This is a genomic window from Leucobacter sp. G161 (genome assembly GCF_001482305.1).
Taxonomy (GTDB): Bacteria; Actinomycetota; Actinomycetes; order Actinomycetales; family Microbacteriaceae; genus Leucobacter.
In genome coordinates this window covers 1-57460 of sequence record NZ_LOHP01000021.1, presented here as the reverse complement: position 1 = coordinate 57460, position 57460 = coordinate 1, and the positions used below count along the sequence as shown (strand labels likewise).

Here is a 57460-nt window from a genome sequence, read left to right as displayed (position 1 = left end):
AGATCTGGGATCTCCCCAAGCTATGTTCGATCCGCGAGGAAACGACATACTTGCGGGAGATCACAGATCTTCTGTCGTTGGGGGTAGGGCAGGGCTGGCTGGGTGCAGCCGCTTAGCCCGCAGCGCGGAGGTAGCTTTGCACCGTCGGTGACCCGGGAATGTGGATCTGCTTCGCGGCGACGTAGCCGATGCGCTCGTAGCGTGCATCGTTCGCGGGGTTCGATGACTCGAGGTACGTCTGCAGGCCCATCTCGTCGTAGCGCTCGAGCGCTGCCGCGACGAGGCCCATCCCGATGCCCAGCCCGCGCGCCTCGGGAGCCACCGCGAGCATGGAGAGGTAGGCGTGTGGCTCGGTTGGGCGTGCCTCAGCAAACAGGTCGCCCTCGCCGAGCAGCGCCTCAGCGGCAGCGTCACCGATGGTCGAGCGCAACAGCGCTTCGTAGGCAGGCGCGTCGTCCTCGTGCACCTCGTCTGCGCCGGGCGGGAACCACGTCGACACAGCGCCGATGCTGCCGTCGGGGCACTCAGCGAGGAGCGGTTCGCCGTGGCCGATCGCCTGGTCAACCATGAACCGCCAGTGCGCGAGCGCGTGCTCCCGCCGGTCGGGATGCTCGGGGAAGGCGGGCCCCCAGACCGGATCGTTCAGAAACCCCTCGCAGAGAATGCGTGCGGTCTCCTCGAGATCACCCGCCTCGAGCGGACGAACGGTGAACTGGGTAGCAGCGTCTTCGGTGTGAGCCATAGTGCTCCGATGTTACTGCGCGGCGCGGAATGCATCCCAAGCGCGCTTGCAGGCGCGTGCGATCATGTCGACGTGCGCCGGATCCTCTGCGACCCAGTCGGTGCCGGGCTGCTGCAGCTCGGCGGCAGCGGCATCGCCGAGCAGGAACTCGCGCAGGAACTCGGCCTGCACTGCGCCGAGGCTGAGCCCAGCGGCGTCGGCTTCCGCGCGCAGCTTCCCGAAGCGTTCGCCGGCAGCGCGGATCTCCTCGCTCCCGAGGTACGGCTGGTTGAGGAGCACCGCATCAGGATCGGACACGTTGAAGCCGGACCGGTGGGCGGCGGCGAGGGCGCGCAGCGCCGCGGGATCCATGGTGGGCCGATCCGCTGGATCGCGCTCCTCGCCGTCGTGGTCGCCGCGGTTCGAGAGCGCGACGGCGGCGGGGAGCCGGTCTGCCTCGGCGCGCTCGACGTTCACCGCGCCCTCGCGGGTGGTGGTGGTGTTCATGGTGTCGTGGAACGACAGTCGGGTGAATGATCCGCCCCGCTTGAGGCCCTGGGCGACGAAGCGGTCCGTAAGGTCCTCGCGGGTGCGCTCGTACACGCCGAGGCCCTGCTCTGCGGTGTCCGCGAATGCGTCGACGAGGCGCTGCAGCCCCTCCTCGGTGTCGGGGATCTCGAGGATCGGGAAGAACGAGAACGTCACGGGGCGGATCGCGTCGACGCCAGTGAGGTCGACCTTCTGCCATGCGCCGGCGGCACGCACCCGCTCGATCGCTGCCGCGAGGTCGGCGCGCACCTCGGCAGGCTTCTTGCGGTTCGGGTCGCGGATGAGGCGGGGGTGCGGATTGATCACTGCGACAATGCGGTGATCAATCTCTGCCCAGCGGCGCACGATTGCCGCGGTTGCGACGTCGGAGAAGTCGTACTGCAGTCGGCGGGTGAGCGCGGGGGAGAGGAACTCGGCGAGCTCCTCGGGGATCGCGGCGCCCGAGTGTGGTGTCGCGACCAGCAGGTCGGCGTCGGCGATCGCCTCGTCAAGCGTGCGTGTCTCCGGGCTTGCGTAGTGCGTGATCTGTTCGGCGGTGAAGATCGTGCCGGCCGGGATTAGGTCGAGAGAGTTCGTGCTCATGTGCTCAGACTACTCAGGAGTCACGCGGCTGACCAGGGGTTTGTGGACTGAGTTTGTGGAACCTATGCGCGTCCGCGGTTGCGTTTGCGGATCTTTGCAGGCGGCCGACCCCCGAGGTACGACGCGCCCGAGTCGACGACGTATCCCTGCTTGAGCGCCTCGCGCCCGATGAGCATGCGAAACACCATCTCTTCGCGGTCGGTGAGCGTGACCTCGACCGGTACCTCGCGGCCGCACAGGCCGAGTTCCATCACGACGACGAGCCGGTCCTGCGTGTGCCCGGACGAGCTGCGAACCGTGCGACGGTCATGGACGGGGAGCGCCACCTCGACCTCGTCGAGCGTGCCCTCCTGCCACGGCTGCACCGTGAACCGGACCCACTCGGCGTCGTCTCGTTCGAAGACGGTAATGTTGCCCGCGTGCAGGGCCGAGGTCTGCGCCCCGGTGTCGATCTTGGCTTTGATCCACGGCACCCCGATTCCGGGCAGGCTCACCCATTCACGCCAGCCCGTCAAGGTGCTTGAATAGTATTCGTCCACGACTCCTATCTTGGCAGGAAATACCCTTGAAACTGGCGATTCTTTCGCGCGCCCCGCAGGCGTACTCGACGCAGCGCCTCCGCGCGGCCGCAGAAGCACGCGGCCACACCGTGAAGGTGCTCAACACCCTTCGCTTTGCGATCGATCTCGCGACGGATGAACCCGACCTGCGCTACCGCGGGAAGCAGCTGAGCGACTACGACGCGATCCTGCCGCGCATCGGGAACTCGATTACCTATTTCGGCACTGCGGTCGTGCGCCAGTTCGAGCAGATGGATGTCTACACGCCGAACACCGCGAATGGCATCTCGAACGCGCGCGACAAGCTGCGGGCGATCCAGATTCTCTCGCGCCACTCCATCGAGATGCCGCCGACCGCGTTCGTGCGCAACCGTGCTGACGTACGCCCCGCGATCGAATCGGTCGGTGGCGCACCCGTCGTCATCAAACTGCTTGAGGGCACGCAGGGCATCGGCGTGATCCTCGCCCCGCAGGTGAAGGTCGCCGAGGCCATCATCGAGACGCTGCACTCGACGCAGCAGAACGTGCTCATCCAGAAGTTCATCGCCGAGAGCCGCGGCCGCGATATTCGCGCCCTCGTTGTCGGCGACCGGGTGGTTGCCGCGATGCGCCGCGTCGCCTCGGGTGACGAGTTCCGCTCGAACGTGCACCGCGGCGGCACCGTCGAGCCCGTGAAGCTTGACCCGGCCTACGAACAGACCGCGGTGCGCGCCGCGCAGATCATGGGCCTGCGCGTCGCCGGTGTCGACATGCTCGAGGGCGACGACGGCCCGCTGGTCATGGAGGTGAACTCATCGCCTGGCCTGCAGGGCATTGAGACCGCCACCGACCTCGACGTCGCAGGCGCGATCATCGACTACATCGCGAACCAGGTGAACTTCCCCGAGATCGACGTGCGGCAGCGCCTCTCCGTATCGACGGGGTACGGCGTCGCCGAGATCTCGATGCACGAGGGCGCAGAGCACGTCGGCAAGCAGCTCGGCGATCTCGGGCTCTGGGAGCGCGACATCACCGTGCTGACGCTGCATCGCGGCGTGCAGGTCATCCCGAACCCGCGCAAGCACGTGCTGCTCGAGGCGGAGGATCGGCTGCTGTGCTTCGGCAAGCTCGAGGAGATGCGCTCGATGATCCCGGAGCGGCCCCGCCGCCGCGCCCGCGTGCGGAAGCTCCCGCCCGAGGCGCAGGATCTCGTCGACGGGTAGCGGGGCCGGCGGTCTCACCGCACGCGAAGCTCGGCGCGTTACGCCCGCTTCGCGACGAGCTGGAACTCAACGAACCCGTCGGGCTCGACCGCGACGAAACCGAGGCTGGGCGCTGTCACGCCGTAGTCAGCGAAGGTGATGGGGATTGCGCCGGCAAGCTCGGCGGTCGTGCCGTCGCTGCGGAGCTCGACGTCGACGGTGACGGGCTGGGTGACGCCCGCGAGCGTGAGCTCACCCGTCGCCGTCGCCTGCACGGTCTCACCCGAGACCGGTGCTTCGGCGAGCGTGACTGGTTCGGTGAGGGTGAAGGTTGCATCGGGGAACTCGCTTGTGCGCAGCGCCTGATCGCGGAAGTAGGCGTCGCGGGATCCGCTATCGGTCGTGATCGATGCGACGTCGACGGCGAGCTCCGCTGCGTCGAGCGTGAGTCCGTCCTGACCGATGGTGAAGGTGCCCGTCACCTGGGGCGTGCGGCCCGTCACGGTGACGTCGGTGCCGTTGAGTACCTCATCGACGCGGTAGCCCGCCTCTGAGCCGTCGCTGATCGCCCACTCGCCGGTGAGGGCAGCTGGATCGAGCTGCCCGGCTGCCGCGGTGTCGGCGGCTGCGGCCGACTCTCCGAGCGTTGGGGCTGCCGCTGCCGGAGGGGCGATGAGGTCGCGGTAGATGGCGGGTCCGGCGAGGGCGCCCACCGTGCCGAGCACGAGGACGCCGGCGCCGACGCCGAGCAGGATCTTGTGACTCTTCTGCATAGTGGGCTCTTCCGTTGGTGCGGGCGGGTGCATTTACTGTCCCAGCCCGAGCCCCGAAAAACCTTTGAAAACAGTGGGAGAAACCTGGGCGGCTCAGCCGCGTTGCTGATCGACCGCGCTGCGCCGGTCTGGGTCGGCGCAGCCGCTGTCGCTGCCACCGCCAGACAGCGTCACCCACACGGGCCAGCCCACGAACCAGATGCCGGTGACGAGCCACACCCTCCCGATCCAGCCGATGAGCGCCTCGGTGCGGCTCGAATCGCCGACGAGCCAAACGATGAGGCCGATGACCGCCGTCGCGATCACCGCGCAGAGCAGCATTTTGCCCCACTGCTCCCATTCGTATCGCACCTGCGCAGGCCCCGATTTCGGTGCCTTGAACGGCGGCGGGCCGCCCGCGAAGCGGTGCGCGAACCAGCCGTCTGCGCGCGAAATGATCTGGTGCCCGAACGCGACGGTGAAGCCGAGATAGACGGCCCCGAGGCCGTGCGCGAAGTCCGCGGTCGCGCCGTTCACCACGAGATCCCAGGTGATGAAGGCGAGCAACAGCAGATCGAGCAGCGGCACGCACAGCAACAGCACGCTCGATAGCCGCTTGAGTCGCAGCAGGTAGCGCGCGCCCAGCCCACCCCCGAGCATCACCCAAAACCCGATCTCGCAGGCAATGATGCCGACCACAATGATGTTCATGGATCAAGCCTCGCGGCCGCGTCGCTCGCGCGGCTCCACCGAGTGGTCGGCCTGTCTCATCCGTTCGAATGAGATCCAGCCGGGCACCGGTACGGGAGGATGGAACCATGAACGCTGACTGGTGGGTGAGACTGCGGGCGCAGCCCGCCCGGCGAACCGCGCTGATCGCGCTGTTCTGGCTCGCCGTCGGCGTCGCGCTGTGGGCGTTTGGTGTCGGCGGCCTCTGGCGGCACCTCGCGCTATGGCCCGCCCCGCCGTGGGCGTTCCTCGTGACGCTCGGCGCAATCGCCCCGCTCGTGCTCCTGCGTACTCGACGGCCGTTCCTCGGCCTCGCCCTCGGAACGATCATCACGCTGGTTGACACCCTCATGGGGGCGAGCCTCGGGGTCGTGCTGGTATTCACCGATCTCGTCTACGCGGCGATCAAATACGGCGGTGATCGCGGGGTGCGGATCCTCACCCGTGTCGCCGGTGGCCTCGGCCTCGCGCTCGTGATCGCGCTGTTTGGAATTGTGCCCCGTGACCCCGGCCTAGCGGTGATGCTCGTGCAGTGGGCGCTCATCGTGCTGGTTTCGGGTCTGTGGGGCTGGAACGTGCGCGCGGAACGCGCGCGCACCCGCAGCGAGCTCGACGCGCGGCACGCCGACGAAAACCGAGAGCTGCGCAGCCGCATCGCCCACGACCTCCACGACCTCGTCGCGAACCAGATCGCAGTCGCGGGCCTCCACATCGAGGCCGCGAAGCTGCAGTCGGAGAAACTCGCGCAGGAGCATGGGCCGCTCACTCAGAGCCTCGACCGGGCCAAGCTTGGCACTGACCGCGCACACCGGGAACTGCGCGGGCTCATCTCCGTGCTCACCGCCGTCGATGCGACTGACGGGCGGGAACCGGTGCGGGTCGCCGAAGCGCTGCAGCAACTCGGACAGCTCCTCCCGGCCGGCCGGGCGATCCGCTGGGAGGACGGGGCCGCGGCCCGCATCAGCGAGGTGCTCCCGCCCGCGCAGGCCTCGCGAGCGACCATTGTGCTGCGCGTGCTCCAGGAGCTCGTTGCCAATGCCGCCCAACACGGCGTGGGGGACCTCACTGTCAGCGCGGAGAAGGTGGCCGGCCGCGACCTGTGCGTGACGCTCACGAACGCCGTGGCCACCGGCAGCGCTGCGGAGCGCCCAAGTGGCGGGCTCGGCGTCGCAGGAACGAGCGTGCTGTTGGCGAGCCTCGGCGGAGCACTCGACTCGCGCGACACGCATGCGGGCTGGCGCGCGACACTGACAATTCCACTCCAGGAAGCCACGGGCAGGGGGACCACATGACCACTCCGATCAGAGTGCTCATCGCTGACGATCACGAGGCCGTGCGCGGCGGGGTCGCGGCGATCCTGCAAGCGGGCGACGGGATCGAGGTCGTCGCCGAGGCCGAAAACGGCTTCGACGCGCTCGCCGCATGCCATCGCGAACGCCCGGACGTCGCGCTCGTCGACCTCCGCATGCCCGGCACTGACGGGGTCTGGGCGACCGAGCGGATCACCGCAGAGACCACCACCCGCGTGCTCGTCCTCACCACATTCGACTCTGGCGAGCTCATCGCGAGTGCCCTCGCCGCGGGCGCGCACGGCTACCTGCTGAAGTCCACGAGCGGCAGCGAGCTCATCGACGCGGTGCGGCACGTCGCGGCCGACAGACACGTGCTCGATCCAGCGATTGCCGGGTCAGTGATCGCGGGCTTCGCGGAGGCGCAGCGGGCAGCGCCGGGGGGAGTCGCTGCCGGCTCAGTAGGGGCGGAAGCGGGCGCGGCAGGCCTTGCCGACCTAACACCGCGCGAGCGCGAGGTACTCGCGTTGCTCGTCGACGGGCTCACGAATCAGCAGATCGCCACCACCCTGCACATTGGGCTCACCACCGCGAAGACCCACGTCGGCGCGCTCTACGCGAAGAGCGGTGCGAGCTCGCGCGTGCAGCTTGCGGCACTCGGCGCTGCGGTGCGCTGACGCCCCAAGCGTCAGGGCGAGCGGCGTGATGCCCGGCCCGCGCACGCCGCGCTAGCGCACGCGCAGGGCGCTCGGCAGGATCCGCACCTCGAATGCGGCGACGTCTTCGAAGTCGTCGCCGTCGACCTCGAAGGCGTGCGGGTGCGGGAGCTCGACGCGCACGGTGCGCGCACGCAGGTGCTCGGTGGTCTCTGAGCTTTCGGCGCGGTCTGCCCCGGTGAGGAGCCGCTTCAGGCCGTTGTCCCACACCATGTTGCGCATCGTGTCCAGCCAGTCGCTGGCGCCATCTGCGCGGAGCACGAGCAGGTCAAGTTCGCCGTCGTCGGGCTGCGCGTCTGGCACCAGCGTCATCCCGCCCTGAATCGTGCCGCAGTTCGCGATGAGGAGCGTGTGCGCCTGCTCGGGCGCTGCCTCGCCGTCGTCGAGCGTCAACGAGAACTCCACCACCTCGGTCTCGGTCGCCGCGCGGCCGAGTGACTCGACGTAGGCGAGCCAGCCGGCCTTCGCCTTGAGCTCGTCGTCGGTCTCGACGATCATGTGCGCGTCGATCCCGAAGCCAACCATGACCACGAAGCTGTGCGTCTCCTCGGAGCCGTCCGCGAACGAGAGGCGCACCGATCCGAGATCCAGTGGCCGCGCGCTGTTCGTGAGCACGCGCGAGAACGCGGCCTCGATATCGCCGAGTGGCACGTCGAGGTTGCGCGCGAGAAGGTTGCCGGTGCCGAGCGGGAGGATCCCGAGCTCTGCTGCCGGGGCGCCGGAACCGCCGAGCGCTTCAGCGACCGCGCGAACGGTGCCGTCACCGCCAGCGGCAACGATGAGCGAGCAGCCGGCAGCGATCGCGGCGGCGGTAGCGCCCTGGCCAGGGTCTTCCTTTGTGGTCTCGAACCAGCGCACCTCGGCGGTGCTCGCAGCATCGGTCACTGCGGCGTCAACCGCCTGCCGCAGCTCTTCCTCCGCAACCTTCGATGGATTCCAGACGATTCCGATGGCTTGGTTCACGGTGTTCCCCCTGCGATGACACCTCTCGCGCTGTCGCGAGGCGTTCGTGCATCTATGATTTCTGTCCTCGCTGTTGGGAAGCTGTGTGCGGGCCGAACGCGAGCCCGAGCGCGAGCCCGAATCCTGAGTTCGGACCCCGCTCCCGGATCCTGAGTTCGGATCCCGCTCGCGGATCCTGAGTTCGGATCCCGCTCCCGGATCGGACCTTACAGGGCCGCGAGCTGCGCCTTCCAGTGCGCCCGCCAGTGCTCAATCTGCTCGCCGTCGGGCAGCCCGTCTTGGCTGATCGCGAGGGTGGTCTTCCCCTCGCCCTTCGGGGTGGCTGCGACCTCGACCTTGCCCGCACCCGCGAGATTGAAGCGCCAGAACGACCGCTTCTCGGTGCGGGAACTGCGGCGATCGGTGACGGTGTGCCCTAGATGATTGGCGACCGCCCCGTACGCGGTTGCCCATGCCTCGAGTGCGGCATCACGGTCGAGGGTGAGCGTGCGGCTCGCACTCACGCGGAACGACCCGGTCGACGACTGGCCGGGCACGCGGAGGCCGACATGCTGCTCAAAGGCGATCGCGACGCCCTGCGCCCACCACTCTTCGTTCTCGACTCCGGGTGGCATTGTCGACAGCGCCAACCGCGCGATCTCGGTGTGGCTCAGCGAGCGGGCCCCGTGCACGGTAAAGACGGCAAGCCATTCATCCCAGGGGCGACCCGTCGCGCGCTCGATTGCCGGGACGCGTTCCCCGCGAGTCTGATTGCCGAAACTACCGCTGCTGCTCATGCCAACAGTGTAGGTGCGACCTCAGACATTCCGGTCGCTCGCGAGCATCCCGTACACGAGCGTGTCGCACCACTCCCCACGCATCCAGTCGTTTGCCCGCAGGTGGCCCTCAAGCTGCATCCCGAGCCGCTCGGCGACGCGCATCGACGGCTCGTTGCGTGGGTCGATTCGTGCGGCCACGCGGTGCATGCGTTCGTCGTTGAAGAGATGGTCGAGGAGCGCAGCTGCGGCTTCGGTGACGAAGCCCTGACCTGCGTGCTCGGGGTCGCCGGCCCAACCGATCTCGGCGACCCGATGCTCCCGATCGGTGAACCAGCTCACAATGTCGGCCACGGGCGTGCCGTCGTATGTTGCGACGAGCGAGACCGCTCCCTGCTCGGTATCGAAGCCCTGCCGGGAGATCCGCTTGGCGAACTCCTCCTCGGCGATGTCCTCGGTCCAGGGGCCAGCGGGAATGAATCGACCGACGTCGGCCTGCGCGTGCACGCTCACCAACCAGTCTCTGTCAGCCTCGGTGAGGAGGCGCAGTTCGAGGCGTTCGGAACGGATGGGGGCGAAAGTCATAGCTCAATGCTAATTGCCGGGTGCCTGAGTGATTGAATGAGGGGCATGACTGAGCAGGCGATCCACGTGAACCGCGCGACCAGGCGATACGCCGAACAGGAATCCTCCCAGCATGCGGCCCTCGCGGCCGAGGCGCCCGAGGTTCCGGGCGCGGCGAGCGGGGTCGACGAGCGAGCCGCCCTCGAAGAGTTCCGCATCGACCTCGAGCGGATCCGCTTCTCTTCGTACTTCGCCCGCCTCTCTGACGTCACACAGGTTGTGCCGCAATCGGGTGTCGGCCCGGTGATGCACAACCGGCTCACCCACTCGCTCAAGGTCAGCGCGGTCGCGCGCGTCGTTGCGGCGAACCTCGCGGGCGCTGCCGCCCAACACGAGGCTTTTGCCCGCGGCGAGGCGGTGAGCGATGACGAGACGGGCGCCACCATTGCCGCACTCGGCGGCTGCGACACGATCGTCGCGCAGGCCGCGGCACACGCACACGATCTCGGACACCCGCCGTTCGGGCACCTTGGGGAGCGCGTCCTCGACCGGGTGGCCCGCGAACGGCTCGGCCTCGCTGAGGGTTTCGAGGGCAACGCGCAGACGTTCCGCATCCTCACGTCGCTCGATACCCTCGGCCGCGACTTCCCCGGTCTGAACCTCACGGCCGCCGTGCGCGCGTCGGTGCTGAAATATCCGTGGACTCGCGGGCGGTGGATCGGCGTGACCGAAGACGAGCTTCCCGTCACCGAGCGGCCGCGCGGTGTCGGCAACGATCCCGTCAAGGGCGCCGAGAAGTTCTCGGCGTACGTGCTTGAGGCCGGCGAACTCGAATCGTCGCTCGCCGCGTTTCCCGCGATTGGCGAAGGGGTGCAGACTGTCGAGTGCGCGGTCATGGACGTCGCCGATGACATCGCGTACGCGGTGCACGACCTCGACGACTTCGCGCGGGCCGGCGTGCTGCAGCACGCCGCGGTCTCGGCCGAACTGCAAACCTGGCTCACCGAGGATTCACTGCTGGCCAGCGAGCCGCTCGAGGCCATCGGCGCTGAGTGGCGCAGGCCGGGCCGGTCCCTCGAACTGCGGTGGCGCAGCATGAATAGCAAGGACGGTTGGATTGCAGACCGCGGCGCCTTCCGCGCGGCCGTGCAGCGTGTGAGTGACGAACTCGCGGACGGACTACTCTCGACACCCTACGATGGCGGGATCGCGAGCGAGCGGGCCGTATCCGGGTTCACCAGGCGCTGGATCGAGCGTCTCCGCTCAGCGATTGTCGTCGAAGCGAATCCGCACATGCGCGGCGGTCACGTGCGCCTAAATCAGCGTGCCTGGCACGAGGTTGCGGTGCTGAAGTTTGTGCACTCGAGCTTTGTGCTTGAGACGCCCGATCTCGCGCACTCGCAGCGCGGACAGGCGCGGGTCGTCGAGGAGCTCGTACTCGGCTTCGACGCGTGGCTGTCGGATCCCTCCGATGCGGGGCGGGCACCTCGGCGGCTGCTCGAATGGGTCGATGAGTCGACCGAGCGGCTGTTTGAGCTGTCGCAGGAACGCCCGGAGTTGCTGCAGGGCGACATCACGGGAACTGGGATCCACCGCAGGGGTCGCGCCCGGGCGATCCTCGACTATGTCTCCTCGTTCACCGACCAGCAGGCGGTAGCGGCCTTCGACCTGCTCACCCGGGCGTAGCGCCTGGCGGGCTGCAGACTGCCTGCAGCCTGCTTCCTCCGCTCAGTTGCCATTACCTCAGCGAGGTCATGGCTGTTTTGCGGTCTATCACTCCTGACTTCGCTGAGGTAATGGCTAGTCAGCGGTGTGCGGTGGGGGCAAGGAGTGAGACTGGGAGTGTGGGCCTGGAGTGAGGCTGGGAGTGGGAGTGGGCGGGGCCGCGCGAGCGCCGGGGAGAAGGGTTAGCCTGCGACCTCGTAGTCGGTGCCCGGCTGCCACGGCACCGACCAGCCGACGCCGTCATAGATGCTCGACAGCAGCATGCCGGTGAACCCCCAGACGACGTGACCGCCGAACCGCTCCTGCAGCTGGAATGCCGCACCGCGGTGCGTGAAGCCCTCGCGTCGCAGCACTGAGTGGCCGCGTGCTGCAGGATCCAGCATCTCGGCGACCGGCACCCGGAACACCTCGACGGATTCCGTGTGATCCGCGGCAACCTCGCTCGGGCGCTGCCACCAGCCGATCACGGGGGTCACGAGGTTTCGGCTCACGGGGACATGGATCTCGGGCAGTGTGCCGAGCACCTCTACGCCTGACGCGTCGAGCCCGGTCTCTTCCTCAGCCTCGCGCAGCGCCGTGACGGTGATGTCGGCGTCTTCCTCTTCGACGCCGCCGCCGGGGAACGCGATCTGTCCGGCATGGTGCCGCATCCGGTTCGCGCGACGGGTGAGCAGAATGTCGAGGTCGGCTGGTACGGGCTGCCCGGCCGAAGAGTCTGCCGGCACCTGATCGAGCGCGCCGAAGAGGATCAGCACGGCTGAGCGCCGCAGCTCCCCGTCAGTCGCTGGGAAGGGCGGGGTGAATTCGATCTCGAATCCGCGATCCACCGCGTCTTTGAGTTGCTGTCGGGCTTCCGCTGCAGTACGTGCCATTCCCCCAGCTTAGGCGCTTAGCCGTCGATGAGGAGGTCGGCGAAGCCATCGGGGACGCGCTGCGACCGTGCCCAGGGCTCGCGGTCGCGCCTGGCGACCCGCTTCACCTGACGTGATTCCTCGGCGCGAGCTTCGGTGAGCACCGCGATGACGGCGGCACGCTCTTCGTCGCTCACCCCGCGGGTGACGAACGTGATGTCGTCGCCGCGGATCGCATCGTCAACGTCGCCTGCGTCCTCGCGCTTGGCGGCATCGCGGGCTGCCGCGTCGGGCGGAAGATCGCCCGTGGTGGCATCGAACTCATCGGCGAGCGCCGCGGCGGAAGTCGCCACGGGTGCCGCGGATTCGGAGAGAGCGGTATCTGGACTCATAGCGGGATGTTGCCGTGCTTCTTCGCGGGCAGCTCGTCGCGCTTGCCGCGGAGGCCGCGGAGCGCCTTGATGACCGCGAGGCGGGTGCCTGCTGGCTCGAGGACATTGTCGATTTCGCCGCGCTCGGCTGCGAGGAACGGGCTGGTGACGTCTGCCGTGTACTTCGCGGTGAGCTTCGCGCGCAGTGCTTCGACGTCCTCGCCGGCTGCCTCAGCGGCAGCGAGCTCCTTGCGGTACAGGATGTTCACGGCGCCGGCGCCGCCCATAACGGCGATCTCGGCGGTGGGCCACGCGATGTTGAAGTCGGCGCCCATCTCCTTCGAACCCATCACGATGTACGCGCCGCCGTAGGCCTTGCGGGTAATGATGGTGACGAGCGGCACGGTGGCTTCGGCGTACGCGAAGAGGAGCTTCGCACCGCGGCGGATCACGCCCTGGTACTCCTGCTCGGTGCCGGGGAGGTAGCCTGGCACGTCGACGAGGGTGAGGATCGGGATCGAGAACGCATCGCAGAAGCGCACGAAGCGTGCGGCCTTTTCGCTCGCGTCAATGTTCAGGGTGCCTGCCATCTGGTTCGGCTGGTTCGCGACGATGCCGACGGTGCGGCCCTCGACGCGGCCGAAACCGATGAGGATGTTCGGGGCGAACAGCGGCTGCACTTCGAGGAAGTCGCCGCCGTCGAGGATCGCCTCGATGACGACCTTCATGTCGTACGGCTGGTTCTGGCTGTCGGGGATGATCGTGTTCAGGCGACGATCGGCCTCGGTGATCTCGTAGGCGGTGTCGCTGTCGTAGATCGGTGCCTCAGCGAGGTTGTTGTCGGGGAGGAAGCTGATGAGCGTGCGCGCGTAGTCGAGCGCATCGAGCTCGTCGCTTGCGAGGTAGTGGGAGACGCCGCTCGTCTTGTTGTGGGTGAGCGCGCCGCCGAGCTCCTCGAAGCCGACCTCTTCGCCGGTGACCGTCTTGATGACGTCGGGGCCGGTGACGAACATGTTGCTCGTCTTGTCGACCATGATGACGAAGTCGGTGAGCGCTGGCGAGTAGACCGCGCCGCCCGCCGACGGGCCCATGACGATCGAGATCTGCGGGATGACGCCCGAGGACATCGTGTTGCGCTTGAAGATCTTCGCGTACTGCGAGAGCGAGAAGACGCCCTCCTGGATGCGCGCGCCGCCCGAGTCGAGCATGCCGATGATGGGCGCGCCGGTCTTCATTGCGAAGTCCATCGCCTTGACGATCTTGTCGCCGGCTGCCTCGCCGAGCGAGCCACCGAAGGTCGTGAAGTCCTGCGAGTAGACGACGACCTGGCGGCCGTGGATCGTGCCAGCGCCGGTGACGACTGCGTCGCCGAAGGGCTTGTTCGCGTCCATGCCGAAGGCGGTGGCGCGGTGCTTCACGTACTTGTCGAACTCGACGAAGGAACCGGGGTCGAGCAGCGAGGCGATGCGCTCGCGTGCGGTCATTTTGCCGCGCGGGTGCTGCTTGGCTGCTGCTGCTGCGTCGCGATCGCCGACTGCCTCTTGGTACTTCAGGCGATGGTCCGCGATGCGGCCTGCCGTCGTTGCGAGGTACTCGGGAGCGGTGTCGTTCTCTGAGGTCACGAGATTAGCCTAGCGCGCGTACCCCCGCCTTCCTTAAAGAACTCCTCCAACTGAATTGCGGATCCTTGGCCGAAACCCACAAGGCGGGGTTGCGGGCATAAGCTCGAGAGCATGGATTTCAGGCTTACCCGCGCCCAGCAGCCCCGCGTCGAGTGGCGCGCCGAGTCGCCATCGACGAATGCCGAGCTGCGCGAGCTCGCGGCTGCCGCGGATCGCGCGGGCGAACCACTCCCGCACGGTACCGTGCTGCTCACCGACAATCAGACCGCGGGCCGCGGCAGGCTTTCGCGCGGTTGGGAGGTGCTGCCGGGCCGGGCGCTCGCGGTGTCTGTGCTCGTGCGCGGGTACGGCGCGGGTGGTGGCTCCACCCCCGAGTGGGGCGAGCTCGGGCCGGGCTGGCTGCCGTTCATTGCGGGGTCTGCCGTCAACGCGGCATTCCAGCCGCTGTTCGCCGCTGCAGCGGCACGCGACGAGGTCGAGCCGCTGCGGGTCGGAATGAAGTGGCCGAACGACGTGCACGTGCGCGACGAGGATGACTCGCTCGCGGGTCGACCGGGCAAGAAGCTCTGCGGGATCCTCTGCGAGCTGTTGCCCGACGGCAGCGCGATCGTCGGGATGGGCATGAATCTGCTGCTGCCCGAGTGGGAGCTACCGACTGACCGCGCGACCTCGCTGCTCGCGGCCGGGGCTGACGTTGGTGGCGCGGAGAGCTTCGCTGATCCGCTCGGCGCGGAGCTCGCAGATCGGGTTGTCTTAGCGGTGACGGCCGAGCTGTTGCGGCTCACGGAGCTCGCGGCGCGCGAGCCCGATGCGATCCGGATCCGCGCGGCGAGGCATTCCCTCACCCTCGGCACGGAGGTGCGCGTGCACCTCCCGGGCGACAAGATCGTCGACGGGCGTGCGCGCAAGCTCGCCGATGACGGCGCACTCGTGGTGGATCTGCCGACCGGCGGCACCCTCACAGTGAACGCCGGCGACGTGCAGCACCTGCGGTAGCTTGCACGGCGCCGGCGTTCCTGGCCCGGGTGGCAGCTAGCCGCGCTCGCCCTCGAGGGGGAATTCGTCGCCAAGGGCGTCGATCTGCTGCGTCGTCGGATCCCCCTCCGAGAAGTCCATCTTCGGGACGGGCCTGCGGAAACCGCGCGTGACGATCGCGATGACGCCCACGCCGAGCACGAGCCAGACGAGGCCCACGAGCCAGGTGACTGGCTCGAGCGATGTCCACAGCCAGATCGTCAGCCCGAAGCCGATGGCCGGCGCGACGCCGTACCGGAGGATCTCACCGAACGTCGCCGGCCGCGCGCGGCCGCCCTTCGGGAACAGGTAGGTGCGGATCACCGAGAGGTTCACCATCGCGAACGCGGCGAGCGCACCGAAGCTGATCATAAACGCGACCGTATCGAACGGGACAAACAGCGCCGAGAGCGCAAACACCGAGACGACGACCGCAGCGACGATCGGGGTGCCGAAACGGCGGTGCAGCTTCGAGAGCGGCTTCGGGAGCATCCCGTCGCGGCCCATCGCGTAGAGGATGCGCGAGACCGACACCTGGCCGGTCATGCCCGACCCGAAGGCGCCGACGACGTAGACGGCGACGAAGAGCGACGTGAACCAGCTCGCACCAAATGAGTCGAGCACGGTCGTGCCTGCGGCCTCGATCTGTGCGTCGCTCAGTGACGACCAGTCCGGGTTGAATGCGAGCGCGCCAGCCCACGCAACGAGGATGAAGAAGAACCCGCCGACGAGGGTCGACAGCATGATTGCGCGCGGGATGTCGCGGCGCGGATTCTTCGCCTCCTCGGACAACGTCGAAACCGCGTCGAAGCCGAGGAGCGAGAGGGCGAGGATCGCGGCGCCCGATGCGATCGCACCGATGCCGCCCTCACCGAAGGTGAAGGGCTCGATGATGCCGACCGACTGGTCGCCGCCCAGGTACTGCTTGAACGCGAGCGCGACGAACACGATGACGAGCACCACGGACAGCGCGATGATTGCCATGTTCAGCTTGTTCACGAGCGTGATGCCGAGCACGTTGAAGAGCAGCACGAGCAGCAGCGCGGCGAGCGTGAACACCCAGACCGGGATCGCGGGGAATTGCGTGTTCAGGTAGATGCCGATGAGCATGAAGTTGATCATCGGAATGAACAGGTAGTCGAGCAGCATCACCCAGCCGGTGAGGAAGCCAGGGCCACCGCCGAACGACTGCTGCGCGTACGTGTACGCAGAGCCGGCGACGGGGTACTTCCGCACCATCGCCGCGTAGCTCGCCGCGGTGAACAGCATCGTGACGACCGCCACGATGTATGCGGCGGGGAGCTTGCCCCCGGTGACCTGGTTCACGATGCCGTAGGTCGTGAACACCGTGATCACGGTCATGTAGGTCACGCCGAAGAACGTGAGGCCGGTGAGTCCGAGCGCTCGCCGCATGTGCGGTTGCGCCGCGCTAGTGGCAGGGGTGGGTGTGTTCGACACGATTCTCCTTTGAATCAGTAGGTCGGGTGGGGGAGTGGGACTAGTGTGTGCGCTCGCCGGCGAGCCAGGTCCCGAGGACCTCGATCTCGGGGACGGCGGTCGGGTCGACAGTGAGTGGATCGGCGGCGAGCCAGACGGCGTCGGCGATCATGCCGACGTTGAGGGCGCCGCGTTCGGGTGCCAGAGCCTGTTGGGCGGTGGCGAGCGTGTAGGCGGAGAGTGCTGCGCCTGCGCTCACGCGCTCGTCGGGGAGCCAGGACTCTGCTTCGGGCTCGAGGTGGCTGTGGCGGGTGACGGCCGTCGCGAATGCGGGCCGCCAGTCCTTGGTCGTGACGGGCCAGTCGCTGCCGAACGACACGGTTGCGCCGGAGCGGAGCACCGAGCCGATGAGGTATTGCCAGCCCTCGCGGTCGTGGCCGATGTGCGGGATCGTGAGGTCGCGCATGACCGCGTCGCACTGCGCCCAGTACGGCTCGAAGTTTGCGATGACGCCGAGCTCCGCGAACCGCGCGATGTCAGCGGGCGCGAGCATCGCGACGTGCGCGATGACGTGCGCGCGCTCGCGTGGTGGGTTCTCCGCGTGCACCGCCTGGATCGTGTCGAGGGCGATGCGGTTCGCGTCGTCGCCGATCGCGTGGATGTGGAGCTGGAATCCGGCCGCGTCGAATGCCTTCGCGGCCTCGGCGATCTCCTGCTCCGCCCAGTTGGGGAGCCCGCGCTCGTCGGGGCGATCCGCATACGGGGCGCCGAGGGCGGCCGTGCGGCTCTCGATCACGCCGTCAACGAAGAACTTCACGGTCTCGGCGCTGAGCCGGTCGTGCCCGAGCGCGCGGATCTCGTTGCGGAGCTCGACGAAGCTGCCCGCCTGGTCGCGCCAGTTCGCGGGGTCTGCCCGGAACGCGAGGTTCACTCGGGTGTGCAGTCGGTTGTCGCGCGCGGCGGCGAGGTAGGTGTCGACGTCGCTGAGCTCGACCCAGGCATCCTGCACCCAGGTGGTGCCCTGCGCGGCGTAGTCGCGCGTCGACGACTCGATCGCGGCGACCCTGTCGGCGAGCGCGAACGCCGGTACGACGTCGGCGATGAAGGTGTTTGCGGCGGCTTCCTGCAGCGTCCCGATGGGGGTGCCGTCGGCACGCCGAACGTAGCGGCCGAGCGGCGGATCGGGCGTTTCCGCAGTGATGCCGCCCGCTGCGAGCGCCGCCGAGTTCACCCAGGCGGTGTGGTAATCCCACGCACGAAGGATGGTGGGGGTGTCGCCGGTGACCGCGTCGAGCCACTCCGCGTCGAACACGCCTCCTGGCGCGAAGGTAGCGTCGTAGCTGGCGCCGACGATCCACTCGGCTTCGGGGTGCTCGCGCTTCCACTCGGCCACTGCGTCGATGATGCCCTGAAGATCCGCGGCGGCGCGGACGTTGGGGCCCGCGGCCTCGAGCCCGCCGAGCACGGGGTGTGCGTGGCCCTCGCCGATACCGGGTACGAGCGTTCCGCCAGCGAGATCGACGACGGTGGCGTCGGTCTGCTCGGTGAGCGCGATCGCCTCCGCTCCGAGGGCGGCGACGCGATCGCCACGGAACGCAATCGCGTCGCTCGTGTGCGTGCGACCCTCGCGCTCGGCCTCGAGGACGATGCTTCCTCCAGTGAACACCGTGAGTGTCATGTTCGCTCCTTCTCCGGCCTCGATGCCGGTGCAGGTCTCCCCCATAAATGAACAGTGTTCGTTATTGTAGGCCTACCCGGGCTGAGAACGCGAGTCGAACGCGCAGTATGGCGGCGCTGGCTTCCTCCGATAGCCTCGGCTGAGAGAGAAATCGATGCGATGGAAACGTCGTCGCATCGAACGCTCGGAGAGAAAGTGGCGCACCATGGCGGTGAACGAGGGATCGACGGCTCGACGATCGGGGCGGCCGACGACGGCCGTGCTCACGCGGGGGCTGATCCTCGAGACCGCGCTCCGGCTGCTCGACGAGCGAGGCGAATCGGGCGCGAGTCTGCGCGAGATTGCGCGAGAGCTCGGCGTGAGGCCGTCGGCGCTGTACAACCACATTCAGGGGCAGGACGACCTGATTTCGGGCATCCGCGAGCTCGTCAGCGACCGCATCGATGTGTCGGGGTTCGCTGAGCTCTCGTGGGACGCGGCGCTTGAACGGTGGGCGCGCTCGTACCGGAATGCGTTTGCGGCGCATCCGCCGACGATTGCGCTACTCGGGGTGTTGCCGATCGCGACGGGAACGCGCACGAGTCAGATGTACGAGGTGGTGTGCAGTGGGCTTATGGCCGCTGGCTGGCCTGAGGAGGAGGTGCTGGTTACCGTGGTTGCGGTCGAGAGCCTCATTCTCGGGGCCGCGCTGGATCACACGGCGCCCGATAACATGCTTGATCCGGGCGACGACCCCGAGGCGCCGACGTTCCGGGCGGTGTATGCGGCGGCCCGCGCGGGTGCGGGGGAGGCCCGGCCCACCGACATCGCGTTCGACATCGGCCTCAACGCGATGCTGGTGGGGCTGCGCGCCAGGCACCTGGAGTTCGTCGGGTCGGCGAGGGCCGTCGACGGTAGCTGCGGCTAGGCGGTCAACCCGTTCGGTGCAGTGTTGCGGGAGGAAGGCTCGGCGCTCTCGAGTTCTGGCGTGATGTGAGCATTGATTCGTTCTTCCATTCGAGCGCTCCTTCCGTCGGCTGCGGTTGTTGGGTGTTTTCAACGATATGTCGCAGCTGTGGGGGAGGGAAGCACCGCGGACACATCTGTGAAAAACTCGCTCATACTCGCGGAAATGCGGGCCTGTGGAGAACAGCTTGTGGTGCGGAAGTAGGCCCGAGATCGTCCCGGACTACCGGAAGATGATGGTGCGGTCGCCGTCCTGCAGCACCCGGTTTTCGGCGAACCAGCCGACGGCGTGCCGGAGCACGCGCGACTCGATGTCCTGGCCGAGTTGCACGAGTTCGCGGGGTGAATAGGAGTGATCCACCCGGGTGGTGTCCTGCTCGATGATCGGGCCCTCGTCGAGATCGGTGGTGACGAAGTGCGCGGTTGCACCGATGAGCTTCACGCCGCGCTGATGCGCCTGCTTGTAGGGGTTCGCGCCCTTGAAGCCGGGGAGGAACGAGTGGTGAATGTTGATCGCGCGGCCAGCGAGCGCCTCGCAGAGCTCGGGAGAGAGGATCTGCATGTAGCGTGCGAGCACGACGAGCTCAATGTCGTGCTCTTCGACTGCCTCGAGTACGCGTGCCTCGAACGCCGCCTTCTCGTCTGGATTCGTGACCGCACGGTGTTCGAAGGCGACCCCGTAGAACTCGGCAATGTCGCGCATCGTCTCGTGGTTCGAGAGCACAAGCGGCACCTCGATCGGAAGCTGGCCTGCGCGCTTGCGGTACAGCAGGTCGTTGACACAGTGCGTGGCGGTTGACCCGAGCAGCAGGGTGCGCACGGGGCGCCCCACCTGATCGAGTCGCCAGCTCATGTTGTAGCGCTCGGTCACCGACGTGAGTGAGCTGCGAAAGCGCTCCCCGAACGTCTCTGCCTGCGCGACCGCCTCAACCTGCAGGCGCATGAAGAACCGGCCGGTATCCGCTGATGCGAACTGCTGGCTCTCGGCAATGTTGCCGCCGGCCGCGACGATCGCGCCGCTGATTGCGTGCACAATTCCGGGTCCGTCGATGCAGGAGAGCGTGAGTACCCACTGGGAGCCGGTCGAGTCAGCAACGATCGTGTTCATCCGGCCAATTCTAGGCCACACGCGGGCCGAGGGCTGCTGGCCGAGCATTGCGGGGCGGACCGAGTGGGTAAGGTCATGACCCATGAGCGAACTTCAGGGAGTGCCCACACCGCAGCTCGCGCCGCGATGGCAACGGTGGCTGTGGCGCGCCTGGACGCCACTCGTCTGGATCATGCCGCTCCTCCTGGCACTGCGCTACGTCATGCCGGGCGCGAGCTGGGAGACGATCGTGCTCTTTATCTACTTCCCGATTTGGTACCCGGTACTGGCGGGCGCGGGCTGGACCCCGCGGATCATTTGGCGTGCCCGCGCGGGAAAAACGCGTCAGCCGCCGAGGGCGATGCTCTCGTGGATCCTGCTGCACTGGGGCGGGTTGCTGCTCGCGGTGCTGGCCGGCCGCGGCGTCGGCGATCCTGATCCCTTCGATTCGCTGCTCGGAAGGCTGCTGCCGTTCCTCGGCCCCATCGCGCAAGATGTCACGTTCTACGCTGCACTGGCGCTCGCCGCAGCCGGGCTCCTCGGGGCCCTCATCGTCGCGGTGTCCGCGCGGCTCAACCCCGCCCCGCCTGCCGCCGGGTGAGCGCACGGCGTGCCTCGCCGCGCCGTGCCGCGCGCTGATAGGATTACAGCGTCGTGACTGGCGTGCAGATGGAAACCATCGGGGAGCGACACCTATGAACGGCCGCTCGCCTGGGCCACACATCCTGGAAACATCACACAAGGGAGACTCATCGTGTCCAACCAGTCAGCATTCTTCAACGAGCCACTTGAGGTCGTCGACCCCGAGATCGCTGAGGTCCTGAAGCAGGAGCTCGGCCGCCAGCGGGCAACGCTCGAAATGATCGCGAGCGAGAACTTCGTTCCGCGCGCCGTGCTCGAGTCGCAGGGCTCCGTGCTCACGAACAAGTACGCCGAGGGCTACCCGGGCCGCCGTTACTACGGCGGCTGCGAGTACGTCGACGTCGCTGAGGATCTCGCGCGGGACCGCGCAAAGAGCCTCTTCGGTGCAGCGTACGCGAACGTGCAGCCCCACTCGGGCGCGCAGGCGAACGCTGCCGTGCTCGCGGCAATTGCTGAGCCCGGCGACAAGATCCTCGGCCTCGAGCTTGCGCACGGCGGCCACCTCACCCACGGCATGAAGCTCAACTTCTCGGGCAAGCTCTACGACATCGTCTCCTACGGCCTCGACCCCGAGACGTTCCTCATCGACATGGACGTCGTGCGCCAGAAGGCTCTCGAGCACAAGCCGAAGGTGATCATCGCCGGCTGGTCGGCCTACCCGCGCACGCTCGACTTCGCTGCGTTCCGTGCGATCGCCGACGAGGTTGGCGCGATCCTCTGGGTCGACATGGCGCACTTCGCTGGTCTTGTTGCCGCTGGCCTGCACCCGAACCCGGTGCCCCACGCGCATGTCACGTCGTCGACCGTCCACAAGACCATCGGCGGCCCCCGTTCGGGCTTCATCCTCACGAACGACCTTGAGCTGCACAAGAAGATCAACTCGGCCGTGTTCCCCGGTCAGCAGGGTGGCCCGCTCATGCACGTGATTGCCGCGAAGGCGACCGCGTTCAAGCTTGCGGCCTCCGATGAGTTCAAGGAGCGCCAGCTGCGCACCCTCTCGGGCGCGAAGCTTGTTGCTGAAGCGCTCACGAGTGATACCGCGAGGGCAGCCGGCGTTGACGTGCTCACGGGCGGCACCGACGTGCACCTCGTGCTCGCCGACCTCCGCAACTCGAAGCTCGACGGCAAGCAGGCTGAAGACGCACTGCACGCGGTCGACATCACTGTGAACCGGAACGCTGTGCCGTGGGACCCGCGCCCGCCGATGGTCACCAGCGGCCTGCGTATTGGCACCCCGGCGCTCGCGACCCGCGGCTTCGGCGACACCGAGTTCGCTGAGGTCGCCGACATCATCGCGCTGACCCTCACCGAGACCGGCAACGTCGACGAGCTGCGCGCTCGTGTGGCGAAGCTCACCGAGGCCTTCCCGCTCTACCCGGGCCTGGAGAACTGGTAACCAGTAGGTACTGAGTCTGTCCGGGGCGCGTGAGGAAGTCTCCTCCGCGCCCCGGCTGACTTTGTGGTCCCCAAAGAATTTCAAGGAGTACACATGACCGCACAGAAACTTGACGGAACCGCCGCGGCGGCCGCCATCAAACAGGAACTCACGGCGCGCGTCGCCGAGCTGGCCGCACGCGGTGTCGTGCCGGGACTCGCTACCGTGCTCGTCGGGGCGGATCCCGGTTCGCAGTGGTACGTCGCCGGCAAACACCGCGACTGCGCCGAGGTTGGCATCGCGTCGATCAAGCGCGAGCTGCCCGAGACTGTCACCCAGGAGGAGCTCGAGGCGGTGCTCGACGAGCTCAATGCCGATGACAGCTGCACCGGGTACATCGTGCAGCTGCCGCTGCCGAAGCACATCGACACCGACCGCATCCTCGAGCGCATCGATCCGAACAAGGACGCTGACGGGCTGCACCCGACGAACCTCGGCCGGCTCGTGCTGAACGCGAACACCGAGATCACGTCGCCGCTGCCCTGCACGCCGCGTGGTGTCATCGAGCTCGTTGAGCGCAACGGCCTCTCGTGGGCCGGTAAGCGGGTCGTCGTGATCGGCCGCGGGGTGACCGTCGGCCGCCCGATCGGGCCGCTGCTCACGCGCCGCGAATACAACGCGACCGTCGTGCTCACGCACACGGGCACGGTGGATCTCGGAGCGGAGCTGCGCCAGGCCGACGTGATCGTCGCCGCCGCTGGCGTCGAGGGCATCGTGCGCGCAGAAGACGTGAAGCCGGGCGCGATCGTGCTCGATGTCGGTGTCTCACGCAAGGTCGATCCCGAGACCGGCAAGAGCCGTGTCGTCGGCGACGTCGACCCTGCCGTCGCGGAGGTCGCCGGCTGGATCTCGCCGAACCCCGGCGGTGTCGGCCCGATGACCCGCGCGCTCCTGCTCAAGAACGTTGTCGAGATGGCGGAGCGGCAGCAGGGATAGGACAGCTCGCATGAGGTGAGGGGCGCCGGCGTTGCTGGCGCCCCTCACCTCTTTCCAGGATCCGGCTGTTCGAGGAGCCCCATACGGCTTGCTTTGAGGATCGCGGCGTCGCGGTCGCTCACTGCGAGCGCCTGGTTCTCCATCGCAGCGAGCGGCTCGTAGCGCACTGTGCGCGCGGACGCCGCGATCGCGGGCGAAGCGCGTGCAGCCCTAGCGGGCCGGTGCGCGGATCAGTCGAGCAGCCCCATGCGTCCGGCGCGCAAGATGGCCGCATCGCGGTCGCGCACTCCGAGTTTGCGGTAGACGGCGGCGAGGTGCTTCTTCACCGTCCCCGCAGTGATGAACAGGCTCGCCGCAGCCTGGTTCGCGTTGCGGTGCTCAGTGATCGCGAGGAGGGTGCGCAGTTCCATCTCGGTGAGCTGCTCGAAGCGGGAGGCGCGTGCGTGCTGAGGGATCGCGTCGAGTGCATCAACGATGTCGCAGACGCCCGCGGCACGGGCAGCGACGGCGACCTCGCGGAGCTGCTCAAAAGGGACGCTCACGAGCATTGCCGGGAGGAAATATTTGTCGACGAGGGAGGCGGCTGCTCCGAGGCAGGCGACGGCGTCCGACTTGCGGTCGCAGCCCCACTCGGCGACCGCCGTGATGAGCCGACGATCCACGCGCTGGCGCTTCGTCGCCCCGGGATCCCCGACGGATTGTGCGAGAAGCAGCGCTTCGACATCGTTGCCTGAGAACAGTGCGAGTCGCGCCTGTTCGAGCCGAAACGCCGGCTCATCCGGGTCGTTGCCTGCGAGCAGGCTCTCAGCCCTGGCAAGGTTGCCGATGGAGCTGTTGAGCATCGCTTCGAACGTGACAACGTACTTATTCCAGGCCAGGGGGATGGGGGTGTTTCGTTGCCCGTCCTCAAGGCCCGAGACGAAGTGCGCGAGCGCGAGCGCGGTTCCTCGTGACTCTCGCATCATCGCCGCTTCGGCGATGAGCAGCATCGGCCACGGTTCAAGCCGATCGCTGATGGGGGAGAGCCTGTCGACTGCCTGCTGCAGCAGCACTCCGTCACGATTCTCCTGTGCGATGTGGGCTCGGGCGACCTCGGCCCCCACCCACGAAATGCCCGGGGCCGCTGCTCCGGACGACCGCGTGAGCTCATCGTATTCATGAATGAGTTCGCCGGCCCGCCGTACATGCCCGTCGATGATGTCGGTGAAAGCCAACTCTGACAGGGCTGCGAGCAGCCAGTTGCGCCCGGAATCGGGGTCGGTGACCGTGCGGGTTGAGGCGTGCGGGAAGCCGTGCCAGGGCGTCGAGATTTTCAGCTCGGAGAGCCGCCGCAACCGTTTCAGGCTTCGGCGCGCCCGCCCAAAGTCACCGACGGCGATGGCAGTGCCGGCGATTTCACGGTAGAACACCGAGAGGGAACCGTTGCCGGGAAGCACCGCTGGCGCTTCCGCTACTGGTTCCGCGGAGAGCGGCAACTGGGGGCCCCGGTCGGGGGCGAGACGGCTCTCGATGTGGAGCATGAGCGACTTGGCAGTATCGAGATCGCCGAGGACCCGGTTGAATACCATCGATTCGCACAGCAACTGGAGGTGGGTAGGCCCTGCAGGGCTCGCGATGCCGGCGGGCAAGTGAAAATCGATGCCACGCTGCCAGATGCGTAGGAGGTACCTGAGGCGGGCCGGCGCGCTACCCACGAGCGGGAACTCAAAGAATAGGAGCGCAGCGGTGAACGTCGGGTGCTTGAGCAACACCGCTTCGGGGAGCGCGCGCAACGTCTGCAGGCAGGGCTCGCCCTCATCAGTAATGAGCGTGAAGTTCTGGGCGAAGGTAATCGCCGCTGCATCGTATTCTTCTGCCGCGCAGAAGAGACGGAAGGCTGTGTAGGGCGCGGTGTCTGCGATTTCACGAGCACGGCCGTCGTAGAGCCGTCGACGCTGCGCGAAGTCGATGGTGTGTACCGCGTACTCGGAGAACGCTGAGCGAACTGAGCTGTGGCAGCGGTACTCCTGGGGGCCAGGGCTGGGAGAGGACACGAGGAAACCAAGTTCGGTGAGGTACCGGGTCGCCGCAAGCGCGGCGGACTCGTCGCCACCCAAAATGTCACGAATCTGATTCACGCTGATCGCATGGATCTGGGACGCCGCGAGGATGACGTGACGGGCATGAGCGTCCATGATTTCCAAGGAAGCCATGGCGAAGGCGTTGAGGTTGGAGAGCGGGTCAAACTGCTGAGCTGCCGATCCATCCGCCCAGATCCGCCCCTCCGCGGTCTCAATATAGAGGCCATCGGCGCCGAGGTTGAGCGCTGCGCGGATCGCGAGCGGCCATCCCTCAGAGCGGGCCATGGCCGCGGTGAGACTCGGGCTGGCGGGCACCTGCAGATTCTCCACCAGCTCCGAAGTCTCTTCCGGGGTGAGGCTGAGGTCTGCTGCTCCGATGAGCCGAACGCGCGTCGTCGCGCTCACGAGCGGGCCGTCGAGCAGGGTGACGCTGCGGCCGATCACGATGAGCGTGAGCTTTGGCGACTCTGCCGACAGTTCAGCGAGCGCCATGTCCGTTGCGGCGTCGGTCGCGAAATGGAAGTCGTCAATCACGAGTGTGAGGGCGGTGTGTAGCTCGCGCGCGATCTCCACGACTGCCGCAGCGGATTCGGATCCGGCCTCCACGACACTGCTGGAGTACGGGGCGAGCGTCTTCGTGAGGGCAGCCCACAGCTTGTGCGGACCCGCAGTTGAGCAGCGCACCCAGCGCACGGGAAACAGCCCGTCTTCGTCGCCGCCAAGCCAGTCGGTAATGGTGGCCGTCTTGCCGTAGCCGGTCGGGGCGAGCACGAGAGTCAATCGCTGCATACCGGCGGATCTTGCGGTTTCTTCCGCGAGCCGCTCGAGCAGCCTGCATCGGCTTGGCAGGGCGACTCGTCCGCCGTCGGCGACTGCGCGTTGAGCATGCTCTGGTTGGCCAGAGAAGCTGTTCACACGCAGCATGAGCGCCTTTCTTGTCGCGAGGGGGGCAGTGCGGGGGTATGACGGGCGAACGATACCGCTATCAGGGGGAAGATCAGGGGGAAGGTCGCCTACTTTTCAACATACACACCTCAACCCCAGCCTATGCTGAACGTCGGCGACACGGAACTGTTTGTTTTCTATGAATTCAGTTGTCCGGTGTGTGCCGAACAGAGCAATACCGCTGAGAAACACTTCTCGCAGTATGTATCTCGCACCAACGACGGTCTTGGGGAAGACCGGTTGGTCGCGTCGCACACGCGTGCGCGCAAAGTAATTTGGGGGACAGGTTGGGGAAGCCTAGAAATAGGGGGATTGTGACGAGCGCGCTCGTGCTGAGCGCGCTCGTCGGAATCGTCATGCCATTGGCAGATACGGCAGTCGCTTCGGCGCAGGCCGCGACGCTGGATCAGGCGCTGTCCAACGACGGCGCTGTACAGCAACCGATCGACTCTCAGGAGGAGACCTCCGCTGGTGCTCCGGGGGAGACCTCCGTGCAGCCCGAGGGCGAGGCAACGACGCCCGCACCCGAAACCGAAGTGATTGCGCCCGAAGCTGAGGAACCAGCGGAGCCCGCAACTCCTGCGAAGCCTAAGCCAGCCCGCGCGGCTGTCGCCGCCTCAGCTTTGAGCTGCGTGCCTGGGGATGTCTACTCAATTTCGAGCGCTGGGCAGCTACAAAAGGTCGCCGTCAATGGAACGAATGGTGCCGTTGAATACGTGGGTCAGACTGCTGGCGCAGGTGAATTCAACGGTCTCGGAATCGGGGACCGCGGCGCAGCTGTGTATGCGTACAATCGGACGAATACTGCGGGTCGATGGCAGCCAAACAACGCCAACACGGTCTACAAATATGACGTTGATCGCGCACGGTGGAGTTCGACCCAAGCTCAGGTCTCCCTCACTTCATCAGACGTCTCCAGCCTCGTCGGCGGAGCTGTTGGTCCCGACGGAACATACTGGGTGGGCGGCTTCAACGCTGCTCCAAATAGTTGGACTCCCTCCGGCGGCCAGTACTTCCAGCTCTGGAAGATGAAGCCTGGGTCGAACTCGATTGAGCCTGCTGGCAAGATCGAATTGCGGGGTTTGGTGAACGGCCAGACCAACCAGGTCGGTGTCAATGGCGACTTTGCGTTCGATACCGTCGGCAACGTGTATCTCGTGCGTGGCGTAGGAACGCAGCTACAGGTGTTCCGCCTCGACAAGGCCAAACTCGATAATGGCAAGGGATTCCAGGCGATTGGAGGTGCGGAGCTTGTTGCTAGCGGCACAGCCCCGTTCAGCAACACCAACGGGATTGCATACGACTCCAGCGGCAAGCTCTTTATCGGAGCGGGCACACAGCTCGCCTACTTGCAGCAAGAAGCCTCTGGCAACTGGGCGTCCAAGAGTGTCTCTTTGCCGTCGAACTCAGGGTTCTCAACAACGGACCTCGCGACTTGCAGCTTCCCACCGACTGTAAAGATTCAGAAGGACCTACCCGACGGCCGCGCGTTCGCAAACGACCAGTTCAAGCTCCAACTGAGGTCTGGCACCGCCTTGCTCGGAGAAGCCACCACGACGGGCAATGATCCGGGCCTCCAGAAGGAGAAGGTCGGTCCAGTGCCCGTCGCTATCGGCGCATCGATGTCGTTCACCGAAGTTGCCGGAAACTCGTCCACCGATCTCAAGAACTACGTCTCAAGTTGGGAGTGTCTGCTCGACGGCAAGGTGCTCTGGAGCGACAAGAGCCTAGGGACGAGCTTCACCATGCCAGCCGAAGCTGCAGGCAAGGAGATTGTCTGCACGATCAAGAACTCCCTCATGGACGTGTCGAAGACTGCAATCGGTGCAGACGGGAAGGAGCTATCCTCGGGGACCCCCGTTGATGAGAACGGTGTCGTCGGATACAAGCTCACCTTTGATAACCGCTCCGGAGCGAATCCTGCTGCAGTGAACTACCGCGATTACCTCGCTGACGTGCTCGATGACGCGACGTTCTACAACCCCTCGACGGGGCAGCGAACGACGAGCCCCGTGATTGCAGTCAGCGGCCCCGGCCTGACACACGCGTGGTCTCCCGCCGACAAATGGCTCACGATAGGCGGCACGGTGCCGGCGAAGCAGATGCTCACCCTGACCGTGCATGTCAAGGTCAAAGAGAATGGTGATGCAACAGACGAGCGGCAGGGCGCGACCACGCAGCAGGGTTTCTTCCTGCGTAACAAGCTTGCTCGCGGGACTGACCCCAAGCCACCCACTGACTGTGTGCCAGGTCTGTGCGTTGAGAATCCGATCAACGCCTGGACAGTCACCAAGAGCTCGTTGCCCGCCAGCGGCGCGCGCCTCCACAAGGGGGGGCAATGCGCACTACAAGGTTATGGCGACGAAGCTCACTGGCACGACGGCGCTGACCGACCTCGTGCTCACCGACGACGTGACGCATGTTTTCAAGACGGCTGGCTGGGCTCCTGAAGCCGCGGTTCCGAGCGGTGCCAAGCAGCACGGTGTCTATCTCTTCAATGCGGAGGGTCGCACCGTGGGTCTCAACGGCCAGCCAAACACCTCAAGCGCAGAGACCTACGCTCCCGTCCAAGACGTCGCAGCACCCACACAGGTCAACGGCCGGTGGATCGTTACCTCCGGCCCTGCGCTGAAGGTGCCGGCACAGGCCGTGAGCGCCGAGATGTGGTTCGCTGTGCAGGCCGCTGAGAGCCCTGCCGGTATTCCTGACCCCTCGATTTGGCAGGGCGCCGGCAAAGCGCCGACAACGGGTTGGAGTTTCGTGAACTACGCGACGGGAATGGCGAAGGGCACACAGGGCAGAGATTTTGCGCCGAACGCCTGCGTTACGGGCAAAAATGTGCCGAACACGGCGCTTGACCCGAAGTCGTCGACGCCAGCAGACGTGCAGTTCCCCGCACAGTGCCAGGTCCGCCACGAGCTCAGCCAGAACTACTTCACGATCCGCAAGGACGCAGCTGGTGCAGGCCTTGATCGCTACGCAGACGATCTGATCCCAGGAACCACAGAGAAATGGGATCCTGACTCGACTGGGCTGTGGAACATGGTCGGCCACAAGTTTGAGGTTCGGAACAACGTTGCTGGGGAACCGAGCACCTACCCTGCGGTTGAGCTTTGCCGGACTGACTACGCGGCCGACGATTGGAACGGAACATGGGTGTCGAGCACCCGTGCCGCGGATACGGGCGCTTGGGACTTTGGTCAGAACTCGAAGACGCTCCAGAAACTCATCGACTGGAACGCGATGCACCCTGACAACCAGAAGCCGCTCTGCGGCACGATCTACCCGATCGCCGAAGGCGGTCAGGCGGGCCGTTGGCGGTCGGAGAACCTCAGCGCAGGCGATTTCTGGCTGGTAGAGACACAGGCCCCGAACCAGCAGCGCAGCACAGACGGCAAGTACGTACGTGACATCGCTGGAGTGCAGCGCCTGTCTCAGCCGATGCAGTTCACGATCTGGCCTGAAGCCGACGGGCCTGCGAACGGCCAAGCGATGCAGGGCCGAGGTCAGCTCGACGTCTCGAATGGCAGGGGAGGCCTACTTGACCGGTGCAACCCCGGCGAGACGAATCCGGAGACCGGTGAGATCACAAAGGGCGGAACTGTCGCCGAGCGGCCGACCGCCTGCGTGAACCCGACTGGCTACCTCATGCTCGTGAAGGATCCGGCGCCCACGCCGCTTCCGCTCACGGGCGGCATCGGGCCCTGGCTGCTCTGGGGCGGCGGCGCCGCTGCGCTGATCATCGCTTCAGCGGGAATCATCTGGTGGCGCGTACGCCGCCCAGTCACTCCCCGCCACGGCGCCTAAATCCTTATTCCGGGGCATCGCGCCCCACCAAGCTTCACATCATCAGAAGAACTTCACATCATCGTTTTCAAGAAGGGGAAACCATGTTGAACAACAAGAAGCGAGGCCTCCTCGCGAGCGCCGGTGCGCTCGTGACGGCTGTCGCGCTCGCATTCGGTGGCGCCGCAGCCGCTCAGGCTGCACCCGTCGACGCGATGCCCGAGAGCTCAGCACTCGTCATCACAAAGCTCGAGCAGCCGAAAGACAACGGCGCTGTAGCGTCGGGCCTGAAGCAGGACGTCACCGGCAAAGCCATTGAAGGCGTCACCTTCGAGGCGTTCCGTGTACCGCTCGTTAACGACGCCATGACCAACAAGGGCCAGCAGGAGATCGCTGCCTTCACGCTCGCAGAAGCCAAGACAAAGGTCGGTGCCAAGGGCGCTGACCGTGTCGGTGTCACCGATGTCGATGGCGAAATTCGCTGGGACGACTCGTCTGACCAGGGGAAGCTTCCCGCTGGGCTGTGGCTCATCCGCGAGACCAACACCCCTGCCGGTGTTGTCGCAGCAGGTGACTTTCTCGTAGCGCTGCCGCTCACCAACCCGAGCAACCACAGCGCATGGCTCGACGCGGTCTACGTCTACCCGAAAAACCACACGGTTACGGGTGAGAAGACTGTCGAGAACGCGAAAGACCTCAAGGTTGGCGACACCGTCACGTGGACGATCGACGTTGATAACCCGAGCCCCCGCGACCACGCCACGGGTCAGTACGTCTCAGCCGACAAGCTCCAGATCATCGACGTGCTCGATGACGCATTCCTGAAGACTGCTGCCGATGGTTCGGGCGTCACGGTGACTACTCCTGCTGGCCTCGTTCTTGGTGAGGACTACACCGTGGCTGTCACCCCAGCCGGTGGCAAGAACACTGTCACGATTGACTTCACTGCTCCCGGTCTCGACAAGCTTGCGGTGGACGCGACGAGCAACGTCATCTTGAAGCTCGACACCGTTGTACAGCAGCCCGGTGAGATTGAGAACATCGCGCACTTCTACTCCTCGAAGACGCAGACCACGCCGAAGGAGATCCCCGGCACCGAGGTCAAGTACGGCAACTACGCGCTCATCAAGAAGAGCGAGGGCGCGCCGAAGAACGAGACCGCAGTGCTCGCTGGCGCCGAGTTCATGGTGTTCCCAGATGCTGATTCCGCACGCGCTGCGGTTGAGGGCGACAAGAGCGCGCTTGATAAGGCGATCAGGCCGGCAACCGCTGGGCACACCGATGGCGTATGGACCACCGACGACAACGGTCGCGTCGACATCACTGGCCTTCGCTACAGCGACTTCGCGAACGGGAAGACCGTTGCCAAGGGTGACGCCGACTACCAGAGCTACTGGCTCGTCGAGACCAAGGCACTGAAGGATCACCAGCTGCTCGCTGAGCCGATCGAGTTCGTCGTGAACAAGGAATCTGCAACGCAGACCACGCAGACGATCGTCAACCAGTACGACCGCGGTGGCTTCAAGCTCCCGCTCACCGGTGGCACTGGCACGATCATGCTCACCGTCGCTGGTATCGCGCTGCTCGCCGTCGTGCTCATCGTTGCACGCCGTCGTCAGCACGCCGCGGAGTAACCCCTTCCCGCTCCGGTAGGAAAACGATAGGTAGATGGGAAAGGAGGTGTCCGATGGCTCACGCAGTCATGCATGAAGCGTCGGGCACCTCCCGACCACCCGAGAAGCGCGAGCGACCGAGGCGCCGCAAGCTCGGAGTGCCTGTCGTGCTGCAGCTCGTCGCCATGGTGGGTATTGGCGCGCTGGTGTACCCGGCCGCTGCCGACTGGTTCGCGACGCTGACACACAACGCCGAGCGTTCGGGCTATGTCCGTGAGGTCGATAGCCTCACTCCTGCTGAGCGCCGCGCCGGCCTCGACGCGGCGCGTGAGTACAACGAGCACCTCCCTCCGGGAGCGCTCGTGGATCCCTACTCGCAGGATGGCGATCCGGCAGCGGAAGCAGCCGACGCAGCCGCGTATGAAGCGTACGAAGAGGTGCTGCGCGTCAGCGACAGCGGCGTCATCGGGGAGGTCGTCTACCCGCGACTGAACATCGGCCTGCCGCTGTACCACGGTGCCGGCGAGGAAGCGATTACCCAGGGCGTTGGCCATCTTTACGGTTCCTCGCTTCCGGTTGGCGGGCCGTCGACGCACTCGGTGCTCACGTCGCACTCTGGCCTGGTGCACGCATCGCTGTTCACGAAGCTTCCGCAGGCGCAGGTCGGCGATGTCTTCGAGGTGCGCGTGCTCGGAGAAACGCACTACTACGAGGTTGACGGGCTCGAAACCGTTGAACCATTCGTGACCGATTCCCTCGACGTCGTCGAGGGTCAAGATCGGGTCACGCTCTTTACTTGCACCCCGATCGGGGTGAACAGCCACCGGTACCTCGTACACGGTGTTCGGGTGCCGGGAGCCGCTGAGGCAGGCGACCTGGCGATTGCCGGTGACGGCCTGACCGCTGGGTTCCCCTGGTGGACGCTCATCTTCGTTGGCGGGTCGGGCATCGTTGCCTACCTGCTCTTTGCTCCCCGCCGCCCGGCGGCCGGGAAACAGGCACCCCAACCGAACGATCCAGACGAGAAGAGGAAGCCATGACGATGACGCGTGCAGATGGTGGCCAGCACGGCGCCAAGATGGGCGTCAGCGTCGCCCTCCTCACCATCGTTGCCTTCGTATTCGGAGTCATCGGTGCAGCACCGGCGCAGGCCGCCGACATCGGGTTCCCGGAGGGGCCGAAGACGCTCGTTATCCACCCCGGTATCGAGCCGGAACCGAGCGACGAGCCCGGAACCGGGCTTCCCCCTACCGCGGGTGCGCCGACCGGAATCGCCGGCCACACTTTCGAGGTGCAGCGCGTACCCGGGCTGAAACTGGAGACCACTGTCGACTGGAACCGTGCGGTCGGCATGACCCCTGGCGAGGCGAAAAAGCTCGTCGCGAAGCAGCCGGCCATTGAAGGCGGGGCCGTCGCAGCAGACAACACCGTGGCGTTCAGCGGGCTCGAAACCGGGCTCTACCTTGTCACTGAGACGGCGGCGCCGGCAGGCTCGCTGCGCGCCGTGCCGTTTCTGGTCGCGCTCCCGCTGCCGCATCCGACGAAGAGCGGCGAATGGCTGACGACGGTCCACGTCTACCCGAAGACTGCCGCGGTCGACGTGAAGCTCGGCGTGCGCGACGCTGCCGCAGTGACCTGTGGCGATCCGGTGATCTGGTCCGCCATGAACGCGATCCCTGACGTGACGAAGCTGTCGAGCTATCGCGTGCAGCACATTCTTGCCCCGGGCGTGAAGCTGCTTGGCTCCGCGGCAGACACCGTCGTCGAGATCACCGGTCAGCCGGCGCTACGCGCCGGGGTCGATTACACGGTCGAGGCGATCACGGTCGACGGCCGCGATGCGCTCGAGACGGTGTTCACCGCTGCCGGCATCGAGAAGCTGCTCGTCGACACGAACGCCGAGGTCAAGATTTCCTACGACAGCTTCGTGAGCGCCGCGGGCGAGTACACGAACGAGGTACGGCTCTTCGCGGGCGACGCTGGCGTCGTCACGGATACGGCCACCACGAAGTTCGGCCCGCTGCGCATCCTCGTCCACGAGAAGGGGAATCCGAAGAATCTCATCGCGGGAGCGGACTTCCGGCTGTACACGAGCGAGGCCGACGCTCGCGCCGGCAAGAACCCCATCACCTTCGAGGACGGCGCAGAGCTGCGCACGAACGCGGACGGGCTGATCACGATCCCGTGTCTGCGTTTCTCGAACTTCGCCGACGGCCTCGACCGCAAGCCGGACGACGACCTGTACCGCAACTACTTCGCGAAGCCCATCTCGTACCCGGCAGGCTGGACCGGTGAGGACGTCATTCTCAAGGGCAGCGTGAGCTCAGCGACGGACCCGGAGACACTGCTCGCGGTGGTCTGGAAGGCAACCGGCCCGATCCCCGATCTCAGCGAGACGGGCGGCAAGATTGCCGCGTTCGCCCTGCTGGGAGGTGTGCTGCTCTCCGTCGGCGTCGTGGTGCTCCTGCGCAAGCGCCGCGAGCAGCAGGAGGCGTAATGGCTGCGAGGCACGCTGACGCGCCGGTGGCGACTCAGGCCGACCCCGCGGCGAAGACGTCGCGCCCGCGACGCACCCGTGGCCAAATCGTCCTCAACATCGTGTTGCAGGTCGTGGCTATGGCTGCGATCGGCATGCTCGTCTACCCGGAGGCCGCGACGTGGGTCGCCAGGGTCGGCCACAACGCCGAGATTTCCGGCTACGTGAAGCAGGTGGACGGCACGGAACCCGAAGAACGCACCCGGATCCTTGACGCGGCATACGCCTACAACGACCAGCTCGAACCGGGTCCACTCACCGACCCGTACATTGGAGTGAACGAGGACGAGGCGCAACGCAGCGACCTGTACCTTGCCTACGAGGAAATGCTGCGAGTGAGCGGCACCGACGCGATCGGCACGATCAACTACCCCCGGCTCGACATCAGCCTGCCCGCCTACCACGGCACCTCCGACGAGGTCATTTCGAAGGGCGCGGGCCACATGTACGGCACATCGCTGCCAATCGGCGGGCCCTCGACGCGCTCGGTGCTCACCGCGCACTCGGGGCTGCCCCACTCCAAGCTGTTCACCGCGCTGCCCAAGGCGAAGGTGGGGGACACGTTCTGGATCAGTGTGCTCGGCGAGGACCACCATTACCGCGTCGAAAAGACTGAGACGGTGCTGCCGAACGAGACCGAGTCGCTTGAGATTCGGGAGGGGGAGGACTGGGTGACGCTGTTCACCTGCACCCCGATCGGAGTGAATAGCCATCGCTTCATGGTGCACGCGGTGCGGCTGCCCGACTCCGAGGCGCCACAGAACGAGACGCTGGGTGGCGACGGCGCCAGCCTCGGCTTCCCGTGGTGGGCCGTCTGGTTCGTCGGCGGATCGGGTGCGGTCGCCTGGCTGTTGTTCGCGCCGCCGAAGAAGAAGAAGTCGAAGCCGGCCATTCCAGAGCCCGCCGAGTGATGAGTCGCGCACCCGAAGGGGCTTCCGAGCTTATGCCAGCCTGCGGCTGGTAGCTTAAAGACGTGAATTCGCTTCTCGCTCTGACCCCCGCGCTCCTCGGCATCGATTGGCTCGACCCCGAGACCCTGCTCAAGGCCGGTGGGTGGGCCGCGCTCGTGCTCGCTTGCGCGTTCGTGTTCCTCGAGACGGGCGTCCTCGTGCTCGCCTTCCTCCCGGGTGACTCGCTGCTCTTCACCGTGGGGCTCTTCAGCGCCACGGGCATCATCGACGTGCCGATCTGGATCACCTGTGTGCTGCTGTTCATCTTCGCCTTTGCAGGCGACCAGCTTGGCTTCTATCTCGGGCGCAAGCTCGGGCCGTCGATCTTCAACCGCCCGAAGAGCAGGCTCTTCAACCCCGAGAACATTGCACGCACGCACGAGTTCTTCGAGAAGCACGGCCCGAAGGCAATCATTATCGCCCGCTTCCTTCCGATCTTCCGCGCATTCGTGCCAGCGGCCGCCGGCGTCGGCAACATGACGTACCGCCGCTTCGTCGCCTACAACGCGGTCGGCGCGCTCCTCTGGGGCGTTGGTGTCACCCTCATCGGCTACTTCCTCGGCCAGATTCCCTTCGTGCAGCAGTACAGCGAAGTGTTCATCATCGTGCTCGTGCTCATCCCTGGCATCCCGATCCTGTTCGAGATTTTCCGCGCGTTTAAGCACTCACGGGCGAAGAAGAAGGCTGCCGAGACCGAGACCCTGTAACCCGGGTGCGCGGCTGCCCTGGGTGGCAGCCTGAGCCTGTTGCGACTCTCAGCGAGTAGCCCGCTACAGGAGGTAGTCTGAGGAACTGTGCTGACCGAGCTTGAAACTTACTCAACGATCGCCCTGTACTCGGGCATGATCGTGTACGCGATCGCGTTTGTCTTCTATGTCGTCGATCTGGCGAACCGCAGTGGTGACGCCCACCTCGCGGCTCCGGCTGGCGCGAAGGCGCAGACCGTCGGGCAGGGCGGCACTGCGACGCTCGTGAAGCCGCCGCGCGCCGGTGCTCCGGCGAAGCTACCGCGCTCGCGTTGGCTGCGCGCAGGCTTCGCGCTGACGGTGCTCGGCTTCCTGCTGCACCTCACGGCGACCGTGCTGCGCGGTATCGCGGCAGAGCGTGTCCCGTGGGCGAACATGTACGAGTTCGCCCTCACGGCAACCGTCTCGGTTGTGGGAATCTTCCTCATTGTGCAGTTCTTCATCGATCTGCGCTTCCTCGGCACCCTCGTTACGGGCATGACGATCATGTTCCTGGGCATCGCGAAGATCAACTACTACGTTCCGATCGTGCCCCTCGTGCCGGCGCTCGACTCGTACTGGCTCGTGATCCACATCATCGTCGCGGTGCTCGCGGTCGGCTTCTTCACGCTCTCCTTCGGGCTGTCGATTCTGCAGCTGCTGCAGGCGCGACGCGTCACGAAGGTGAAGGCCGGCGACACGCAGTCGATGGCATTCATGACGAGCTTCCCGAACCAGGTGCGTCTCGAAGACCTCGCCTACCGGCTCGCGATCATCGGCTTCGCGTTCTGGACGTTCACCCTCATTGCCGGCTCGATCTGGGCCGAGGCCGCCTGGAGCCGCTACTGGGGCTGGGATGTGAAGGAAGTCTGGACCTTCATCATCTGGGTGCTCTACGCGGGCTTCATCCACGCGCGCGCGACCCGTGGCTGGCGTGGCACCCGCTCGGCATGGCTGAACATCGTGTCGTACGCGGCCGTGATCTTCAACTTCTCGATCGTGAACGTGTTCTTCAAGGGACTCCACGCGTACTCGGGGCTGTAGGCCGCGATACGCGTCTGTGTCAGGAGCCGGTGCCCGCGTGGGCGCCGGCTCCTTGCGTTTTGCGGCTCGGGGCGCCTCCCGGCGTGACGGAACCGGACATCGCGGTGGCGAGGGTGTGCGATACGCCTCTTGGCTCTGCACGGGGCCTGGGGCGTAATGGACTGAGTGAGCCAATGCTCACCGAGTAGTGCATTTTCCCAACGAGCTCACGGAGGTTCGGGCGGTCTCGTACGGCGACCAATGGACGAACATGCTGCAGCCCTTCTGGGCGCTGCCGGTACTCGCGATCGCCGGGCTGAAGATGCGCGACATCCTCGCCTACACGTCGGTGACGTTCCTCGGTTCCGGGCTGGTGATGGTGGTCGCGATGCTGCTCATCTCGCTGTAGCGAGGCGATGCGACGTGTGCGCGGCTAGTTGACGACCGGGAATGTGCCGGTCGGAGTCTCACCGTCGTCGTACACGTCGCTCGGCGATCCGATGATCTTCGTGTCCGGGGTGCCAACGAGGTCGTAATCCTTGTTGGGGTAGTCGAACTTAGCGAGCACCCAGCGCATCGCCTCGAGCCGGGCGCGCTTCTTGTCGTTCGACTTCACGACCGTCCAGGGCGCGTAGCTCGTGTCGGTGTAGAAGAACATGGCCTCTTTGGCGCGCGTGTAGTCGTCCCACTTGTCGAGGCTCGCGAGGTCGGTCGGCGACAGCTTCCACTGCTTCACGCGATCCTGCGAGCGTGAGGCGAAGCGTGCGCGCTGTTCGGCCTTCCCGACGGAGAACCAGAACTTGATGAGGTGGATACCCGAGTTCACGAGCAGCTCTTCGAAGTCGGGGGCGGAGCGCGTGAACTCGAGGTACTGCTGCGGGGTGCAGTAGTCCATGACGCGTTCGACGCCCGCGCGGTTGTACCAGGAGCGGTCGAACATGACGATCTCGCCGCCGGCAGGCAGGTGCGCGACGTACCGCTGGAAGTACCACTGGGTCTGTTCGCGCTCGGTCGGGATCTCGAGCGCGACGACCCGCGCGCCACGCGGGTTCATATGCTCGGTGAAGCGCTTAATCGCGCCACCCTTGCCGGCCGCATCACGGCCCTCGAAGATGATGACGATCTTCTGCCCGGACTCTTTCACCCAGGCCTGGAGCTTGAGGAGTTCGATCTGCAGCTTGCGCTTCGTCTTCTCGTACTCTTTGCGTCCGAGCTTCATGTCGTACGGGTAGCCCTGCCGCCAGGGGGCGTCGGGTGAGCCGTCGTCGACATCGTCGGTGCCGAGGAGCTCACCGATCTCGTCGATCTCGGGGGTGATGTCGACCTGGCCGGGCTCGGCCAGCTCAAACTGTGGTGTTGCGGGGGTGGGTTCCTGAGTCATCGCGCTCCTTGCCTAACGGACCTGGCGCGTTCATCATCCCACGAAGCGGGAAATTGCCTGCGTGGCTTCGCGGAGTTTTTCCTGCGCGACTGCGCCGCCCTCTTCGGCGGCTGCTGCGACGCAGTGCCGGAGGTGGTCGTCGAGGAGCGAGAGCGCGACCCGCTCGAGCGCCTTGGTGGCCGCGGACACCTGGGTGAGGATATCGATGCAGTAGGTGTCGTCCTCGACCATGCGCTGCACGCCGCGCACCTGGCCCTCGGCACGCCGGAGCCGCTTGAGGAGGTCTTCCTTGTGCCCGATGTACCCGTGGTCGTGTCCCTGCGAACCATGTTCCTGCTGCTCACCCATAGTGAGCACTTTACCCTGTGGGCAGCGGCGGCGGGTCGGGGTCGTCGCCGCGCCGACGCCGCGCTCTCGTCGAGCGCGCGAGTTGCACGGTCCCGCCGATCACCAGGATGCCAACGGCGCCCCACACTGCGATGTACATCGGCCATTCGCCGCTCGTGATGCGTTCGCCGATGAGGATCGACGCGACGACGAGCAGCGCGGGTTCGAGGTAGCTCATGAGCCCGAAGATGCTGATGCTCAGGTAGCGCGACGCGAGGAGGTAGCAGATGAGCGCGATGCCGCTCCACACGCCGAACAGTGGTGCGAACCACACGAGGCTGGGGTTTGCCTGGAGCACGTCGCCGTTTGCGAACTCGCGTACCGCCAGCACGACAGCGAGCGGGGAGAGGAGCAGAAACTCCCAAAGCATGCCCCCGAGGTGGTTCGTGCCCATCGCGCGCCTGAGCACGAAGTAGACGGGGTAGCCGAACGCGACGAGCATCGTTTCCCATGAGATCGAGCCAACCCGCACGAATTCGAAGGCGACGCCGACGGCTGCGACGCCCGCGGCAAGCCAGTGCCACCACAGCAGCCGGTCTTTGTAGAGGAAACGGCCGACGACGACGAGCACGAGGGGGAGGAGGAAATAGCCGAGCGCGACCTGCAGGCCGCGCCCATTCAAGGGGGCCCAGCTGAACACCCAGAGCTGTGCTGCGACGAGAAACCCGGAGAAGATGAGGGGCAGCACGAGCAGCGGACGGGCGCGAATGCGGGCGCCGATGTCGGTGAAGAGCCGCAACTGTTTCAGCGTGGCAAGGGTCGCCAAAATCAGCGGGATCGTCACCAGGTTTCGCACGCCCCACAGCGACTCCGCTGAGGCGGGCGCGAGCAGTGGGGTGACGAAATAGACGCCGGCGAAGAGAAGGGAAGAAACTACCGAGACAACGAGGCCGCGCTCGGTGAACGACTTAGAGGTCGATTGCTCCAATGACCTCTCCGTAAGGGGTCTCGCCTACCGGCTTGAAGCCAATGTGCAAGAAGAACTCTTCCGGCCCCTCTGCGCCGCGCTCCCAGAGCACGGTCAGGCGATCTACCTCACGGCGGCGTGCCTCTCCGATCAGTGCTTCGACGGCAAACGTGCCGACACCGCTGCCCTGCACGTCGGCGTCCACGTTGATGCGCCACAGCGCAGCACGGAACTCCTCCTGCGTCGCATCGGGATCGAAGTTGCCGTGAATGAAGCCGACAACCTTGTCATCGAGGAGGACAACTCGCTGCCACGCGCTGTCTGCCGGGGTCACCGCGGCGGCTGCAGCGTAGGAGACAGGCGTGATGAACTGTTCCTGGCCGGGCTTCAGGCCGAGGGTGTTCACCGCAACGATCGTCGCCGCAGAGAGTTCTTCAAGTCGCAGTTCACTCATGACAACAGGCTACCTTGCGAAACGGTCTCCGCAACTGTGACTAGTCATTTACTGCAATAGCTGCGCCTATTGCGGCGGCCGGGGAACCCTCAGGTAAGACCCGGACTCGCTCGCTGAGCCGTAGCGCCGCAATAAATTCGGAGGCTTCCTCCTGATCCGCGAGCGTTTTTCTGATTCCCTCATACAGGGGGGAGCCGAGCAGCCGCAGCCCGCCACCAATGACGACTGCGCCCGGGTTCACGGTGAAGCCGAGCACCCGCACCGCGCTCGCCGCCCCGTCGATGAGTGAGTCGAGTGCGAGCCGCGCATCGGGGTCACCGGCGGCGACGGCGGCACCGAGGGCGCGGCCGGGGTGGTCGCCACCGGCGGGCCAGTAGGCCCGCAGCGCGGATCCGCTCGCCACGGTCTCGAGGCAGCCACACTGCCCGCACGGACAGGCCCGTCGTCGCGGGTCGATCGGGAGGTGTCCGATTTCGCCGGCGAAGCCGTCAGCGCCGCGCACGGGCGCCCCGTCGACGATGATGCCAGCAGCGAGGCCCGTACCGAGGTTCAGGTAGGCGACGGTGCCGTCGAGCCCCATGGTGAAGGCCGCACCGATCGCCGCTGCGGTGACGTCGTTGTCGAGGGATACGGGGATGCCGACCCTGCCGGCAAGAGCAGGGCCGAGCGCAAGCGAGGAGACGCCAAGGTTGTACGCGTTGCGGACGATGCCGTTCGCGCGGTCAACCTGGCCTGGGATCCCGATCCCGACGCCAGCGAACTCGGCGACGCCGCGCCCAGCGCCCGTGGCAAGCTCAGCGACGATCGCAGCGGTGGACGTGAGGACGCCCTCCTCGCCCGGTACGGAAGGGATCACGCGCCGCGCGACGATCTCGCCGCTCTCGTCGAGCGCGACGCCCTCGATCTTCGTGCCGCCAACGTCGAGGCCAATGCGAGGTGTCGTGATCATGATGCAGCACTTTCATGGACGGGGGAGCGCACGCACCCGGTGGGCGCGCACGGACCACAAACGGACTGGCACCAGGGTAACCCGTCGCCGCGACACTGCCAGGTGACGTCGAGGTGGCGGTTCGGTGACATCCCTAGCGCGCCTCGCGAACGCTCCATAGTCTGATTGCGGGGCCAGACGCCCCGCGACAACTTCACATGCCACATGGCCGATACGCTAACCGACACCGAGGAGCGCAGCATTCATGAAGTCTGATTCTGGCAGCCGAAGGGGTGACTCGTTCTTCCGAAGAAGCGAGCGCATTCCGGCAATCGCCGTCACCGCCGTCATGGCACTGGGCATGGGAGTTGCGGGCGCTGCCCCGGCCCTCGCCGCACCGGACAACACCGGGGTGGTGATCAGCGAGGCCTACCTCTCCGGGGGGAGCGCGAACGCCGCCTTCCAGCAGAAGTTCGTTGAGCTGTTCAACCCGACGGGAGAGCCGATTACCCTCGACGGCACCTCGCTGCAGTACCGTTCCTCGGGGAGCGACGGGCCCTCGAATGGCATCGCATCGCTCACCGGCACGATCCCGGCAGGCGGGCACTTCCTCGTCTCGGCCCCCGGCAACAACGGCGGCGCAGTGGGCGCGGCGCTTCCCGCGCCCGACATCGAGTCAGGATTGAACCCGAGCGGCACGAAGGGCACGATCGCACTCGTCGAGGGCACCGCGGCCGTCACGCTCCCCGTGGGGGATGTCGCGGGCGCCCCGGGCGTGATCGACGCGCTCGGCTACGGCACATCGAACACCTTCGAGGCCGCAGCGGCCCCGGCGCCGGCCGGCAACACCGACGTGAGGTCGCTGAACCGCGCCGACGCAGCCGACAGCGACAACAACGCCGCTGACTTCGTGCTCTCCGCAACGATCACACCGACGAACGCGGCCGGCGCGACGGCGCCCGATACGGGCACGGAACCGGATCCCGATCCAGACCCGGATCCGGGCACCGACCCCGGCGAGACCACGAAGCGCAGCATCGCCGAGGTACAGGGCACGAGCGATGTCTCGCCGCTGGTCGGGCAGACCGTGCAAGTCGAGGGCGTCATCACCGCCGACTACCGCACGGGCGGCTACGCCGGCGTCGCGATCCAGACCGCGGGCTCAGGCGGCGACGCCGCACCGCGCGAGGCATCCGACGGCATCTTCGTGTACCTCGACGGGAAGGATGTCGCGGGCGAGATCGGCGACCTCATCTCCGTGACCGGCGCGGTCAGCGAATACTTCGGACAGACCCAGATCACCCCGGCGGCAGTCGGCGACGTCGCACTCGTGCAGCAGGAGGCCGGCGTTCCCGCTGCGACCCCGCTGCCCGACTCGGTCGTCGGTGACGCTCGCGAGGCCTACGAGAACATGCTCGTCGCGCCGACCGGCGACTACTTCGTCGCCTCCAACCACCAGCTCTTCAACTACGGCGCGCTCTGGCTCAACCCCGGTGAACTGCAGGTGAAGAGCACCGAAACGACGCGCCCAGGCCCGGACGCCAACGCGATCGCGCAGGCGAACGCCGACGCCCGCATTCTGCTCGATGACGGCTACTCGATCCAGACGACGAACAACGCCCACCCCGGCGAGCAGCCCTACTTCACGAAGGACACGGTCGTGCGCAACGGCGACACCGTGAACTTCGCCGAGCAGGCGTTCGTGCTGCAGTACGGCTTCGACGAGTGGCGGCTGCAGCCCCAGGCCCCACTCGACAGCACCTCGCCCGAATCGCAGCGCGTAAGCTTCACCGCGAAGAACGCACGACCCGAGGCGCCGAAGGTCGGCGGCGACGCGAAGGTCGCCGCGTTCAACGTGTACAACTACTTCACGACGCTGCAGAGCGACAACAAGAACGCACGCGGCGCGAAGACCGCCGCGCAGTTCACGACGCAGAAGTCGAAGATCGTCACCGCGATCAACGAGCTCGACGCCGACATCGTCGGCCTTATGGAGATCGAGAACTCGGTGAAGTTCGGCAAGCCCGCAGACACGGCGCTCGCCGATCTCGTCGACGGCCTAAACGAGGCGGCCGGCAGCAAGGTGTGGGGCTACGTTCCGACACCGAAGGCGCTGCAGAACCCCGCAACGACCGACTACATCACGAACGCGATCATCTTCAAGAACGACGCTGTGAAGCTCAAGGGCGACAGCCAGACGATCACCGATGAGAGCGTGTGGAACAACGCACGCGAGCCCATCGCGCAGGCCTTCGACATCGACGGTCGCACCGTCACCGTCGTCTCCAACCACTTCAAGTCGAAGTCGGGCAAGGGCGACGAGCCCGCAGACGGCCAGGGCCACTTCAATGACGACCGCGTCGCGCAGGCGAAGTCGCTGCTCAGCTTCACCGAGGAGCTCGAGGCAAGCACGGGCAGCCCCGACATGCTGCTCGTCGGCGACTTCAACGCCTACGGGCAGGAGGACCCGGTCTTCGAGTTCACCTCGCAGGGCTGGATCGACACGGCGCCCGCGCTCGCCGCAGGGCAGTACAGCTACACATTCAACGGTGAGCTCGGATCGCTCGACCACGTGTTGGCATCGCCCTCGCTCAAGGACTCGCTGACCGGTGCGGCGATCTGGGGCACGAACGCCGCCGAGTGGGGCGATCGCGGTTACGCGTTCGGCGCCGCCGACCCTGGCACCCCGTTCCGCGCGAGCGACCACGACCCCATCGTCGTCGGGGTGACCGCGCAGGCGAAGCCCGTAAGCATCGACGTCGCGACGATCAACGACTTCCACGGCCGCATCGAGGCCGACGGGAAGGCCGCTGGCGCAGCGGTGATCTCGGGCGCCGTCGCCGAGTTCCGTAAGAACAACCCGAACCTCATCTTCGCGGGTGCGGGTGACCTCATCGGCGCGTCGACGTTCACGTCGTTCATTCAGAAGGACGAGCCGACGATCGACGCGTTGAACCTCGCGGGGCTCGATGTGAGCGCCGCGGGCAACCACGAGTTCGATGAGGGCTGGGAGGACCTGCGCGATCGCGTGCAGGATCGCGCGGACTGGGAGTACATCTCCTCGAACGTGTTCATCTCGGAGACAGGCAAGCCAGCGCTCGCCCCGTCCTGGGTGCGCGAGGTCGACGGCGTGAGTGTCGGCTTCGTCGGCGCCGTGACCGAGGATCTCGACACGCTCGTCTCACCCGAGGGCATCAAGGATCTCGAGGTGCGCAGCGTCGCCGAGTCGGTGAACGACGCGGCTGCAGCGCTCCGCGACGGTGACGACGCGAACGGCGAGGCCGACGTGGTGATCCTCCTCGTGCACGAGGGCGCAGCAACGACCGAGCTCGCGAGCATCACCCCCGAGTCGCAGCTCGGCAAGATCGTGAACGGTGTCGGCGACGACGTCGACGCGATCGTGTCGGCGCACACGCACCTCGCCTACAACCACGTCATCGACGGCCGCCCGGTCGTCTCGGCTGGCCAGTACGGCGAGAACCTCGGGCTCATGAACCTGCAGGTCGACCGCGACACCAAGGAGCTCATCTCGATCACGAACGAGATCAAGCCCCTCGTCGTCGACGGCGAGCCACAGTACCCGGCTGACCCCGCGGTGCAGGAGGTCGTTGATGCGGCGAAGGCCGAGGCTGACGTGCTCGGCGGCGTCTCCGTTGGATCGATCACGGCCGACTTCAACCGCGCTCGCCAGAGCGACGGGAAGAGCGAGAACCGCGGCGGCGAGTCGACGATCGGCAACTTCGTCGCCGACGCGCACCTGTGGTCGACCGACGCGGATATCGCGCTCATGAACCCGGGCGGCATCCGCGCGAACCTCACGTTCGCGTCCTCCGGCGAGGGCGATGCCGACGGCAACGTCACCTACCGCGAGGCCGCAACCGTGCAGCCGTTCGCGAACGCGCTCACCACGATCCAGCTCACGGGAGCCCAGGTGAAGAGCGTGCTCGAGGAGCAGTGGCAGCCCGAGGGATCGGCCAGGCCGTTCCTCAAGCTCGGCGTCTCGAAGGGGCTGAGCTACCAGTACGACCCGGCAGCTGCACGCGGCGAGCACATCACCTCGATCACGCTCGACGGGAAGCCGCTCGACATGGCGAAGACCTACACGGTCGCGGCGAACGCGTTCCTCTCGGGCGGCGGCGACAACTTCGTCTCATTCCGCGAGGGCACCGACCTCCGCGACACCGGCCGCTCCGACCTGCAGTCCATGGTCGAGTGGTTCGCCATCAACAAGGAGGCGACGCCGGATCTCGCCCAGCGCGCCGTTGGCGTGCAGCTCAGCGCGCCCCCGGCAGCGGCCCAGGCGCGCGCAGCGAAGGCAACGGGCGGCGAATACCGCCCGGGCGACGAGGTCACCGTCGAGCTCAGCTCGCTCGCGTTCTCCGCGGGAGAGGCTGCACCGGAATCCGTGACCGCCGCGCTCTCCGGTGCGACTGTCGCGACCGCCCCGGTTGATGCGGCCGTGATCGACGCCTCCGACGAGGCCGGACGTGCGACGCTGAGCTTCGCGATCCCCAAGGGGCTCACGGGCGCGCAGCAGCTCGAGATCGTCACGAGTGACGGGCTGACGAAGGTCGCGCTGCCGCTCCAGCTCGCTGGCGACACGACTGGGAAGCCGGACCCAGAGGGCCCCGGCACCGGCAAGCCTGATCCCGAGAAGCCTGGCAGCGGCGCCCCGAACCCCGGTGGCACCGGGACGCTCCCTGAGACGGGTGCGGAGCTCGGGTGGATCGGCGGCGCGACGCTCGTGCTGCTCGCCCTCGGTGGTGGGCTGCTGCTCGCGGCACGTCGCCGGGCAGGCCACACAACCGAGTAGTCAGTCGGGCCCGGATCCACTGATCCTGGCCCGCGGCCAGAGCGCCCGTCCCTCCCGACACGGAAGGGGGCGGGCGCTCTGCGTGTTGCGCGCCCTGAGGCCAGCAGACAACACCCAAAAAGTTCACTGGCGGGGCATGCCGCTGTGCTAACCTGACGATGCCCAATGACGGGCAGCGGCGGAGCAATCTGCCGTCATTCCACTACGGATCGTCCGGCACGTACCTGCCGGTGGAGGAAAATCATGGCATCAGTCACGTTTGAAGGCATTACTCGCGTCTACCCTGGCACGGATCGTCCCTCGGTAGATCAGCTCAGTCTCGAGATTGAAGACGGCGAGTTTCTCGTTCTTGTCGGCCCCTCGGGCTGCGGCAAGTCGACCACGCTGCGCATGCTCGCCGGTCTCGAAGAGATCGACGAGGGCCGCATCCTCATCGGCGAATCCGATGTCACCGACGTCGCCCCGAAGGATCGCGACATCGCGATGGTCTTCCAGAACTACGCGCTGTACCCGCACATGACCGTCGCAGAAAACATGGGCTTCGCCCTGAAGATCGCTGGCATCTCCAAGGACGAGCGGGCCGCACGCGTGCTCGAGGCTGCGAAGCTCCTTGACCTTGAGGATTACCTCGACCGCAAGCCGAAGGCGCTCTCCGGCGGCCAGCGCCAGCGCGTCGCCATGGGCCGCGCGATCGTGCGCCAGCCCCGCGTCTTCCTCATGGACGAGCCGCTGTCGAACCTCGACGCGAAGCTGCGCGTGCAAACCCGCACCCAGATCGCGTCGCTCCAGCGCCGGCTCGGCGTCACCACCGTCTACGTCACTCACGACCAGACCGAGGCGCTCACCATGGGCGACCGCATCGCGGTGCTCAAGGACGGCGTGCTGCAGCAGGTCGGCACCCCGAGCGAGCTTTACGAAACCCCGGTGAACGTCTTCGTCGCCGGCTTCATCGGGTCGCCAGCGATGAACCTCTTCCCGACGACGCTCACCGCCGAGGGCGTAAAGTTCGGGTCGCTCACCGTTCCCGTCGCCGCGGTCGGCGCGGCAACGAACGCTGTCACCGTGGGCATTCGCCCCGAGGACCTCGTCGTCGCGACCGCCGGCGAGCCCGGGGTGTCGGTGCAGATCGACCTCGTTGAGGAGCTCGGCGCCGACGGTTACCTGTACGGGCACACCACCGACGGTGAGGCCGCGCAGATCGTCGCCCGCGTCGACGGCCGCAACCACCCGAAGGCTGGCGAGACTGTCACGCTCGTGCCGAACCCCAAGCACATGCACGTGTTCGACGCGGTGAGCGGCGAGCGGCTGTAGGGCTAGCTCGCGTCGACTGCTGCTGCATCAGCACGGTGTATTGAAGGGCCCAGGATCGCTCTCTGCGTGAGCAGCGTGCGATCCTGGGCCCGTACTGTTGCCAGTGACCGAAGTGGTTCAGGGCTCGGGAGGCGAAGTCTCACCGAACTCGTGTTCGAAACCGGTGATAAATACTTGGAGACTGTGTTCGAACGCAGCGAGCGTCCGCAGGTTTGTCAGCGGTGAAGACTCCTCCGACACAACTTTTGGCTGGAGTGACTGCGTGCGGGCCCACACCATGAGAAAGCCAGTCGCGTACGCATCGAGCGCGCCCAGCACCTCGTAGGCTCGCTCTGTTGGCAGCCCAGTGCGGTGGAGCGCTGCCGCCATGCCCTCAAGGTGCTCCACTACTGGAGCGATGCCATAGGGGGCGAGCGCGAGAAGCTCGAAGGAATCTGGATAGGCCGAAGCGAGGTCGCGGTATGCGAACAATGAGGCTGAAATGAGCTCTTGCCAACTCCCAAAGTCGGTTGCCGTGACGTCCAGCAGTCTGCTCCGCTCGAGCAGTTCTTGCACGATCGCTGCAATGAGGTCATCGCGGTTCTGAACGTGTGAGTACAGACTCATCGTGCCGCATCCCAGCGAAGTGGCGAGGGCGCGCATCGAGAGGCGCGCGAGGCCGTTCTCCTCAATGAAGTCAATCGCGGCATCTGTTATCGATGCACGACTAAGTGGAGCGGCCTGCGTTGTAGGTCGACCGACATTTGACTGAGTCTCTTGACACTCGGGCATTTCTTCACTTTACTAGGCTTACAACTCGAGCCGTACAGTGTACGGTGACGCAACGAGGCGTCTGAGACAGAGAGAGAATGATGTCGATTACGCACCTCACGGCCACCGAGGCGACCACACTGTTCGAATCAGGCGAGATCTCGCCTGTCGAATTGCTCACCGAAACGCTCAAACGGCTCGACCACGCGGAGCCTGTTATCAACGCGGTCACTGAAGACCTCAGAGAGGCCGCCTTCGCGGCAGCCCGTGAGTCAGAGCAGCGATTTCGCGACGGCACTGCTCGACCGCTTGAAGGAATTCCGCTCATGACCAAGGATGAGCAACCGATGCAGGGGCGCCTTTCGCAAGACGGGTCGCTACTCCTCAAAGGGGAGCGCGCTGAGGTGACACATCCGGTCATCCAGCGAATTCAAGCCGCGGGCGCTGTCATTCACGGGCGATCGACGAACCCCGAATTCTGCTGTTCGTCGGTTACTCATTCGAAACTCTGGGGCATCACGCGTAACCCCTTTAATCCTGGTTTCACACCCGGTGGATCGTCAGGCGGGGCGGGCGCTGCACTGGCCGCAGGATCGACTGTGCTCGCCACCGGCTCCGATATTGGTGGATCAATTCGTATCCCGGCCGCGTTCTGTGGGGTTGTTGGCTTCAAGCCACCGTTCGGGCGGGTCCCGGGACTTGCTCCGTACAACAGCGACACCTATTGCGCTGATGGGCCGATGGGGCGGTCTGTTGGAGACGTAGCGCGACTCCAGAACGTCATGGTAGGAGCATGGACGCACGACCAGGCCTCCTTGCGGGAGGAAGTGCACCTCTCAGCTGAGGTGAAGGATCTTCGGGGCACGAGGATCGCGCTCTGCCTCACTCTTGGAGACTACGAGCTTGACCCTGCGGTGCGCGAGAACACGCTCGCAGTGGCCGAGGCGTTGCGCGCGACCGGGGCAACGGTGGACGAGGTCGAGCTCCCGTGGACGAAACATGAGATCTTCGAGCTGATGTGGACTCACTTCGGTGCCATCATGGGTTCCTCGATCGAAGACACCTTGCAGGGTGACGAATCCCGTCGGGAGCTTATGATGCCGTACACCCGAGCATTCATTGACCGGGCAGGAACCTCCCTGAGTTATACGGAAGGGCTCGCTGGTGAAGCCCGGTTCTATCGCCCGCTCGGTGAACTGCTCGAGCGCTATGACGCGCTCGTATGCCCCACCGTTGCGAGTACTGATCTTGCAGCTGATGCTCCCGCTGATGACATCGACGGCGTCTTCAGCACGATGCTGACCATGCCGTTCAATATCGTTGGACGGGTGCCGGTGCTTGCTGTGCCGTCGGGGCTGGCGAGCAATGGCGTCCCGACAGGAGTGCAGATTGTGGGTCGTACTTACGCAGACCAGTCTGTGTTTCGTGTTGGAGCGGCGCTTGAAGCAGAACTTGCGTTGTGGACGGGAGGTGCCTGGTGGCCAAGCCTGTAATGGTGTCGAGGTCGCTGGCGATCGCACTCATGCAAGTGCGGTCGTCTCCTTCGCTGGAAGACCTCGAGAAGCAGGTGACCGACGTGCTCACCTCGTCGCCTGCAACGCGGCTCATTGTTTTCCCGGAACTGCACCTCACCAACCCGGGCGACGGATTCGCGGAGGGCGGCCCCCGTTTCGGGGAGCTTGAGCCCATCGATGGGGCCCGGTCCGCGAAACTCCGTGACATCGCGCGCTCGAACGGTATCTGGTTGATCCCGGGCAGCGTGGCTGAAGCCGATGGAGGGGCGATCTACAACACCATGCCCGTGTATTCCCCTGACGGCGAGCTCGTGGCGAGCTATCGCAAGATCTTCCCGTGGCGGCCATACGAGCCTTCGCGAGCGGGCAACACAATCGCGTCGTTCGACATGCCGGGTGTTGGCAAGATTGGACTCACCATTTGCTACGACGCCTGGTTCCCCGAGATACACCGGCAGCTCGCATGGGATGGGTGTGACGTGATTGTTAACGTCGTCCTCACTCCGACAATAGATCGCGAGCAGGAACTAGTGCTCGCCCGCGCAAACGCGATCGTGAACCAGGTCTTCATCGCAAGCGTGAACGCGGCAACTCCCTCGGGGGTGGGTCAGAGCCTCATCGTCGATCCGGAAGGCCGCGTTCGCAGCCATGCTGTCGGGGCAGAGCCCTGCGTGGTGACCGATGTCCTTCGCCTCAGCACCGTCGATGAGGTTCGGGCGCACGGTACTGCGGGCCTGAACCGAGTCTGGAACCAGTTCGAGGTTCCAGACGCTGGCGATCCGATCGAGCTTCCGATTTACGGAGGCAGAATCACCCCGGCGACCTGGAAATCGGCTGCCATCTCCGCGGGCTCGGTTGCAGAAGATCCCGCCTAACGAGCTCCACCCCACTCTTACATCGATCTCAAAGGAGCGATCAAACATGTCAAAACAGGTCAAGAAACTTATCCCTCAATTGGGGCTCACGGGCCTCGTAGTCTTTGGGCTCTCATATATGGCCCCGGCTGTGGTGATCGCAACGTTCGGTGTGATCGCGACACTCTCCCACGGCGCATCGGCGCTCGCCTACGTCTTTGCAACGCTGGCGATGGTACTCACCGCCATGAGCTACGGAAAACTCGCCAAAGCTTTTCCCGCAGCGGGCTCCATCTACACCTATGCGCGGCGTACACTCGGCAGCAAATTAGGGTTTCTCTCAGGGTGGGTGATCCTGCTCGACTACATGTTCCTACCCATGGTCGCCTGGCTGATCACTGCGCTGTACTTCTCGGCCCAGTTTCCCTTTCTACCGTCCTGGGCATGGGGCCTTATCCTCATCGCCTTCTGCACGATCGTCAACACTGTAGGTCTGAAGTTCGCGGATCGGTTTAATCGGCTGCTGTTGTTACTCACGCTGGTTGGAGTGCTGGCGCTCATCGGGTTTGGCATCGCGTTCGCGTCTGGCACCACGAACGAGGTGAGTGTGGCTATTTGGCCCGCAGGAGCGTCTATCTCGGCAATCGCCGCAGGCGCTGCCGTCGCCGCTTACTCCTTCCTCGGTTTTGATGCCGTAAGTACGCTCAGCGAAGAAGTGAAAGACCCTCAGCGCAACGTGCCCCGCGGCATTGTGTACGTCGTGCTCAGCGGTGGCATCATCTTTGTGCTCACCTCGTTCGTGATGCAGTGGTCGCACCCAGGTACAGAGTTTGCCAACACCGACACCGCGGGTTTTGAAGTGCTCAACCTCATTGGTGGGCCGGTGTTCGCAGGCCTGGTGAACTCCACCATCCTTATCGGTGGAATCGCCTCCTGTGTCGCCGTTCAGGCAAGTGGTAGCCGGCTGCTCTTCGTGATGGGTCGCGACGGGGTCTTCCCGCGGCGCGCATTCGCCTTCCTCCACGACCGGTTCCGCACTCCGACATTCAACCTCTTGCTCATCGCTGCGATCGGTCTGATCGGTCAGTTCCTGACCGTCGGTGACGCGACGTCGCTCATCAACTTCGGCGCCTTCCTTGCGTTCACCGTTGCCAATGTCTGTGTGTTTGTGCTCTGGTTCAAGAATCGCCACAAGATGCCGCTGCGACGTCACTTCTTTGGGTACTTGCTGATTCCCTTTCTAGGCGCGGCAGTGGATCTCTTTCTGCTCTTCAGCCTCGGGCCGCTTGCTCTGATGGTCGGCGGTCTCTGGCTTGCGGCTGGAGTGATCTACCTTGCGTTTCTCACCAAAGGCTTCCGTCGGCCAGCACCTGGACTGGACATCGATAGTGCTGAACGGGGAGATGCGGGAGCGCAGGTGAGCACCCGCACTGAAGTAGCACCCGTGATCGGCGAAGAGTAGCTCGCACCACACATCATTACCACCACCACAGAGAGGACAGGGACATGGGACCGCGAGACTCAAGCAGAGCAGTCGCAATTGTCGGCGCACGGATGCACCGAAACACCGGGGCGAGCGATGTTCACGAGCCCCCAGCCACGGCGCTCCTCATACAGGACGGGGTCATCTCGGCGATCGGGTCAGACGACGAGATACTTGCGGCCGCCGGCCAGTGGGTTCCCGTTATTCAGGCGAACGGAGCAACGCTCACTCCAGGGCTCTGGGATTCGCACGCCCACCCAGACTCAGGGGCGGTGTCGACCCGCGGAATCGATCTCGGTGGCGTGGGCACCATCGCTGAGCTCCGAACCCGGCTCGGTGCGGCACTGGACAGCCTCGCCCCGGATACCTGGCTTGAAGGCTGGAATCTTGAGTACGAGATGTTCGAGGAGAACGGCATCGACCGACGCGCCTTTGAAGATGTGACCGGTGACCGCCCCGTCTTTCTGCGCTTCTATGACGGACATACCGGGCTGGTGTCGGGCGCTGCTCTCGCTGCGGCCGGCGTGGTCGAACCGATCCGGTACCCCGACGGCAGCGAGACCGTCGTCGACGGCACCGGGCGTTTTACTGGTGAGCTCTGCGAAATGTCAGTGTTGAGTTTCATGACTGAGGCAATTCCGGTGCTCGATCTCGAAGCTGAGCTGGATCGCTTCGAGGCGGTGTTGCTCAGGTTTGCGGCAGCGGGTCTCACCGGTTGCGCGGTCATGGACGGCAGCAGTCGCACGCGCGAGTTGCTCAGCGCGCTCGAGGCGAGAGACCGGTTGCCGCAACGCGTCGTCGTGCACGAATGGCACCGGGTGCACTTCACGGATGCTGACCAAGATCGCATCATCTCGACCAGGCATGAGCGAGGGCGATTGTGGGAAGGGGGCGCTGTGAAGCTCTTCTCCGACGGTGTTGTCGATACCGGCACCGCCCTGTTGCATGAGCGAGACACGTACGGCGAAGGAACCCGCGCCGCCTGGCCTGAGTGGCCAGAATACCTGCGGGTGATCCGGCGGTACCACGACGCAGGGATGCTCATCGCAACCCACGCGGTGGGTGACCGCGCGGTGAACGACGTAATCGATGCATATGCGGATCTCCCGCCGCGGGCAGCGTCACTCCCCGCGCATTCGATCGAGCATCTGGAGGTCATGAGCGATGCTGACGTGGCGAAAGTCGGCAGTTCGGGCGTCACAGCATCGATGCAGCCCCTGCACATGCAGTGGCGGAAGCCTGACTTCACTGACAACTGGTCCCAACGGCTTGGCGTTGATCGGCGATCGACCGGATACAGGGCCAGAGGCGTTATCGACTCGGGAGGGAGGTTGACGCTCGGGTCTGACTGGCCCGTTGCCGACTATAACCCGCTCGTCGGAATGGCCTGGGCCCGGGGCCGGCAAGAACCGGGATCGGACGAGTCGGCCGTGTTCGAGCCAGAGGAGCGACTCACCGGAGAGGAAGCCCTCCTGGCATACACGCTCTGGCCGGCGCTGGCCCGCGGGTACACCGATCGTGGGCACCTATCAGTCGGCGCCGTCGGAGACGTGACGCTGTTCGACGGCGACCCGGTGACGGCGCCCACAGACTCGCTGCCCGCTCTCTCTGTGCTGCTTACAGTGGTCGACGGCACGATCGTGCACCGGTGTGACGCAAGCTGAAGCTCGAACGGCAGTTCCGCGTTAGCTATCGTGGCTGCCCCAAAGCAAGGGCCCCGTTCACCTCTGTAATCGCCGAGGTGAACGGGGCCCTGTCACGCTACGGAAGCGTCACGCTGCCGAGGGCGTTAGCCCGCCTGCCGCGTGCTCGCGTAGTGGTCGAGGGTGCCGTCGCGCATCGCGGCACGGAGCACCTCGATTTCGGTCCAGTCAGGCAGCACGATCGACTGGCCGTCACCTGAGGTTCCGGTGCCGAGCGTCGGGCTCGTGAAGAACGTGATGTCGTCCTTGCGGATCTCACGCAGGTCAAGGCCGAGGCTGACTGCGGTGGGGAGGGTGAGCTCCTTGTCGACGATGAGGTACGGCTTCAGCGCGTCGAAGGTGCCCGTGATCTTGCCAGGGTTCGTCAGCGTTTCCTTGCTGAGCATCTGCGAGAGCAGGCCCTTGAGGTAGATCTGCTGGTTGCGTGCGCGCTGGTAGTCGCCGTCATCGAAGGCGTAACGCTCACGAACGAAGCCGAGTGCCTCTTCGCCGGTGAGCGTGATCTTGCCCTGCGGGAAGGCAAAGCTGCCGTGGTGCGAGGTGAAGGCGATCGGGTTGTCAATCGTGACGCCGCCAACGGCGTCGGTGAGACCCTTGAACGAGTCGAAGTCGACGAGCGCGACATGGTCGATGCGTGCGTCGATGAAGTTCTCAACGGTGTTCACCGCGAGGGGAATCCCGCCAAACGCGACCGCCGCGTTGATCTTTGCCTCGCCGTGGCCCTGGATCTCGACCCAGTTGTCTCGCATGACCGACATCACGGTGACGTGCTTGCGGTCGGGGGAGACCTGCGCGACCATGATGGCGTCGCTGCGGAAGCCGCCGAGATCTTCTGCGGTGGCGTTCGCGTCCGTGGTGTCGCGAGAGTCCGAGCCGAGGAGCAGCACGTTGATGGGGGCCTTCTTGCCCGGGGGTGGCTCTACGGCCGCCGGCCGCTCAAGCGTGGGGTCAACGGTCTCGACGCGCTCGATCTCGCTGTACGCGCTGTTCACGAGTGCGTAGACGATGCCTGCGCCAACGCCGACGAGCGCGAGAATGGCGACGATCACGATGACGGTGTTGCGCAGGCCGTGGCTCTTCTTCGGTGGCGTGTTCTGGGACTCCTCGGAGGCCTCAGACAGCATCTTCTCGAATTCGGTTAGGTTCTCACCCATGCGGGCTCCCTCGGTGTAGGTCAGGCGCGACATCGCTCGCGCATGAGACAGGAGCAACGCAGATTCGGCGAGTTCCAGGGTACTTGAGCCACATAGGGATCGCCAATCAAACGCAGGATCAACATAGTGTGGCCCACTAAGCTGCGGGTTCCCTTTGTTTTGTTCGTTAACCCCAGGAGTCCCACCTTGACCAGCCATCAGTCAGATCGTCGATCCGCACGGCGGGGGCTGTCGGCGCGGCAGTGGGTTGGCGCCGTCGGGTTGGGCGCCGTGCTGCTCGCAGCGCTCGCCATCACCCTCAACCCCACCCCCGTCGAACGTGGGCGGAGTGACACCGTCTGGGCGTTTCTCGACATGCTGCACCGCATCGGAATCCCCGAGTCATTTGGCTACCTCGAGCTCGAGTTCACGGCGAACATCATCATGTTTCTGCCGCTCGGCTTCTTCTTCGCGTTGCTCGTCGCAGAACGATCGTGGTGGCTCGCGCTCGCTTTCCCCTTGGTGCTCTCTATAGGTATTGAACTCACGCAGCTATTAGTGCTGCCCGAACGGTTCGCGGACATCTCCGACGTGATCGCGAACTCACTCGGGGGCTGGCTTGGGGCGGGTGTCGCTGCGTTCGTGCCGCGGGGTAAATCGGCCGACGAGTTACGCTAGCGCCCCGAAGCTTCTTATGGCGGCTGCATTTCCGTAATCTTCGCGTGCGGTAATAACTGGTGTGAGAAAGATACTGAGCCGCATGCTGGACCGCGCCTACGCAACCCCCAAGGATTACCGCACCCTGGACTGCAGGAGTGGACTGCACCTCGGCTGCGAGCTCTGCAGCTGCTCGTGTCACCTATAGCTACCTGTACGTGTGCGGAGCGTGGTGCCTCTTGTCAAGATGCTCGCGAAAGGTGACCGCGTGCCTCACCCGGAAATGCTCGCGAAACACCGGCACTCAACGCCGTGGTCTTGGCCGCAGCAAGCTGAATCAGTCGAGCCTGGATCGCGACAATCCCCCGCGTCAGATCAGCCGGATTGACGGCATCGAATTGCGCTTGTAGCTGCGTAACCTGTTCCTCCGCGAGTACCCCAGAATCGATGACACGCTGGAACGGAGTACGAGGAACGTCATACACCCGCACGTTCTTCCCGTTCTGATTACTCCGGTACCCGATGGCCTTCGTGGTCGCGGTAAACATGTTCAGACGGATACGAACGAGCCCGTACAGCTCGTTTAATAACCGCAACTCTGTGGCCGTGTCGTAACGGTAATGGAACGCGTGCCGGCGCACCACATCCCCGTTTTTCTGCTCCACGTGGGCGTTGTCGTTGGAATGGTACGGGCGGGACCTGGTGAAATACAGGTCGCGTTCATCCGCCCATGCCACGAGGGCTGCGTTGATGAACTCGCCCCCGTTGTCGCTATCGATCCCAGTGAGGGGAAACGGGAGCCGCTGCTCGATCACGGGCATCGCCTCCAATACCCACCTGTGGGCCCCGTTCTTGAGGGCCAAGCTCTCAGTCCAGCCCGTATACACATCAGTGACTGTCAGCGTGCGACAGAATTCGCCCTTGAGAGTGGGCCCGCAGTGCAGGACGAGGTCGATCTCACAAAACCCGGGTACCTGTTCATGCTCGTCTCCAGCCCGGCGGACCGTGATCGAGGTGCGCAGGAGCGGCCCGGCTTTGGTGCCCGACATCCCGGCTAAACGCATCCCCTCGCGGGTGGGTTTCAAGAGCCGATCAATGGTCGCTCCTGACACAGCCAACAGCTGCGTGTGGGTGTGCTCGGTGAGGCGAGTGGTATCAAGTTCGCCGTGTTCAATCAGTTTCGGCAACCAGATATCCATCGTTGCGGCGAGATACTTCCCCGAGGGCTGTCCAGCGAGTTGCCACACCCTGATGAGGAGCTTTAAGGTGTCGTACCCATAAGTGCGGGGCCGCGGGGCTCGTTTGGCGGGCCGTTGGGGGCCACGGCGTTTCCCCGCGGCCGTGACTTGTCGGCGAGCGTTCGCGCGTGACCAGTCGGTCGTCGTGACGAGTGCGTCGAGCATCTGGCCGCGCGTCTTCTTCGTCGCGGTCGCGTAGTCGCGCGCATACTTCTTCGTGATCTCGGTTTGGTCGACATCGACAATGCACCCATTCCACCAGCACACCCGAAAGCTCGATGGGTGGCTAGCGTTTCGCGAGCATTTCTCAAATGAGGCAGGCACCCCATTTCGCGAGCACTTTAGATGAGTCTCGTCGAGGAGCGTAGTGCCTCCTGTCAAGATGATCGCGTAACCCAACTTGTGCCTCACATAGTTTGATCGCGTAGTCCCGGCTCAGGCAGAACGAATCTTCACGCCGCCGGTCTGCCGCTTCCGCCTCTGCTTCTTCGCGTCTTCTACCTCGGCCGTGAGGGCTTCGGTCTTCCACCTGGCTTTGGTGACGAGCATGCCCTGATACCTGACAATGTCACGCGTCAGTTCAACAGGGTTGAGCTTCGCATACTGTGTGCGCAACGCACGTTCTTGAGCTTTGGAGAGCACCCCTGAATCGAGCAGCCGCTGAAACGGAGTCCTCGGATCGTCATACACACGCCGCCGACGCCCCTGCCCATCCACACTCCACCCGACTGGCTTCTTCGTGGGTGTGAAGAAGTTCATCTTCCACACCACCACCTGCCAGAGCTTCGTGAGGACGTCTCGCTCGGCGGCTGTGTCGTAGCGGTAGTAGAAGCCATACTTGCGCACGATGTGATTGTTTTTGGACTCGACGACCGCTTGATCATTCTTCTTGTAGGGCCGGGACCTCGTGAAGAACACCTGCCGTTCACCAGCCCACGCCACGACTTGGTCGTTGATGAACTCGGAGCCGTTGTCGCAATCGAGTCCGGCAACATCAAACGGCAATGCTCTTTCGAGACGATCGAGCGCGGCAATCATGTGTACACGCGCGTTATTGCGGAGGACTTCCAGGTGGGTCCATCCCGTGTATACGCAGGTCGCAGTGAGGGTTCTCGCGAACTCACCCGGGTCTGATGCACGTTTAGGTGACATTCAACATGGCTAGTTTCTGCTGGCCTGGAAGGATGAACCTATGCCTCCTCGTT

General features: G+C 65.5%; 49 protein-coding genes, 1 pseudogene and 1 riboswitch. Of the genes and pseudogenes, 25 read left to right on the top strand and 25 right to left on the bottom strand.

Annotated features, from left to right (window positions below; translation table 11 throughout):
• Positions 1-112: 112 nt before the first annotated feature.
• From AUL38_RS02825 to AUL38_RS02815, 3 genes are all read right to left on the bottom strand, one after another.
• On the bottom strand, positions 113-742 hold the full coding sequence (locus AUL38_RS02825; RefSeq protein WP_059059135.1) for a GNAT family N-acetyltransferase: 630 nt from the start codon (positions 740-742) through the stop codon (positions 113-115).
• Positions 743-754: 12 nt separating this feature from the next.
• Positions 755-1852, bottom strand: coding sequence for an N-formylglutamate amidohydrolase (locus AUL38_RS02820; protein WP_059059133.1), 1098 nt, complete (start codon positions 1850-1852; stop codon positions 755-757).
• 62 nt (positions 1853-1914) lie between these two features.
• Complete coding sequence (locus AUL38_RS02815) at positions 1915-2391, bottom strand: RimK/LysX family protein (RefSeq protein ID WP_153006441.1); 477 nt, start codon at positions 2389-2391, stop codon at positions 1915-1917.
• Positions 2392-2417: 26 nt separating this feature from the next.
• Between AUL38_RS02815 and AUL38_RS02810 the strand changes: the two genes are divergently transcribed.
• Positions 2418-3614 carry a RimK family alpha-L-glutamate ligase gene (locus tag AUL38_RS02810; RefSeq protein WP_059059130.1) on the top strand — a complete coding sequence of 399 codons (1197 nt, stop codon included), beginning with the start codon at positions 2418-2420 and terminating at the stop codon, positions 3612-3614.
• Between the two features lie 38 nt (positions 3615-3652).
• On the opposite strand, the gene AUL38_RS02805 is transcribed toward AUL38_RS02810, so the two are convergent.
• On the bottom strand, positions 3653-4366 hold the full coding sequence (locus tag AUL38_RS02805; RefSeq protein ID WP_059059129.1) for a YceI family protein: 714 nt from the start codon (positions 4364-4366) through the stop codon (positions 3653-3655).
• Between the two features lie 93 nt (positions 4367-4459).
• On the bottom strand, positions 4460-5056 hold the full coding sequence (locus tag AUL38_RS02800) for a hypothetical protein (RefSeq protein WP_201023668.1): 597 nt from the start codon (positions 5054-5056) through the stop codon (positions 4460-4462).
• A gap of 107 nt (positions 5057-5163) precedes the next feature.
• Here AUL38_RS02800 and AUL38_RS02795 point away from each other — a divergent pair, with 107 nt between their 5' ends.
• Both AUL38_RS02795 and AUL38_RS02790 read left to right on the top strand, forming a co-directional pair.
• On the top strand, positions 5164-6366 hold the full coding sequence (locus AUL38_RS02795; protein ID WP_059059127.1) for a sensor histidine kinase: 1203 nt from the start codon (positions 5164-5166) through the stop codon (positions 6364-6366).
• Positions 6363-7040, top strand: a complete 678-nt coding sequence (locus tag AUL38_RS02790) for a response regulator transcription factor (RefSeq protein WP_059059125.1) — start codon at positions 6363-6365, stop codon at positions 7038-7040. The genes AUL38_RS02795 and AUL38_RS02790 overlap by 4 nt, the downstream gene beginning before the upstream one ends.
• A 51-nt stretch (positions 7041-7091) precedes the next feature.
• Here the strand turns inward: AUL38_RS02790 and AUL38_RS02785 are convergent, their stop codons facing one another.
• The 3 genes from AUL38_RS02785 to AUL38_RS02775 form a co-directional block, all read right to left on the bottom strand.
• Positions 7092-8042: a diacylglycerol kinase family protein gene (locus tag AUL38_RS02785; RefSeq protein WP_059059124.1), complete on the bottom strand. Its 951-nt coding sequence runs from the start codon at positions 8040-8042 to the stop codon at positions 7092-7094.
• A 206-nt stretch (positions 8043-8248) separates the two neighbouring features.
• Entirely contained in the window at positions 8249-8818 is a 570-nt protein-coding gene (locus AUL38_RS02780; RefSeq protein WP_059059121.1) for a hypothetical protein, read from the bottom strand.
• A 21-nt stretch (positions 8819-8839) separates the two neighbouring features.
• Positions 8840-9382: a GNAT family N-acetyltransferase gene (locus AUL38_RS02775; protein WP_059059118.1), complete on the bottom strand. Its 543-nt coding sequence runs from the start codon at positions 9380-9382 to the stop codon at positions 8840-8842.
• Positions 9383-9427: 45 nt separating this feature from the next.
• Here AUL38_RS02775 and AUL38_RS02770 point away from each other — a divergent pair, with 45 nt between their 5' ends.
• Positions 9428-11047 carry a deoxyguanosinetriphosphate triphosphohydrolase family protein gene (locus AUL38_RS02770; RefSeq protein ID WP_059059116.1) on the top strand — a complete coding sequence of 540 codons (1620 nt, stop codon included), beginning with the start codon at positions 9428-9430 and terminating at the stop codon, positions 11045-11047.
• A gap of 221 nt (positions 11048-11268) precedes the next feature.
• Here AUL38_RS02770 and AUL38_RS02765 read toward each other — a convergent pair whose 3' ends face one another.
• Genes AUL38_RS02765 through AUL38_RS02755 form a run of 3 tightly spaced genes read right to left on the bottom strand, consistent with a single transcriptional unit; the run spans position 11269 to position 13930 of the window.
• Positions 11269-11958 carry a CoA pyrophosphatase gene (locus AUL38_RS02765; RefSeq protein ID WP_059059113.1) on the bottom strand — a complete coding sequence of 230 codons (690 nt, stop codon included), beginning with the start codon at positions 11956-11958 and terminating at the stop codon, positions 11269-11271.
• Between the two features lie 17 nt (positions 11959-11975).
• Positions 11976-12329 carry a hypothetical protein gene (locus AUL38_RS02760; protein WP_235590577.1) on the bottom strand — a complete coding sequence of 118 codons (354 nt, stop codon included), beginning with the start codon at positions 12327-12329 and terminating at the stop codon, positions 11976-11978.
• Positions 12326-13930 carry an acyl-CoA carboxylase subunit beta gene (locus AUL38_RS02755; RefSeq protein WP_059059111.1) on the bottom strand — a complete coding sequence of 535 codons (1605 nt, stop codon included), beginning with the start codon at positions 13928-13930 and terminating at the stop codon, positions 12326-12328. The genes AUL38_RS02760 and AUL38_RS02755 overlap by 4 nt, the downstream gene beginning before the upstream one ends.
• Before the next feature lie 111 nt (positions 13931-14041).
• On the opposite strand from AUL38_RS02755, the gene AUL38_RS02750 reads away from it, so the two are divergent.
• Entirely contained in the window at positions 14042-14926 is an 885-nt protein-coding gene (locus tag AUL38_RS02750) for a biotin--[acetyl-CoA-carboxylase] ligase (RefSeq protein ID WP_059059109.1), read from the top strand.
• 36 nt (positions 14927-14962) lie between these two features.
• Here the strand turns inward: AUL38_RS02750 and AUL38_RS02745 are convergent, their stop codons facing one another.
• Both AUL38_RS02745 and AUL38_RS02740 read right to left on the bottom strand, forming a co-directional pair.
• Complete coding sequence (locus tag AUL38_RS02745) at positions 14963-16357, bottom strand: APC family permease (RefSeq protein WP_059059180.1); 1395 nt, start codon at positions 16355-16357, stop codon at positions 14963-14965.
• Positions 16358-16442: 85 nt separating this feature from the next.
• Positions 16443-18059 carry an amidohydrolase gene (locus AUL38_RS02740; protein ID WP_059059163.1) on the bottom strand — a complete coding sequence of 539 codons (1617 nt, stop codon included), beginning with the start codon at positions 18057-18059 and terminating at the stop codon, positions 16443-16445.
• Between the two features lie 154 nt (positions 18060-18213).
• On the opposite strand from AUL38_RS02740, the gene AUL38_RS02735 reads away from it, so the two are divergent.
• Positions 18214-18966 carry a TetR/AcrR family transcriptional regulator gene (locus AUL38_RS02735; RefSeq protein WP_201023667.1) on the top strand — a complete coding sequence of 251 codons (753 nt, stop codon included), beginning with the start codon at positions 18214-18216 and terminating at the stop codon, positions 18964-18966.
• A 261-nt stretch (positions 18967-19227) separates the two neighbouring features.
• Here the strand turns inward: AUL38_RS02735 and purU are convergent, their stop codons facing one another.
• Positions 19228-20112, bottom strand: a complete 885-nt coding sequence (gene purU / locus AUL38_RS02730; RefSeq protein WP_059059105.1) for a formyltetrahydrofolate deformylase — start codon at positions 20110-20112, stop codon at positions 19228-19230.
• A gap of 82 nt (positions 20113-20194) precedes the next feature.
• Between purU and AUL38_RS02725 the strand changes: the two genes are divergently transcribed.
• The 3 genes from AUL38_RS02725 (at position 20195) to AUL38_RS02715 (ending at position 23104) form a co-directional block, all read left to right on the top strand.
• A complete protein-coding gene (locus tag AUL38_RS02725; RefSeq protein WP_059059103.1) occupies positions 20195-20692 on the top strand; it encodes a hypothetical protein in 498 nt (165 codons plus the stop codon).
• A gap of 43 nt (positions 20693-20735) precedes the next feature.
• A riboswitch (ZMP/ZTP riboswitch) is annotated at positions 20736-20815 on the top strand.
• 30 nt (positions 20816-20845) lie between these two features.
• Positions 20846-22129 (top strand): serine hydroxymethyltransferase, encoded by a 1284-nt coding sequence (gene glyA / locus AUL38_RS02720; protein WP_059059101.1) that lies wholly within the window; start codon positions 20846-20848, stop codon positions 22127-22129.
• Between the two features lie 93 nt (positions 22130-22222).
• Complete coding sequence (locus AUL38_RS02715) at positions 22223-23104, top strand: bifunctional methylenetetrahydrofolate dehydrogenase/methenyltetrahydrofolate cyclohydrolase (RefSeq protein ID WP_059059099.1); 882 nt, start codon at positions 22223-22225, stop codon at positions 23102-23104.
• Positions 23105-23148: 44 nt separating this feature from the next.
• On the opposite strand, the gene AUL38_RS17860 is transcribed toward AUL38_RS02715, so the two are convergent.
• Together AUL38_RS17860 and AUL38_RS02710 are read right to left on the bottom strand one after the other, a co-directional pair.
• Positions 23149-23271 carry a hypothetical protein gene (locus AUL38_RS17860; protein WP_255355589.1) on the bottom strand — a complete coding sequence of 41 codons (123 nt, stop codon included), beginning with the start codon at positions 23269-23271 and terminating at the stop codon, positions 23149-23151.
• Between the two features lie 63 nt (positions 23272-23334).
• Complete coding sequence (locus tag AUL38_RS02710; RefSeq protein ID WP_161937393.1) at positions 23335-25953, bottom strand: LuxR C-terminal-related transcriptional regulator; 2619 nt, start codon at positions 25951-25953, stop codon at positions 23335-23337.
• 470 nt (positions 25954-26423) lie between these two features.
• On the opposite strand from AUL38_RS02710, the gene AUL38_RS02705 reads away from it, so the two are divergent.
• From AUL38_RS02705 to AUL38_RS02665, 9 genes and pseudogenes are all read left to right on the top strand, one after another.
• Positions 26424-28559: a hypothetical protein gene (locus AUL38_RS02705; protein ID WP_059059095.1), complete on the top strand. Its 2136-nt coding sequence runs from the start codon at positions 26424-26426 to the stop codon at positions 28557-28559.
• Positions 28465-29916: a hypothetical protein gene (locus tag AUL38_RS02700; RefSeq protein WP_059059093.1), complete on the top strand. Its 1452-nt coding sequence runs from the start codon at positions 28465-28467 to the stop codon at positions 29914-29916. The genes AUL38_RS02705 and AUL38_RS02700 overlap by 95 nt, the downstream gene beginning before the upstream one ends.
• An 83-nt stretch (positions 29917-29999) precedes the next feature.
• Positions 30000-31529, top strand: a complete 1530-nt coding sequence (locus tag AUL38_RS02695) for a SpaH/EbpB family LPXTG-anchored major pilin (protein WP_059059091.1) — start codon at positions 30000-30002, stop codon at positions 31527-31529.
• 53 nt (positions 31530-31582) lie between these two features.
• On the top strand, positions 31583-32548 hold the full coding sequence (locus tag AUL38_RS02690) for a class C sortase (protein WP_235590576.1): 966 nt from the start codon (positions 31583-31585) through the stop codon (positions 32546-32548).
• Positions 32545-34005 carry a SpaH/EbpB family LPXTG-anchored major pilin gene (locus AUL38_RS02685; protein WP_059059087.1) on the top strand — a complete coding sequence of 487 codons (1461 nt, stop codon included), beginning with the start codon at positions 32545-32547 and terminating at the stop codon, positions 34003-34005. Before AUL38_RS02690 ends, AUL38_RS02685 begins: the two co-directional genes overlap by 4 nt.
• Positions 34005-34955, top strand: coding sequence for a class C sortase (locus AUL38_RS02680; RefSeq protein ID WP_059059085.1), 951 nt, complete (start codon positions 34005-34007; stop codon positions 34953-34955). Before AUL38_RS02685 ends, AUL38_RS02680 begins: the two co-directional genes overlap by 1 nt.
• A 62-nt stretch (positions 34956-35017) precedes the next feature.
• Complete coding sequence (locus AUL38_RS02675) at positions 35018-35701, top strand: DedA family protein (protein ID WP_059059083.1); 684 nt, start codon at positions 35018-35020, stop codon at positions 35699-35701.
• 135 nt (positions 35702-35836) lie between these two features.
• On the top strand, positions 35837-36763 hold the full coding sequence (gene ccsB, locus AUL38_RS02670) for a c-type cytochrome biogenesis protein CcsB (RefSeq protein WP_059059159.1): 927 nt from the start codon (positions 35837-35839) through the stop codon (positions 36761-36763).
• A gap of 214 nt (positions 36764-36977) precedes the next feature.
• Positions 36978-37151 (top strand): annotated as a pseudogene (locus tag AUL38_RS02665) (TIGR00366 family protein); the annotation flags it as partial.
• A 24-nt stretch (positions 37152-37175) separates the two neighbouring features.
• Here AUL38_RS02665 and ppk2 read toward each other — a convergent pair.
• The 5 genes from ppk2 to AUL38_RS02640 are packed head-to-tail and all read right to left on the bottom strand — an operon-like array spanning position 37176 to position 40820.
• Positions 37176-38123 (bottom strand): polyphosphate kinase 2, encoded by a 948-nt coding sequence (ppk2, locus tag AUL38_RS02660; protein WP_059059078.1) that lies wholly within the window; start codon positions 38121-38123, stop codon positions 37176-37178.
• 33 nt (positions 38124-38156) lie between these two features.
• Complete coding sequence (locus AUL38_RS02655) at positions 38157-38471, bottom strand: metal-sensitive transcriptional regulator (protein ID WP_059059077.1); 315 nt, start codon at positions 38469-38471, stop codon at positions 38157-38159.
• 10 nt (positions 38472-38481) lie between these two features.
• Positions 38482-39438: an EamA family transporter RarD gene (gene rarD / locus AUL38_RS02650; RefSeq protein ID WP_059059075.1), complete on the bottom strand. Its 957-nt coding sequence runs from the start codon at positions 39436-39438 to the stop codon at positions 38482-38484.
• Positions 39419-39871, bottom strand: coding sequence for a GNAT family N-acetyltransferase (locus AUL38_RS02645; protein WP_059059072.1), 453 nt, complete (start codon positions 39869-39871; stop codon positions 39419-39421). The genes rarD and AUL38_RS02645 overlap by 20 nt, the downstream gene beginning before the upstream one ends.
• Before the next feature lie 40 nt (positions 39872-39911).
• The gene (locus AUL38_RS02640; protein WP_059059070.1) at positions 39912-40820 is read right to left on the bottom strand and encodes an ROK family protein; all 909 of its coding nucleotides are present in this window, start codon (positions 40818-40820) and stop codon (positions 39912-39914) included.
• 244 nt (positions 40821-41064) lie between these two features.
• On the opposite strand from AUL38_RS02640, the gene AUL38_RS02635 reads away from it, so the two are divergent.
• Together AUL38_RS02635 and AUL38_RS02630 are read left to right on the top strand one after the other, a co-directional pair.
• Positions 41065-45612, top strand: coding sequence for an ExeM/NucH family extracellular endonuclease (locus tag AUL38_RS02635; RefSeq protein WP_059059068.1), 4548 nt, complete (start codon positions 41065-41067; stop codon positions 45610-45612).
• A 243-nt stretch (positions 45613-45855) separates the two neighbouring features.
• Complete coding sequence (locus AUL38_RS02630) at positions 45856-46923, top strand: ABC transporter ATP-binding protein (RefSeq protein WP_059059066.1); 1068 nt, start codon at positions 45856-45858, stop codon at positions 46921-46923.
• A gap of 117 nt (positions 46924-47040) precedes the next feature.
• On the opposite strand, the gene AUL38_RS02625 is transcribed toward AUL38_RS02630, so the two are convergent.
• Positions 47041-47694: a TetR/AcrR family transcriptional regulator gene (locus AUL38_RS02625; protein ID WP_083506536.1), complete on the bottom strand. Its 654-nt coding sequence runs from the start codon at positions 47692-47694 to the stop codon at positions 47041-47043.
• A gap of 77 nt (positions 47695-47771) precedes the next feature.
• On the opposite strand from AUL38_RS02625, the gene AUL38_RS02620 reads away from it, so the two are divergent.
• Genes AUL38_RS02620 through AUL38_RS02605 form a run of 4 tightly spaced genes read left to right on the top strand, consistent with a single transcriptional unit; the run spans position 47772 to position 53188 of the window.
• A complete protein-coding gene (locus tag AUL38_RS02620) occupies positions 47772-49166 on the top strand; it encodes an amidase (protein WP_059059061.1) in 1395 nt (464 codons plus the stop codon).
• Complete coding sequence (locus AUL38_RS02615) at positions 49151-50062, top strand: carbon-nitrogen hydrolase family protein (RefSeq protein WP_201023666.1); 912 nt, start codon at positions 49151-49153, stop codon at positions 50060-50062. The genes AUL38_RS02620 and AUL38_RS02615 overlap by 16 nt, the downstream gene beginning before the upstream one ends.
• Before the next feature lie 46 nt (positions 50063-50108).
• Positions 50109-51503 (top strand): APC family permease, encoded by a 1395-nt coding sequence (locus AUL38_RS02610; RefSeq protein ID WP_083506534.1) that lies wholly within the window; start codon positions 50109-50111, stop codon positions 51501-51503.
• Positions 51504-51547: 44 nt separating this feature from the next.
• Positions 51548-53188 (top strand): amidohydrolase, encoded by a 1641-nt coding sequence (locus AUL38_RS02605; protein WP_059059059.1) that lies wholly within the window; start codon positions 51548-51550, stop codon positions 53186-53188.
• A gap of 125 nt (positions 53189-53313) precedes the next feature.
• Here AUL38_RS02605 and AUL38_RS02600 read toward each other — a convergent pair whose 3' ends face one another.
• Complete coding sequence (locus AUL38_RS02600) at positions 53314-54381, bottom strand: LCP family protein (protein WP_059059155.1); 1068 nt, start codon at positions 54379-54381, stop codon at positions 53314-53316.
• Positions 54382-54567: 186 nt separating this feature from the next.
• Here AUL38_RS02600 and AUL38_RS02595 point away from each other — a divergent pair, with 186 nt between their 5' ends.
• The gene (locus AUL38_RS02595; protein WP_153006440.1) at positions 54568-55038 is read left to right on the top strand and encodes a VanZ family protein; all 471 of its coding nucleotides are present in this window, start codon (positions 54568-54570) and stop codon (positions 55036-55038) included.
• A gap of 221 nt (positions 55039-55259) precedes the next feature.
• On the opposite strand, the gene AUL38_RS02590 is transcribed toward AUL38_RS02595, so the two are convergent.
• On the bottom strand, positions 55260-56216 hold the full coding sequence (locus AUL38_RS02590; RefSeq protein ID WP_161937392.1) for a DDE-type integrase/transposase/recombinase: 957 nt from the start codon (positions 56214-56216) through the stop codon (positions 55260-55262).
• 474 nt (positions 56217-56690) lie between these two features.
• A complete protein-coding gene (locus AUL38_RS02585; RefSeq protein WP_083506533.1) occupies positions 56691-57407 on the bottom strand; it encodes a DDE-type integrase/transposase/recombinase in 717 nt (238 codons plus the stop codon).
• Positions 57408-57460: the final 53 nt, after the last annotated feature.

Bases quoted from the DNA above. Each gene is read 5' to 3' on its own strand.
- AUL38_RS02775 (WP_059059118.1), bottom strand. From the start codon at position 9,382: ATGACTTTCGCCCCCATCCGTTCCGAACGCCTCGAACTGCGCCTCCTC.
- AUL38_RS02640 (WP_059059070.1), bottom strand. From the start codon at position 40,820: ATGATCACGACACCTCGCATTGGCCTCGACGTTGGCGGCACGAAGATC.
- AUL38_RS02605 (WP_059059059.1), top strand. From the start codon at position 51,548: ATGGGACCGCGAGACTCAAGCAGAGCAGTCGCAATTGTCGGCGCACGG.
- AUL38_RS02805 (WP_059059129.1), bottom strand. From the start codon at position 4,366: ATGCAGAAGAGTCACAAGATCCTGCTCGGCGTCGGCGCCGGCGTCCTC.
- AUL38_RS02715 (WP_059059099.1), top strand. From the start codon at position 22,223: ATGACCGCACAGAAACTTGACGGAACCGCCGCGGCGGCCGCCATCAAA.
- AUL38_RS02600 (WP_059059155.1), bottom strand. From the start codon at position 54,381: ATGGGTGAGAACCTAACCGAATTCGAGAAGATGCTGTCTGAGGCCTCC.
- AUL38_RS02780 (WP_059059121.1), bottom strand. From the start codon at position 8,818: ATGAGCAGCAGCGGTAGTTTCGGCAATCAGACTCGCGGGGAACGCGTC.
- AUL38_RS02680 (WP_059059085.1), top strand. From the start codon at position 34,005: ATGGCTGCGAGGCACGCTGACGCGCCGGTGGCGACTCAGGCCGACCCC.
- AUL38_RS02685 (WP_059059087.1), top strand. From the start codon at position 32,545: ATGACGATGACGCGTGCAGATGGTGGCCAGCACGGCGCCAAGATGGGC.
- AUL38_RS02745 (WP_059059180.1), bottom strand. From the start codon at position 16,357: ATGCGGCGAGCGCTCGGACTCACCGGCCTCACGTTCTTCGGCGTGACC.
- AUL38_RS02590 (WP_161937392.1), bottom strand. From the start codon at position 56,216: ATGGATATCTGGTTGCCGAAACTGATTGAACACGGCGAACTTGATACC.
- AUL38_RS02795 (WP_059059127.1), top strand. From the start codon at position 5,164: ATGAACGCTGACTGGTGGGTGAGACTGCGGGCGCAGCCCGCCCGGCGA.
- AUL38_RS02630 (WP_059059066.1), top strand. From the start codon at position 45,856: ATGGCATCAGTCACGTTTGAAGGCATTACTCGCGTCTACCCTGGCACG.
- AUL38_RS02770 (WP_059059116.1), top strand. From the start codon at position 9,428: ATGACTGAGCAGGCGATCCACGTGAACCGCGCGACCAGGCGATACGCC.
- AUL38_RS02695 (WP_059059091.1), top strand. From the start codon at position 30,000: ATGTTGAACAACAAGAAGCGAGGCCTCCTCGCGAGCGCCGGTGCGCTC.
- AUL38_RS02790 (WP_059059125.1), top strand. From the start codon at position 6,363: ATGACCACTCCGATCAGAGTGCTCATCGCTGACGATCACGAGGCCGTG.
- AUL38_RS02610 (WP_083506534.1), top strand. From the start codon at position 50,109: ATGTCAAAACAGGTCAAGAAACTTATCCCTCAATTGGGGCTCACGGGC.
- AUL38_RS02620 (WP_059059061.1), top strand. From the start codon at position 47,772: ATGATGTCGATTACGCACCTCACGGCCACCGAGGCGACCACACTGTTC.
- AUL38_RS02690 (WP_235590576.1), top strand. From the start codon at position 31,583: ATGGCTCACGCAGTCATGCATGAAGCGTCGGGCACCTCCCGACCACCC.
- AUL38_RS02825 (WP_059059135.1), bottom strand. From the start codon at position 742: ATGGCTCACACCGAAGACGCTGCTACCCAGTTCACCGTTCGTCCGCTC.
- AUL38_RS02585 (WP_083506533.1), bottom strand. From the start codon at position 57,407: ATGTCACCTAAACGTGCATCAGACCCGGGTGAGTTCGCGAGAACCCTC.
- AUL38_RS02800 (WP_201023668.1), bottom strand. From the start codon at position 5,056: ATGAACATCATTGTGGTCGGCATCATTGCCTGCGAGATCGGGTTTTGG.
- AUL38_RS02740 (WP_059059163.1), bottom strand. From the start codon at position 18,059: ATGACACTCACGGTGTTCACTGGAGGAAGCATCGTCCTCGAGGCCGAG.
- AUL38_RS02700 (WP_059059093.1), top strand. From the start codon at position 28,465: ATGGCGACGAAGCTCACTGGCACGACGGCGCTGACCGACCTCGTGCTC.
- purU (WP_059059105.1), bottom strand. From the start codon at position 20,112: ATGAACACGATCGTTGCTGACTCGACCGGCTCCCAGTGGGTACTCACG.
- AUL38_RS02760 (WP_235590577.1), bottom strand. From the start codon at position 12,329: ATGAGTCCAGATACCGCTCTCTCCGAATCCGCGGCACCCGTGGCGACT.
- AUL38_RS02655 (WP_059059077.1), bottom strand. From the start codon at position 38,471: ATGGGTGAGCAGCAGGAACATGGTTCGCAGGGACACGACCACGGGTAC.
- AUL38_RS02635 (WP_059059068.1), top strand. From the start codon at position 41,065: ATGAAGTCTGATTCTGGCAGCCGAAGGGGTGACTCGTTCTTCCGAAGA.
- ccsB (WP_059059159.1), top strand. From the start codon at position 35,837: ATGATCGTGTACGCGATCGCGTTTGTCTTCTATGTCGTCGATCTGGCG.
- AUL38_RS02710 (WP_161937393.1), bottom strand. From the start codon at position 25,953: ATGCAGCGATTGACTCTCGTGCTCGCCCCGACCGGCTACGGCAAGACG.
- AUL38_RS02765 (WP_059059113.1), bottom strand. From the start codon at position 11,958: ATGGCACGTACTGCAGCGGAAGCCCGACAGCAACTCAAAGACGCGGTG.
- AUL38_RS02735 (WP_201023667.1), top strand. From the start codon at position 18,214: ATGCGATGGAAACGTCGTCGCATCGAACGCTCGGAGAGAAAGTGGCGC.
- AUL38_RS02820 (WP_059059133.1), bottom strand. From the start codon at position 1,852: ATGAGCACGAACTCTCTCGACCTAATCCCGGCCGGCACGATCTTCACC.
- ppk2 (WP_059059078.1), bottom strand. From the start codon at position 38,123: ATGACTCAGGAACCCACCCCCGCAACACCACAGTTTGAGCTGGCCGAG.
- AUL38_RS02625 (WP_083506536.1), bottom strand. From the start codon at position 47,694: ATGCCCGAGTGTCAAGAGACTCAGTCAAATGTCGGTCGACCTACAACG.
- AUL38_RS02750 (WP_059059109.1), top strand. From the start codon at position 14,042: ATGGATTTCAGGCTTACCCGCGCCCAGCAGCCCCGCGTCGAGTGGCGC.
- AUL38_RS02645 (WP_059059072.1), bottom strand. From the start codon at position 39,871: ATGAGTGAACTGCGACTTGAAGAACTCTCTGCGGCGACGATCGTTGCG.
- AUL38_RS02725 (WP_059059103.1), top strand. From the start codon at position 20,195: ATGAGCGAACTTCAGGGAGTGCCCACACCGCAGCTCGCGCCGCGATGG.